Genomic DNA, 56,976 nt, shown 5'->3' with positions numbered 1-56,976 from the left:
TGCCGGCAATGCCCACTTCGCGCTTGCCGACCTGCAGCACTTCCTGCCCCGGGCCATGTCCCATCACCTCCGCCGACGGCGAATACACGCGCAGCAGTTCGAACGGAATCGAAAACGATTGGCCATCATTGAATTCCACATCCAACACCTTGGATTTGTTGTGGACCGTCAGGCCGGTTGGGACAGGTTTGCTGCTCATAATGCTTTCACTTTCTCGACGATGGCTGCGTGCAATGCCGGCAACAGCGCGCTGCGCTCCGCCAACACCTCCGCCGACGAAGCACGCTGAGCCGTCGCCCAGGTCGGGTTCGGGAAGTGCGCATCGTCGCGGTAACGCGGGATAACGTGCCAATGCACGTGCGGCGTCATATTACCAAAACTGGCCAGATTGATTTTTTCCGGCGCCATCACCTCGCGCTGGGCCGACTCCACTGCCCACACCACGTCCATCACGCGCACGCGCTCGGCCGGCGATAGATCGGTCATTTCCTTGACGTGCGCATTCCACACCACGCGCGTAAAGCCCGGGTATTCTGCCTCGTCCACGGCGACCACCGACACGCGGTCATCGCCCCAGATCAACGCCGCTCCCGGAGCAGCGAGCAAGTTGCACAGATCGCAGGCCATTACACCAGCACCCGCTCGATGCCGCCTTCATTGGCGCGCTGCACATACTCCGGCATCCAGTTCTCGCCCAGCAGATGCTTGGCGATCTCCACCACGATGTAATCGGCGGTGGTGCCGGCATCTTCGCTGTAGCGCGACACGCCGCCCAGGCAGGCCGGGCAGCTGGTCAGGATCTTCACTTCGCCGTCGAAGCCGTCGGCGCGCAGCTTGTCCGCGCCCTTGATGACTTCCTCTTCCTTGCGGAAGCGCACCTGCGTCGAAATGTCCGGGCGCGCCACCATCAGCGTGCCCGAATCGCCGCAGCAGCGGTCGTTCTTCTCGATCTTGACGTTGTCGTGCGTCTGGATCAGCGAGTTGACGGTCTTGGTCGCTTCCTGCATCTTCATCGGCGTGTGGCACGGCTCGTGGTACATATAGCGCGTGCCGGTCACGCCTTCCAGCTTGACCTGTTTCTCGTTCAGGTACTCATGGATGTCCATGATGCGGCAGCCAGGGAAGATCTTGTCGAACTCATAGGTCGCCAGCTGGTCGTAGCAGGTACCGCAGGAAACCAGCACGGTCTTGATGTCCAGATAGTTGAGCGTATTCGCCATGCGATGGAACAGCACGCGATTGTCCGTCATCATCTTGTCGGCCTTGTCGTACTGGCCGGCGCCGCGTTGCGGATAACCGCAGCACAGATAGCCCGGCGGCAGCACGGTCTGCACGCCCACTTCCCACAGCATGGCCTGGGTCGCCAGACCAACCTGCGAGAACAAACGCTCCGAACCGCAGCCCGGGAAGTAGAACACCGCTTCCGTATCGGCCGTGGTCGTCTTCGGATTGCGGATGATAGGGATGACCTTGTCGTCCTCGATATCCAGCAGCGCGCGCGCGGTTTTCTTCGGCAGGTTGCCCGGCATCTTCTTGTTGATGAAGTGGATCACCTGCTCGCGCACCTTCGGCTTGCCCACGCTTGGCGGTGGCGCCTTGGTCTGCTTCTTGGCGAACTTCTTCAGCAAGTCATTGCCCAGGCGCTGCGCCTTGTAGCCGAGACCGACCATCGCCGCGCGGGTGGCGTTGATGGTGGCCGGGTCGGTGGCGTTCAGGTAAAACATGGCCGCCGCCTTGCCCGGATTGAAGGAGCGCTTATCCATCTTGCGCAGCAGGTTGCGCATATTCATCGACACGTCGCCGAAGTCGATGTTGACCGGACAGGGAGTCACGCACTTGTGACAGACGGTGCAGTGATCGGCCACGTCCTCGAATTCTTCCCAATGCTTGATCGAGATGCCACGACGGGTCTGCTCTTCGTACAGGAAGGCTTCGATCAGCGACGAGGTCGCCAGGATCTTGTCGCGCGGCGAGTACAGCAGATTGGCGCGCGGCACGTGGGTCGAGCACACCGGTTTGCACTTGCCGCAGCGCAGGCAGTCCTTGACGCTGTTGGCGATCTCGCCGATATCGCTCTGCTGCATGATCAGCGATTCGTGGCCCATCAGGCCGAACGACGGCGTGTAGGCGTTGCGCAAGTCGGCTTCCATGCCGTCCAGGTTCAGCAGCTTGCCCTTGTTGAAGCGGCCTTCCGGATCGACGCGCAGCTTGTATTCGCGGAACGGGCCGATTTCATCCTCGTTCAGGAACTCCAGCTTGGTGATGCCGATGCCGTGCTCGCCCGAGATCACGCCGTTCAGCGAACGGGCCAAGGTCATGATGCGCGCCACGGCCTTGTGCGCCAGTTGCAGCATCTCGTAGTGATCCGAGTTGACCGGCAAGTTGGTGTGCACGTTGCCGTCGCCGGCGTGCATGTGCAGCGCCACGAACACGCGGCCGCGCAGCACGCGCTTGTGGATGGCGGTCGCTTCGTCCAGGATCAGCTTGTAGGCGGCGCCGTTGAAGATCTGACGCAGCTGGGCGCGGATTTCCTGTTTCCAGGTGACGCGGATGGTACGGTCCTGCACCACGTCGAACAGGGTGGCGTCCGGCTGGGTTTTCAAGCGTTCTTCAAACACCGGCAGCAGGCGGTCCAGGCCCTGCTCGGCCAGTTGCGCGGTGATCGACACCAGCGGCTTGTCCAACTCGGCCAGCAGATAGGTCCAGCGCGCATGCACTTGCGCCAGCAGCGCTTCGGCCTGTTGCTGGCGGTCGCCCAGCATTTCGGCGTCGCCCACGCTGTCGTCGGCATCGTCGCTCTTGCCGATCGGCAGATTGCCGGCGGCGAAGAAGGCCTGCAGCTCATCCACCAGTTGCAGCTTGTTCTTGATCGACAGTTCGATGTTGATGCGCTCGATGCCGTCGGTGTACTCGCCCATGCGGTTCAGCGGAATCACCACGTCTTCGTTGATCTTGAAGGCGTTGGTGTGCTTGGCGATGGCGGCGGTACGGGCGCGGTCCAGCCAGAATTTCTTGCGCGTTTCCGGGCTGACGGCGACAAATCCCTCGCCCACGCGGGTGTTGGCGATGCGCACCACTTCCGAGGCGGCTTGCGCCACGGCGTTTTCATCGTCGCCGACGATGTCGCCGAACAACGCCATCTTCGGCAGCACGCCGCGTTTCGATTTGGTGGCGTAGCCGACCGCACGCAGATAGCGCTCGTCCAGGTGCTCCAGGCCGGCCAGGCGCAGCGAGGCGAACTGCTCGCCCTTGGCCGGCAAGCCGTCCAGGTAATCCTTGATTTCCACGATCGATGGAATCGCATCGCGCGCCTGGCCGAAGAACTCCAGGCAGACGGTGCGGGTGAACTTCGGCATCTTGTGCAGAATCCAGCGGCCCGACGTGATCAGGCCGTCGCAGCCCTCTTTCTGGATGCCCGGCAGGCCGGACAGAAACTTGTCGGTCACGTCCTTGCCCAGGCCTTCCTTGCGGAACTTGCGGCCTTCGATTTCTAGGATCTCGGTCTTGAATGGCGCACCCTTCGACTCGCCCTTGGCGGTCGGATGGGTCCATTCCAGCTTGAAGCGGGCCAGCGGCGTGTCGTGGATCTTGGACAGGTTGTGGTCCAGGCGCGTGACTTCCAGCCAGTCGCCCTGCGGATCGACCATGCGCCACGAGGCCAGGTTGTCCAGCGCCGTGCCCCACAGCACGGCCTTCTTGCCGCCCGCATTCATGGCGATATTGCCGCCGATGCAGGAAGCGTGGGCCGAGGTCGGGTCGACCGCGAACACGAAGCCGGCCTTCTCGGCCGCTTCGGAGACTTTATTGGTGATGACGCCGGCGCCGGTGTAGATGGTCGCGTATTCGCGGTCCAGGCCCGGCAGCACTTTCATCTCCACCGCGCCCATGTTCAGCAGCTTCTCGGTGTTGATGACGGCCGACATCGGCGTCAGCGGAATGGCGCCGCCGGTGTAGCCGGTGCCGCCGCCGCGCGGGATGATGGTCAGCCCCAGTTCGATACAGCCCTTGACCAAGCCGGCCATTTCTTCTTCCGTATCCGGGGTCAGCACCACGAACGGATACTCGACGCGCCAGTCGGTGGCGTCGGTCACGTGCGAGATGCGCTTCATGCCGTCGAAGCAGACGTTGTGCTTGTCGGTGTAGCGGCCGAGGATCTTGGTGGTGCGCTTGCGCAGATCGTAGACCTGCTTGAATTCTTCGCCGAAGTCGGCCACGGCCTTGCTGGCGGCACGCAGCAGCTTGGCCACGTTGGCGCTGCGCAGGCGCGCGGCTTCATCGGTTTCGGCGCCGCTGTCGTCCACCGTCAGGCGGCGCTTGTCCACCTCGGCCAGGCGGTGGTGCAGCGCGTTGATCAGTTCCTGGCGGCGTTTCGGGTTATCCAGCAGGTCGTCCTGCAGATAGGGATTGCGGCGCACGGCCCAGATATCGCCCAGCACTTCATACAGCATGCGCGCCGAACGGCCGGTCTGGCGGGCGCCGCGCAGCACGTCGAGCAAACTCCACGATTCCTCGCCCAGCAGCCGGATGACGATCTCGCGATCGGAAAACGACGTGTAGTTATAAGGAATTTCCCGCAGGCGCGTGGCCTCCGGACCGTGAGGCGTTTCCGCCAGCAGAGCTTGAATTTGTGCAGGGGCGTTCATTATGCAGGGACTTTAGACAGACACCGGGAGGGTCATTCTAGCCTATTGCGGCGCACCACGCGGGAACAGCCTTAGGCCGCCGAGGGACTCTACCGGAACGCAAAACCAAGCGGATATTCGAAAATACTGGCGTTCAGCGGCAATATCCTGCGCAACGGCCGGGCCAAATTGAATTAAATTTATGCATAAGCTTATGCGGCAATAGTATCACTTGCACCAAATTAGCTCATCAACTGCCCGATACGGCGCCACACGCCGTCCGGCACGTACAACAGCAGCGAGGTCATGGTGAGGTAGCGCAGGAACTTTCCGATCGCCATATAGCCAAGGCTGGGCCAGAACGGCAGCTTGAGCCAGCCGCCCAGCGTGCACAGCGGATCGCCCACGCCCGGCAGCCAGGCCAGCAGCATGGTCTTGGCGCCGTAGCGCTCCAGCCAGTGGAACCAGCGGCTCTTGCGCTCCTTGGAAAAGCTCTGCTTGGCCTGCCAGCCGATGTAGTAGTCGATGGCGCCGCCCAGCGTGTTGCCGATGGTGGCGACAAAGATGGCGCTCCAGAACATGGCCGGGTTGGCCTTGATGACGGCAAACACCGCCGGTTCAGAGCCCAACGGCACCAAGGTGGCCGAAACCAGGGCGATGACGAAGACCGACGTCAGGCCCACCGCAGGCGCGGCCAGCACCAGCAGCAGCCAGCTAATTGCGGATTCGATCATCGTTAAGTGCGCGGGATAGGAAAGCAGCCATTATAATGATTCCCACACCGCACGATTGAACAGTCCGATCCCGGCCCACCCGCCAGGATCTGCGCCCCTGCTCCACCCGGTCACCCGCCGGATAGTTAGCATCGAAGCCCCTCCGAACCACTTTGCTTGCATACCATGACCACCGACTATCTGAAGAAAATCCTGACCGCCCGCGTCTACGACGTGGCTGATGAAACCCCGCTGGAACTCGCGCCGACCCTGTCGCAGCGTTTCGAGAACCGAATTTATTTCAAGCGCGAGGACATGCAGAGCGTGTTCAGCTTCAAGATTCGCGGCGCCTATAACAAGATGGCCCACTTGAGCGACGCGCAACGCAAGCGCGGCGTGATTTGCGCCTCGGCCGGCAACCACGCCCAGGGCGTGGCGCTGTCGGCGGCCAAGCTCGGCTGCCGCGCCCTGATCGTCATGCCGACCACCACGCCGCAGGTCAAGATCGACGCGGTCAAGGCGCGCGGCGGCGCCGACGTCGAAGTGGTGCTGCACGGCGAGTCCTACACCGACGCCTACAACCACGCCCTGACCCTGGAAAAGGAACAGGCGCTGACCTTCGTCCACCCGTTCGATGATCCGGACGTCATCGCCGGCCAGGGCACCATCGGCATGGAAATCCTGCGCCAGCATTCCGGCCCGATCCACGCCATCTTCGTCGCCATCGGCGGCGGCGGCCTGATCTCCGGGGTGGCTGCCTACGTCAAGGCGATCCGCCCCGACATCAAGATCATCGGCGTGCAGACCTTCGATTCCGACGCCATGGCGCGCAGCATCAAGGCCGGCGAACGCGTGACGCTGACCGATGTCGGCCTGTTCTCGGACGGCACCGCCGTGCGCCTGGTGGGCGAGGAAACCTTCCGCCTGACGCAGCAGTACGTCGATGACATCATCATCGTCGATACCGACGCCATCAGCGCCGCCATCAAGGATGTCTTCACCGACACCCGCAGCATCCTGGAACCGGCCGGCGCACTGGCCATCGCCGGCGCCAAGGCCTATGTCGAGCGCGCCGCGCTGACCAAGGACCCGATCAAGAACGAAACCCTGATCACCATCGCCTGCGGCGCCAATATGAACTTCGACCGCCTGCGTTTCGTGGCCGAACGCGCCGAGCTGGGCGAAGCGCGCGAAGCGCTGTTCGCGGTGACCTTGCCGGAGCAGCGCGGCAGCTTCAAGCGCCTGTGCCAGCTGGTGGGCGGACGCAACGTCACCGAGTTCACCTACCGCATCAGCGACAAGGACGACGCCCACGTGTTCTGCGGCGTGCAGATCGCCGACCGCAACGAGTCCGGCGCGTTGACCCGCCGCTTCGAGGAACACGGCTTCAAGGCGCTCGACCTGACCCACGACGAACTGGCCAAGACCCACTTGCGCCACCTGGTGGGCGGCAAGAGCGTGCTGGCCGACAACGAGCTGCTGTACCGCTTCGAGTTCCCCGAGCGTCCGGGCGCGCTGATGCGCTTCCTCGATTCGATGGCGCCGAACTGGAATATCTCGCTGTGCCACTACCGTAGCCAGGGCGGCGACGTCGGCCGCATCGTGATCGGCCTGCAAGTGCCGCCGGAAGAAATGGGCGACTTCGCCCAGTTCCTGGCGACGCTGGGTTACCGTTACTGGGATGAAAGCCAGAATCCGGTCTACAAACTGTTCCTGGGCTAATCCGGGCAGGACGGCATGGTTTTGCGTTACCATGCCGTCCTTCACTGCATTTCATTACCGCCATGACCAATTCCGCCGACCAGTCCCCGCTGGGGAAAACCTCCGCCTACCGCACCGATTACGCGCCGGAGCTGCTGTTCCCGATTCCGCGCCAGGGCAAGCGCGACGAGCTGGGCTTGTCGGGCACCATGCCCTTCTTCGGCGTCGATATCTGGAACGCTTATGAGATTTCATGGCTGAACCAGCGCGGCAAGCCGCAGGTCGCGATCGCCCGCATCACCTTCCCGGCCGACAGCCCGAACATCATCGAGTCCAAGTCCTTCAAGCTGTACCTGAACTCCTTCAACCAGACCCGCCTCGACAGCGTGGTGGCCCTGAAGGCGCTGCTGCAGCAGGACTTGTCGGCCGCCGCCGGCGCCAACGTCCACATCATCCTCACCCAGCCGGAGGAGTTCGGCATGGTCGAGATGGGAGAACTGGACGGCCTGCTGCTGGACCGCCTGGACATCGAGGTCGACCACTACAGCCCGTCGCCGGAACTCCTGAAAGCCGCGCTGGACGAAGAGCCGGTGGAAGAAAAGCTGCTGTCGCACCTGCTCAAGTCGAACTGCCTGGTCACCGGCCAGCCAGACTGGGCCAGCGTGCAGATCCATTACAGCGGCCCGCAGATCGACCAGGAAAGCCTGCTGCGCTACCTGATCGGCTTCCGCGAGCACAACGAATTCCACGAGCAGTGCGTCGAACGCATCTTTGTCGACATCCTGCGCCAGTGCCAGCCCCAGCAACTGGCCGTGTACGCGCGCTACACCCGCCGTGGCGGACTCGACATCAACCCTTGGCGCAGCAACTTCAGCACAGCACAAAAACCGGCCAACCTGCGTGGCGCACGTCAATAACTGTAATGATTTTTTCAATCAAAGCGCGAAAAAAAGGGCGTATCATAGGTAGGCAAACGTGGTGTCTCACGTTCCACGGCCAGCCCGGCCGCTAAACGCGTAAAAAAACGGAAAAACGGCCCGGTTTCCAAGCAAATACCGGTGTTTTCGACGAATACGGTGCGGAAATAGCGATTCCTTTCTAGAATGCATTTTTGGTAGCGCATCGTCCAACGCCAATACAACGGTGGCAGAGCGATTTCATGTTACACGGCGCAGAAACAAGCCTATAATTCTGCTCGCGTGCCACCCTTGTGCGTTGCAACATTTGACGTCGTACTATGAACAACCTTAGCAAAATACTCTCTCTGGAAAATGTGCAGCTGGACCTGGAAGTTTCCAGTAAAAAGCGCGCATTCGAGCAAGCAGGACTGATCTTCGAAAACAACTGCGGCATCGCCCGCTCCACCGTCTCGGACAACCTGTTCGCGCGCGAGCGCCTCGGTTCGACCGGACTGGGGCATGGTGTCGCCGTGCCGCACGGCCGCATCAAGGGCATGAAGAGCCTGAAATCGCCGCTGGCGGCCTTCGTGCGCCTGGCCGAGCCGATCCCGTTCGAGTCGCCGGACGGCAAGCCGGTCAATCTGCTGTTCTTCCTCCTGATTCCTGATCACGTCACCCAGCAGCACCTGGAGATCCTGTCCGAAATCGCCGAGATGTTCTCCGACGACGCCTTCCGCACCGCGTTGAGCACGGACCCGGAACCGAAATCGGTGCATTCGCGCATCATCAACTGGCAGCCCAGCCTCCAAGCCGCTGGCTGACGTCGGACAATAGGTTAAACTAAGGACAGTTCAACCTATTCGATAAAGACGCCCCATGCTGCAAACGCCGCTGACGATACAAAGACTGTACGACGATAATCGCGAAAGTTTGCAGCTCGGCTGGTTCGCCGGCTTCCCCGGCGGCGAGCGCCTGATTTCCGGCGACGTCGCCTCGGCCGCCGACCAGGTCGGCCACTTGAACACCATCCACCCGGGCCGCATCCAGGTCTTCGGGCATCAGGAAATCAACTACTACCAGCGCCTCAAGTCGCTCACGCGCGCCCACGTCATCGGCGAGCTGATCGCGGGCGGCCCGCCGGCGCTGATCATCGCCCAAGGCCTGGAAACGCCGCCCGACATCCTCGCCATCTGCGACGAAAAGAACATCCCGCTGTTTTCCACGCCGCTGCCGGCGGCGCAGGTGATCGACTTCCTGCGCGTCTACCTGTCCAAGAAGCTGGCGCAACGCATCATCATGCACGGCGTGTTCATGGACGTGCTGGGCGTGGGCGTGCTGATCACCGGCGACTCCGGCCTCGGCAAGAGCGAGCTGGGCCTGGAACTGATTTCGCGCTCGCATGGCCTGGTGGCCGATGATGCAGTGGAATTCTCGCGCATCGCGCCGAACATGATCGAGGGCCGCTGCCCGGCGCTGCTGCAGAATCTGCTGGAAGTGCGCGGCCTGGGCCTGCTCGACATCAAGGCCATCTTCGGCGAGACGGCGGTGCGCCGCAAAATGCGCCTGAAGCTGATCGTGCACCTGGTGCGCCGTGGCGCCGCCGATGAGGAAGTGGAACGCCTGCCGTTCCAGTTCCCGACCGAGGACGTGCTGGGCCTGCCGATCCGCAAAGTGGTGATCCCGGTGGCGGCCGGCCGCAACATCGCGGTGCTGCTGGAAGCCGCAGTGCGCAACACCATCCTGCAACTGCGCGGCATCGACACACTGCAGGAATTCATGGAGCGCCAGAGACAAGCAATGAGTGGCGACTAGGAGATGCGCCTTGCAAGGCGCATCCGTTCCGCAGGCGCGGAGCTGCGCTCCACGAAGTCCCTGCTGCACCGCCAGAGACAAGCAATGAGTGGCGACTAGGAGATGCGCCTTGCAAGGCGCATCCGTTCCGCAGGCGCGGAGCTGCGCTCCACGAAGTCCCTGCTGCACCGCCAACGACAAGCCATGAGCGGCGACTAACGCGCGATGGTATGATCTCCACTATGCGCATCGTACTTATCACTGGTATCTCCGGCTCCGGCAAATCCGTCGCACTGAATGTCCTCGAAGATTCGGGGCACTACTGTGTGGACAACCTGCCGCCCGCCCTGCTTTCCAGCCTGGTCAAGACCCTGACGGAGGAAGGCCTGCAGGCTTTGGCGGTGGCGGTCGACGCCCGCAGCGCCGAGTCGCTGGCCTCGCTGCCGGCCGACGTGCACCGCCTGCGCGCCGAGGGGCACGACGTCAAGGTGATGTTCCTCACGGCCAACACCCACTCGCTGGTGGCACGCTTCTCGGAAACGCGGCGCAGCCATCCGCTGTCGCACGAACTGCGGCCTGGCCAAAACCCGGCGGCGCGACGCACGCTGATCGAATGCATCCTGGAAGAGCGCGAGCGCCTCTCGGCCATCGAAAACCTCGGCCACGTGATCGACACCTCCGAGCTCAGCGCCAACAAGCTGCGTTGCTGGGTCAAGGACCTGGTGATGACCGAGCATGCGCCGCTGACCTTGTTCTTCGAATCGTTCGCCTTCAAGCTCGGCGTGCCGATGGACGCGGACTTCGTGTTCGACGTGCGGGCGCTGCCGAATCCCTACTACGACCTGACCCTGCGTCCGCTGACGGGCCGCGATGCGCCGGTGATCGACTTCCTCGACGCCCAGGCCAGCGCCGGCGAAATGCTGAACGACATCCGCGCCTTCGTGGAGAAATGGCTGCCGTCCTTCAAGGGCGACAACCGCAGCTACCTGACGGTGGCGTTGGGCTGCACCGGCGGCCAGCACCGCTCGGTCTATATGGCCGAAAAACTCGCCGCCTACTTCAGCCCCAACGAACGCGTCGTCCTGCGCCACCGCGAGCAGTAAGCAAGATCTCTGTCAAACCACGCCGTAGCGGCTAAACTACGATTGTGGGATGACAGAGATCATCCAATCCAAGACGTTCAGCAAATGGCTGGCCAAACTGCGTGACTTGCAATCCAAGGCCGTGATCGTCGACCGTATCGTGCGTTTGCAATGTGGTGATGCGGGAGACAGCAAATCAGTAGGTGATGGCATCAGCGAAATGCGTATCCATTCGGGCCCCGGTTACCGCATCTATTATCTTCAAGAAGGAATGGCTATCATCGTTTTACTCTGCGCTGGGGACAAGAGCTCTCAAGCGAGAGATATTCGCCAAGTTGAACGAATGGCCCGCAAGTGGAGGTTAGATCATGGCTGAAAAGTTTATTCCTTTTGATCCTGCAGAAGCCCTGGATAGCAAAGAAGTAATCGAAATTTTCTTGGCAAAAGCACTTGAGTCAGGCGACGACAACTACATTGCCCTCGCCCGCAGTATCGCCGCACGCGCGAAAAAAATACACCAATTGACAGAGCCGATAGAGTTAGCACCCGAAACTCTTCGCAAGGCACCCCAAGCCTCTTAGTTCAAGCTACTTACCTTCAAGCCAAGTGCCCTAGCGGATGGGCGTAGGCCGGCCAGACTGGTTGGAACATGGCTTGCACCATTTCTTCCGTGACGGCTTCCAGTGTGGCGGGTTGCCACTGTGGCGCGTTGTCCTTGTCGATGACCAGCGCGCGCACGCCTTCGATGACCTCACCATTTTCAAAGTTGCGGCGCACCAGTGCGCGCTCCATGCGCAGGCAGTCCGCCACGTCGAGCGCCGCGCCGCGCTGGATCAGTTCGTGGGTGACGCACATCATCAAGGGCGAACGGGTAGCCATCAGTTCCAGCGTTTTGGCGGCGAAGGCGCTGCCGTCGGTCTTCAGCGAGGCGACGATGGCGGCTACCGAGCCGGCGCTGAAGTGGCGGTCGATGGCGTCGCGCTCGGCGGCCAATGCGCTGTCGCCGGCGTGGTGCGCGGCGGCGTAGCCAGACAGCGCGCGCGGCAACTCGGCGCCCGGCGTGGCGGCCAGCAGCGCGTCGAGCGCCGCGCGGTCCGCCAGCGGCGCGTAGTGGTCGGCCAGGCCGGCATACAGCGCGTCGGCGGCGTTGATGGTGACCCCGGTGACACCCAGGTAGTAGCCCAGCGCACCCGGTGCGCGCGGCAGGAAATAACTGCCGCCCACGTCCGGGAACAGGCCGATGTTCACTTCCGGCATAGCCATCTTGGTCTTGTCGGTGACGATGCGCACGCGCGCACCAGGCCCCGCCTGCGCGATGCCCATGCCGCCGCCCATCACCACGCCGTCCATCAGCGCGATATAGGGCTTGGGATAGAAATGCACCAGATGGTTGAGCGCGTACTCCTCGGTGAAGAAATCCTCCACCAGCGCGCTGCCGGCCTGCGGCGAGGCGCGGCCTGCGTCGTAGAAGAAGCGGATATCGCCGCCGGCGCAGAAGGCCTTCTCGCTGCCGCTACGGATGACCACGGCGGCCACCGCCGCGTCATCACGCCAAGCCAGCAGCGCCTGCGTAATCGCCCGCACCATGTCCAGCGACAGGGAGTTGAGGGCCTTGGGCCGGTCCAGGACGATCAGGCCGGTGCCGTTGCTAATGCTGGTGTGGATGTATTCGCTCATGCCTCCAATTCTACTTCAGATGCTCCAGCGGATTGGGCACGTCCAGCGAACCGCCCATGCGCGGTTGCCACAACGCCTTGCCGGCCGGCGGCGGCGCCTTGCCCTGGTGACGGTTGTAAATCGTGGTGACCTCGCGGCTGCCCACCGGCTCCTGCTCGAAGCCGGTGCGTTTGGCGATGCCGGACGGATCGGCCGATGCCGCCGCCGTGAACGCCACCAGCTGATCCAGCCGCGCATCGCGCACGTCCAGGATGGAGGCGATGAACACCAGCGGCGTGGCCGCATACACCTGATAGTGCAGCGCCTTGACACCGCGCGCCATCTCGGCCGGCAGCGAACCGTCCGCCTCCATCTGGCCCAGCGCATGCTCGATCACCTTGCGGCCCCAGTGCAGGTAACGCGTGTCGCCGGTCACGCCGCCCACCGCCGTCACGGCCAGCCCTTCCCAGTAATAGTGATTGTTGCGCACACCCGTCTTGGCGTCCGAGTGCGCCATGGTGGCGTCGGCCAGCTGCTTGAACCAGCCCTCGATCTGCGCGCGCTGTGCCGGCGTGGCGTGCTGCTTGATGCGCGCATAGTTGAGCGCCATGCCGCTCAAGGTCCACTTGCGCACGTAATAGGCCTGCTCGCTCGACATCGTGCCCAGCATGGCTTTCTGGCCGGCCCAATCGGCCAGCCAGGTCAACGCGCAGGCGGCATCGTCGCGCGTGCCGGCGTTGGCGTCACGCGCCACCTGCGACAGGAAATCCTCGATCGGTTTGGTGTTGGCGATGTTGCGCGCCCGCAGCACGGGATCGACCACCGAATGGTTCTTGTCCGAGTAGTAGCTGTTGGCGTCGATGTCGCTGCGCGCCGGCGGCGGCGCCTCGCAGGCGTGGGCCAGATTCGATGTCAATGCCAGTGCCAGTGCCGCTGCGGTACACAATGATTTCATGGAACTCCCAATGCAAGTTAAACGTTTAACTTCACGATTGCAAAAAAGGGCGCCCTCTTGCGCCCTTCGTTTGGTGTGCCGGGGCCGTTGTTATAGGGCGGCGGCAGCGGGTTCGTAGCTATCCGGGATATGCTTGATGGCATCGTGCCCGTGCGATTGAACTTTGTTCTTGTACTTCATGACCTGCCGATCCAGCTTGTCGATCAGGGTATCGATGGCGGCGTACAGGTCTTGCGACAGGCTTTCCACGTAGACGGTTTTACCCGACATGCGCAGGTTGATTTCAGCCTTCTGGCGTTTATCTTTCTCTTTAAGGTTATCTACGGTCAGGATGACAGCAATATCAATCACTTGATCAAAGTGGCGGGTGACACGTTCCAGTTTATTCTGCACGTACTCGCGAATAGCCGAGGTCACTTCGAGATGATGTCCACTGATGGTGAGATTCATACACACTCCTAAAGATAATGTCGCTTCTAACGGTTAGTGCGGTGCCCTTTGCTACCGGGCGCGCAGGAACCAAGTAACTACAAAGATTTACGGAGGCTGACTGGTGGGATTTTGAGAGCTTCGCGATATTTGGCAACAGTTCGCCGCGCAATCACCATGCCTTGTTCTCCCAGCATGTCCGCAATCTTACTGTCGGATAAAGGATTTTTCGGGTCTTCTGCTCCTGTCAGTTGCACGATCAATGCACGTATCGCCGTCGAACTTGCTTCACCCCCCGCTTCGGTGGCGACATGGCTACCAAAGAAATATTTCAACTCAAACATGCCATGCGGGGTCAGCATATATTTCTGAGTTGTTACCCGAGAAATAGTACTCTCGTGTAAACCCAGTGTATCAGCAATTTCGCGAAGCACAAGGGGCCGCATGGCAACCGCGCCATGCGAGAAAAAGTTCTTTTGTCTTTCTACTATCGCTTGCGCCACCCGCAGGATCGTATCGAAGCGCTGGCGCATATTCTTGATCAGCCACTTGGCCTCTTGCAATTGCGCGCCCATGGCGCCCTCGCCCTTGCCCTGCTTGAGCAAGTTGGCGTACATGGCGTTCACGCGCAGGCGCGGCATGACGTCGTTGTTCAGGCTGACCTGCCAGCCGTTGCGCGATTTCTTCACGATCACGTCCGGCACCACATAGTCCGACACGTCGGACGCGAAGGCCGCGCCCGGATGCGGATTGCACTGGCGGATCACGGCCTGCGCTTCACGCAAGTCTTCATCGTCGCACAGCAGGGTCTTTTTCAGCTTGTTGAAATCGCGCTGCGCGAACCAGGTCAGGTGGTTCTCGACGATGGCCAGCGCCATGCGCCGCGTCACCATCGGCACGCCCGGCAAGCGCTTGATTTGCAGCGCCAGGCATTCGGACGCGTTGCGCGCGCCCACGCCCATCGGATCGAAGCTTTGCAGCAGGCTCAGGGCCGTCTGCAGTTCCTCGATCTCGACTTCCAGTTCTTCCGGCAGGCGCGCGTGGATTTCTTCCAACGCTTCCTCCAGGTAGCCGTTCTCGTCGAGCGCATCGATGATCAGTTCGACCAGCGCGCGGTCGCGCATTTCCAGCACCGTCACGCGCATCTGCTCCATCAGGTGCTCGCGCAGCGTGCAGTGATGGGCTTCGAGTTGCGGACGCGATTCCTCGTCGTCGCTGTTCTTGCTGCGGCCGGCGTCGCCCCAGTCCATATCGGCTTCGGCGGTGGTGCTCTCGGTGTCGGCGGCCGGGCCGTCGTAGGCGTCGGCCTCGGCGGCCGGTGCTTCGTTGGGCGGACCTTCGGGCGGCGCTTCGCCGACCGGCGCCTGCTGGTTGATGGCGCCATCGGACAGCAGCCGCAGCGAGTGGTCGAGCGGATCGTCGAGACGTTCCAGCAGCGGGTTATCGGTCAGCAGCTGTTCGAGTTCCTGGTGCAGCTCCAGCGTCGACAGTTGCAGCAGCCGGATCGACTGCTGCAACTGGGGCGTCAACGCTAAGTGCTGCGACGTGCGCAGTTGCAAAGACTGTTTCATTGAGGGTTACATGCGGAAATGTTCACCCAGGTAGACACGACGCACCGATTCGTTGGCGATGATGTCGTCCGGACGGCCGGAGGCCAGCACCGTTCCCTGGTTGATGATATATGCGCGGTCGCAGATGCCCAGCGTCTCGCGCACATTGTGATCGGTAATGAGGACGCCGATGCCGCGTTCCTTGAGGAAGCGCACGATGCGCTGGATCTCAATCACGGCAATCGGGTCGACCCCGGCGAATGGTTCATCGAGCAGCACGAAGCGCGGATTGGTGGCCAGGGCGCGCGCAATCTCCACCCGGCGGCGTTCGCCCCCGGAGAGCGACAGCGCCTGGTTCTCGCGCAGCTTTTCGATTTGCAAATCGGCCAACAGGGTATTCAGCCGTTCATCAATGGCAGCCTTGGATAAAGGCTTGCCGTCCACTTTCTGAATTTCGAGGACGGCGCGGATATTCTCTTCCACGGTCAGCTTGCGGAACACCGACGCTTCCTGTGGCAGGTAGGACAGGCCGAGCGAAGCGCGGCGGTGGATCGGCAGCGAGGAGATGTCGGTGCCGCTGATGTCGATGCTGCCGGCGTCCGACGGCACCAGGCCGACGATCATGTAGAACGAGGTGGTCTTGCCGGCGCCGTTGGGGCCGAGCAGGCCCACCACTTCGCCGCACTCGACCTGCAGGGACACGTCATGCACCACCTGGCGCTTGCCGTAGGTCTTTTGCAGGCCTTTGACGATCAGGGTGCTACCGCAGTTTGCTTCCATCTTATTTCCCCGGCGCAGGCTGCGTGGTCGGTACGGCCGGCGTCGCAGGCGAGACCAGCTTGGTCGACGGCTGGATCACCATGGTGCTGCGGCCGGCGCCCGGCTTGCTCTCGCCGGTGGCGGTATTCTTCACGGCGAAGAATTCCTTGCGGCTGTCGTAGGAAATGAATTCGCCGTCGACCTGGCTGGCCGGCTTGCCGCCTTCCAGTTTCTTGATCTGCGCCTTGGCGTACAGCTTCACCAGCTCGGTCTTGTTGTCGTATTCGATGCGGTCGGCCTGGCCTTCGACCCACTGGTCGCCGACGCCGTCCATCTTCTGGCGGAAGGTGGCTTGCACGCCCGGGCCGCTGGTCAGCACCACGAACTGGTAGCCTTCCGGATCTTCGGTCACCACCGCCTTGGGCGACTTCATCAGCAGCGTGCCGCGCGTCAGCACCACATTGCCGGTGAAGGTCTTGACCTGCTTGACGTCATCGGCATCGAGCTGGTCGAAGGTGATCTGGGTCGGCTTGCTGGAATCGGCCTTCTCGGCCTGCGCAACGCAGGCCAGCAGCATCAGCGCCGCCGACAGGATTAATCGTTTCATGTTCATGTGTCGTTCCTTCATTGTCCCGCGCGTGGCGGTATCGTCATCGTTCCGCGCCCGCCCAGTGCGATCTGGCGGGTGGCGTTGTTGGCTTTCATGCCGGTGCCGCTGGCGGTGGCCTGGCCGGCCTGCATCTCCACCTTGGCATCGGTTTCCATGCGTTCTTCGTCCGGGTACACGGTCAGCGTGCTGGTCTGCAAGCGCAGTCCCTGCGCCTGCGGCGTGGCCGGCCGCATCACGTCCACATTACCATTCAGCCGCACGCGCGTATTGCCCTGATCGACATACGCGGTCTGCGCATGGATATCCATCGGCGGCTGGCCGCTCGACAGGCCGTGTACGAAGGGCTTGTCGATCAGCGAAGAATCATCGATCGGGCGATGGGTCAGCTTGTCGCCGGAAATAATGTAGGAAGGCTGGCCTTCCTTGTTCATGCGTACCGTGCTGAAGCGGTCGATGATGTAGTCCGGCTCGTCGCGGAAGCGGTCGGCCTGCGCCTCCTGCCCGGACTGGTTGACCACCTGCACCAGCCAGAAACTGCCGGCGGCCACAAACACGCCGACCATGATGATCATGGTCAGCTGCCAGCGGTGTGCTGTTCTCTTACGCATGTTTGCCCCCATCAAACCAGGAACTGCGCCATCACGCGCTCGTACAGGCCCTGGGCGTGCAGCACCAGCTCGCACACCTCGCGGACGGCGCCGCGCCCGCCATGGGCGACGGTGGTGTGGTGGGCGCGCTCCAGCACTTCCTTGCGGCCGTTCGGCACGGCGACGGCGAAGCCGACCCGCGACAAAATCGGCAGATCGACCACGTCGTCGCCGATGAAACCAACCTGCTCGGCCGTGAGGCCGGTCTTTTCCAGCAACGCGTTGAACGGCGTCAGCTTGTCGTGGCCGCCCTGGTGCAAATGGCTGATGCCCAGGTCGGCCGCGCGCTTGATCACCTGCGGCGAGGTGCGCGCGCTGATGATGGCGGTCTGGATGCCGGCTTCCTGGATCAGCTTGATGCCCAGGCCGTCCTGCACGTTGAAGGTCTTCAGGGCCTCGCCGTCGGCGCCGTAATGCAGGCTGCCGTCGGTGAGCACGCCGTCGACGTCGAAAATCATCAGCTTGACGCGCGCGGCGCGTTCCACGTAAGTCAGCATCAAATCACCTTGGCACGGGTCAGATCATGAATGTGCAGCGCGCCGACCAGTTTGCCGTCGGCATCGGTCACCAGCATCTGGTTGATGCGGAACTGTTCCATCACGGCCACGGCGTCGACCGCCAGCTTCTCCGGCGAAATGCTGCGCGGATTGGCGTGCATCACGTCCTTGATGACGACCTTGCTGAAATCCTGGACCTTTTCGATCATGCGGCGCAGGTCGCCGTCGGTGAACACGCCGATCGGCTTGTCGTCGGCATCGACGATGGCGGTCATGCCCATGCCCTTCTGGGTGATTTCCAGCAGGGCGTCGGTCAGCTTGACGTCGGCCGGCACCTTCGGCACGGCGTCGCCGCTGCGCATCACGTCGCGCACGTGGGTCAGCAGGCGGCGGCCCAGCGCGCCACCGGGGTGCGAGCGGGCGAAATCTTCTTCCTTGAAGCCGCGCAGGTCCAGCAGCGCCACGGCCAGGGCGTCGCCCAGCGCCAGCGTGACGGTGGTCGAGGTGGTCGGCGCCAGGTTCATCGGGCAAGCCTCCTTGGCCACGGCCACGTTCAGGTGGACGTCGGCGATGGTGGCCAGGCTGGAGCCTGGCTTGCCGGTGATCGAAATGACTTTGCTGCCCATGCGTTTTACGACCGGCAGGATGGTCATCAGTTCCGCGCTCTCGCCGGAATAGGAAATGGCGATGAAGGCATCGTCGGCGGTGACCATGCCGAGGTCGCCGTGGGCCGCTTCGGCCGGGTGCACGAACAGCGCCGGCGTGCCGGTCGAAGCCAGGGTGGCGGCGATCTTGCGGCCGATATGGCCGGACTTGCCGATGCCGGACACCACCACGCGGCCGCTGCAATTGAGCAGCAGCGAGATGGCCTGCACCACGCTATCGTCGTTTTCCAGACGGGCGTTCAGGGCATGAATGGCATCTGCTTCGTTTTGCAGGGTGTCGCGGGCAAGGCGCAGTGCCGTTTTTGCATCAAAAACTTTCAGCATTGTTTTTTCATGGGTTACACTCATGCCCAAGTATAGCCGAATTGAGAAAGCAAAAAACTTGCCAGTCAAAACATAACGTGCTCGCCACCCCACAAACAACGAACTTTACTCACTGGCGATGTTGAAATGACGTTTTCACCCCTGGAACTCACCCTCTTGCTGCTGGGCAGCGCCGTGCTTGGCGTGGTCGCTTTCCGCATGATGCATCTGCCGCCGATGCTCGGCTACCTGGCCGTCGGCATCCTGATCGGCCCCCACGCGCTGGGCCTGGCCGAGCAAAGCGAAACCACCCACGGCCTGGCCGAATTCGGCGTGGTGTTCCTGATGTTCTCCATCGGCCTGGAATTTTCCCTGCCCAAACTCAAGGCCATGAGCCGCATCGTGTTCGGGCTGGGCATGGCGCAGGTAGTACTCACTATCGTCGCCACCATGATATTTGGCTGGACCATCGCCACCCAGCTGCCGCCGGCGCTGCGCATCAGCTGGCAGGCCTCGTTCGCGCTGGGCGGCGCGCTGGCCATGTCCTCGACCGCCATCGTGGTCAAGATGCTGACCGAGCGGCTGGAGCTGGAAAGCGAGCATGGCCGCAAAATCATCGGCATCCTGCTGTTCCAGGATCTGGCGGTGGTGCCGCTGCTGATTTTGATCCCCTCGCTGGGCGAAGCGCCGGACAAGCTGATGGAAACGCTGGCCTGGGCCGGCCTGAAGGCCGTGATCGTGCTGGCGCTGCTGCTGGCGGCCGGCCACAAGCTGATGCGCGGCTGGTTCACCATCGTGGTCAAGCGCCGCTCGCAGGAACTGTTCATGCTCAACCTGCTGCTGGTGACCCTGGGCGCGGCCTGGATCACCGAGCGCGCCGGCCTGTCGCTGGCCCTGGGCGCCTTCGTGGCCGGCATGCTGATTTCCGAAACCGAGTACCGTCACCAAGTGGAAGAAGACATCAAGCCCTTCCGCGACGTGCTGCTGGGGCTGTTCTTCATCACCATCGGCATGCTGCTCAATATCACGCTGGTGGCGGCCAACTGGTGGCTGGTGCTGTTGCTGCTGTGCGCGCCGGTGTTGATGAAATTCGCCCTGATCGCCGGGCTGGCCAAGCTGTTCGGCGCTTCCGACGGCGTCTCCATGCGCACCGGCCTGGCGCTGGCGCAGGCCGGCGAGTTCGGCTTCGTGCTGCTGAACCTGGCGGCCGGGCACAACCTGATGGACTCCTACGTGGTGCAGGTGGTGCTGGCCTCGATGGTGCTGTCGATGCTGCTGGCGCCGTTCATCATCGCGCAGTCGGACAACATCGTCATGAAGTTCTCCAGCAACGAATGGATGATGCAATCGCTGCAGCTGACCAAGATCGCCAGCCGCACCATGTCCACCAACAAGCACGTGATCGTATGCGGCTTCGGCCGCAGCGGCCAGAGCCTGGCCACCCTGCTGACCGAGGAAAAGATCGACTACCACGCGCTGGACCTCGATCCGGAGCGGGTGCAGGAAGCGCAGGCGGCCGGCGCCAGCGTCTCGTATGGCGACGCGGCGCGGCGTGAGAGCCTGGTGGCGGCCGGCATCTACCGCGCCAGCGCCATCGTCATCACCTACGCCGACACACGCTCGGCGCTGCGGGTGCTGCACCAGGTGCACGAACTGACGCCGTCGCTGCCGGTCATCGTGCGCTCGCACGACGACACCGATCTGGATCAACTGAAAAAAGCCGGCGCGGCGGAAGTGGTGCCGGAGCTGCTCGAAGGCAGCCTGATGCTGGCCTCGCACGCACTGGTGATGCTGGGCGTGCCGTTGCGGCGCGTGGTGCACCGGGTGCAGGCGGCGCGCGAAGAACGCTACGCCTCGTTGCGCGGCTACTTCCACGGCATGAGCGACGTCGACGAGGAAGCGGACATGGAGCGCCTGCATTCGGTCACGCTGAGCGGCAACGCGCCGTGCGTGGGCCGTTCGCTGGGCGCGCTGGACGTGTCGGCCTCGGGCGCCGAAGTGGCCAGCATCCGGCGCGGCAAGAGCGGCGTGGAAGTCACGCCCGACACGACCCTGGAAGCCGGCGACGTAGTAGTACTGCGCGGCGGCGCCGACGCCGTCAACCGCGCCGAACAGCGCCTGACGCGATAATCCCGATAATCCGGGGTCAGGTCCTCCATTGCTACACGAGCTCTGCCGTGGCCGAGGCCACGGCAGAGCTCGTGTAGCAATGGAGGACCTGACCCCGGATCTAGCGGGTGCTGACGACGCGGTTGCGGCCGTGGTCTTTGGCGTAGTACAGCAGCTCGTCGGCGCGCTCGATCAGGGCGCGGGCGATGGCTTCCGGCTCGCCTTCCGCCGTGCCCACCTCCAGGCAGGCCACGCCGATCGATACCGTCACCGATAGCTGCAGCTCCGGCGACAGCGCGATCATGCTGCCCGCCACGCTGGCGCGGATGCGCTCCGCCACGAAGGCGGCGCTTTCCAGATTGGCGTCTATCAGCAGCACCACGAATTCCTCGCCGCCGAAACGCGCCAGCGCATCCGAGGTCCGCAGCTCATTCTTGATCCGCCCCGCCACCTCCCGCAACACCTCGTCGCCACCGCCGTGGCCAACCGTGTCGTTGACGCGCTTGAAGTGGTCGATGTCGATGTACATGAACGAAATCGGATACTGCTGGCGACGCGCACGGGCGATTTCTTCCAGCAGCCGGCGGTCGATGTAGCGCCGGTTGTAGACGCCGGTCAGCGAATCGGTCAGCCCGATGTATTTCAGCATTTCATTGCTGATCACGTTTTCCAGGCAGATCGCGATGATCGACGCCATGTGCTCGATGAAGTCCGTGCCCAGGCTGGGCGTGAAGCGCGTCGGGTCGCAGCTGCCCAGGTTCAGGCTGCCGATGATGCGCTTGTTGCGCAGCAGCGGCACCTGCGCCACGCTTTGCAGCCCGGCCGGCGCGTTCGGGAAGGACGCGGCATGACGCTGGCGCTCGTACATGCCCAGCAGCGGCCGGGGCACGGGCGAATAGGCGTTGCGGCGCCCCAGGTCGAAGCCCAGCTCGTCCAGCGTTTCGACAAAAATCAGGCCGGGGAAGTCTTCAAACACCACATCGAGCTTGAGCATGACGGTGCGGATGTCGGCGTCTTCGTCGATCAGGGTCAGGGTCACGCTATCGAGTTCAGAGATGACCGGCAGCACGCGGAAGATGGTGCCCACCAGATCGGGGAAATTGCCGGCGCTGACGATGTCCAGGTCGAACGCCTGGTGCCGGGTCATGATGGAGTGATTGCGTTCCGCCTGCTCCAGCAGGTAAGCCATACGCGCCCGCAATGCCCGGTTCTCGGCCGCCAGATCGTGCGCCTGCTCGGCGTGATCCGTGGAAACCGGAGATTTACCTGGTGCGATCTGCGTCATAGTGGCCCTTTCTTGCGTATTCCCACATTACGCCAAGTCGGCCCGGTTGGGAATGCCCGGTTTGCTTAAAATGCCAGTGTAACCGCGATTTCCTGCCCTACGCGCACGCGCTGGTCCTCGCCGGCGATCAGGATGCTGTTCATGCCGAAGCACAAAGCGCCCTCCAGCTCCGGCTTGGCGCGGTAGCTTTGCATGATGTCCAGCGGGTCCGGACCGAATTCGCCGGTGGCCTGGTCGACCGACGGCATCGGGCAACGCGGGCACGGCTTGACCGGTTTGAGTATCACTTCGCCGAGCTGGAACGATTCGGCATAGTCCTCTTCGAACGCTTCGATGCCGTCGATGACCAGGTTCGGGCGGAAGCGGTTCATCGGCAGCGCCTGGCGGCCGGCGGCCACCAGCTTCTGATTCAGGTCGTCCAGCGAGGCGGCGCCGGCCACCAGGATCGGGTAGCCGTCGGAGAACATGGTGATGGCCTGCAGACCGTCGGTCCACTTGGTGCTGACCAGCCGCTGCGCGTTGGCGTGGAAGCGCGCCAGGCGGCATGGCACGCCGATGGCCTTGGTGAACCATTCGGCGGTCAGGGCGTCGCAGTCGTAGGCCAGCACGGTGTTGTCCCAGACCTGGGTGACCAGAGTCGGCGCCGTTTCCGGGTCCGGCAGGCCGAGCGGAATTTCCAGGCGCAGCATGCCGGGCGCCTGCAGTTCCAGCGTGTCGCCCTTCAAGGACGGCCTGATCAGCGCCATGCGGGGATGCTCACGCTGGGTCAGGCAGATGCCGTTGCTGTCCACCACCATCCATTCACGATCATAAATCTGCGCCGACATCAGGCCTTGCTGGGTCAGCGTGGCTTCCTCCAGCGAGAGGCCGGCGCAGGATTTGATCGGGTAAAGCGTGATGGCGGACAACGTGGGCATGATTACTCCTCGGCTGGGGCGGCAGGCTTGGCCTTCGGCGGACGCGGCGTGCGCGCGGCGGCGGGCTTGCGGGCTGGCTTGTCGGCGACTGGCTTGTCAGCCGCTTGCTGGTCGACGGCCGGTTTGTCTACAACCAGCTTGTCGGCGGCAGGCTTGGCCTTCGGCTTGCCGCGTGCGGACTTGGCAGGCTTGTCGGCTTGCGGTGCGGCGTCGGCGACCGGTTCAGGTGCAGGTGCAGGTGCGGCTTCCGGTTTGCCGTCAGGCTTGGCGGCATTCTGGCGGCCGGAGTTCTGCTTGGCGGGACGACGTCCCGAGCGTTCGCCCCGAGCACCGGCTGGCGCATCGTTGCGCCCGGCGGCGACCGGTTTCGGATCGGCGGCTGGTGCGCCGGCGGCTGGCACGCCCGCTGGCGATGCGGCACCGGCGTCGGAAGCGCTGGCCGCCGACGAGTTGGCGGCTGCAGGCGCGGCGACGGCGCTATTTGCGACTGCGGCAGGCGCGGAATCCGACGCTGCGCCGGCGGACGCGCCGGCGGCAGGGACTGCCGCTGCGTCGGCCGGGCCACGGCCCTTCTTGGCCTCGTTCTTCAGCTTGCGCGCTGGCGGCTTGGGGCCGTTCTTTTTCTTCTGCTGCTGCGGCTGTTCGCTGGCGACCTGCTGCGGCGCTGGCGCAACTTCCACCGGCGCGGCCTCCTCCGCTACGGCCGGCGCGCGCTCGGCAACGGCTTGCGCCGCCTCGGCATACACATCGACAGCCACTTCGGTCTCGGCCGATCCCTGACCGCCACGACGCTGCGCCTGACGTTCGGCAAAGCGTTCAGCGGCGGTACGGCCACGGTTACGGCTGCGGCGCGATTCCTGCTGGCCGCCTTCGGCCGGCGCGGCAGCGCCCTCCACCGTCGCTGCATCGCCTTGCGGCGCAACTGCGGACGGCACGCCATTGCCACGATAAACGTAAGCACCGGACTTTTCATCGCGGCCGAATTCCAGATGACCGCGCGCCTTGCATTCCTCGATCAGATTGCCGAAGGTGCGGAAGCCGTAGTACGACTCGCTGAAATCCGGCTTGCGGCGCTTGATCGCTTCCTTCAGCACCGACGCCCAGATCTTGCCGCTGTCGCCGCGTTCGAGCACCAGCGCCTCGAAAGTGTTGACGGCGATTTCCACGGCCTGGTTGCGGCGCTTGTCCATCTCTTCGCGGCGCACGCGTTCCTCTTCCGGCGAACGCTTGACCGGCGCCTTGTCCGGGCTGGCTTCGCGGCGCACGCGGCGGCTCTCGCGCACCAGGTCGTCGTAGAAAATGAATTCATCGCAGTTGGCCACCAGCAGATCGGAAGTCGACTGCTTGACGCCCACGCCGATCACCTTCTTGGCGTTCTCGCGCAGCTTCGACACCAGCGGCGAAAAATCGGAATCGCCGGAGATGATGACGAAGGTGTCCACGTGCGACTTGGTGTAGCACAGATCGAGCGCATCGACCACCATGCGGATGTCGGCGGAATTCTTGCCCGACTGGCGCACGTGCGGAATCTCGATCAGTTCGAAATTGGCCTCGTGCATCGGGGCTTTGAAGGATTTATAGCGATCCCAGTCGCAATAAGCTTTCTTGACCACAATGCTGCCCTTGAGCAGCAGGCGCTCCAGCACAGGCTTGATATCGAATTTGTCGTAGTTTGCGTCGCGTACGCCGAGCGCCACGTTCTCAAAATCGCAGAACAGCGCCATGCTGACGTTTTCGTTGGAAGAAGCCATGAAGAGTATTTTCTAGAGTAGGGGTGAGGCGGGCAATCCGGCGATTATACCCAACTGGCGCGGCACAGCCGCCACAGCAGGCCGAATATATCGTTTGCGGGCGAGAACGTTGCTGAGGCACAATGACTTTCCTGGCAATAGCAAGAGCATCCGAAAGAGCATCCCTTGAGCAAGCGCACCCGATACCTGTTCATCCATCAGAACTTCCCCGGACAGTTCAAGCACCTGGCCCCGGCCCTGGCCGCACAAGGCCACGAAGTCATCGGCCTCGGCATGAACGAGCCCGCCTTGCCCCTGCCCGGCGTGCGCTACTTCCGCCACGACGTCAATCACGCCGCCCACGGACCGCGTCCGCCGGCGCAGCTCAAGGACTTGTACGGCAAGGTGCTGCGCGGCGAGTCGGCGGCGGCGCGGCTGGAATGGCTGAAGGAACAGGGTTTCGAACCGGACGTGGTGTTCGTCCATCCCGGCTGGGGCGAAGCGCTGTACGTGCGCGACGTCTTCCCCAAGGCCAGGCTGCTGATCTACGCCGAGTACTACTACGGCGCCGAAGGCGGCGACGCCTTTTTCGACCCGGAATTCTCCCAGCCCAGCAGCGCCGGCCTGCAGCGCCTGCGGCTACGCAACACGCATTTGCTGCACGCCATGTCGGTGGCCGACGGCGCGCTGTCGCCGACCGCATTCCAGCGCGACCGCCATCCGGCCTGGTTCCGCGACCGCATCACCGTGGTTCACGACGGCATCGACACCCAGCGCTTCCGCCCCGATCCAAAAGCCTACGTGCAGCTGCAGTCGGCCGGCGTGACCCTGCGGCCGGGCGATGAAGTGATCGTGTTTGTGGCGCGCCAGCTGGAACCGTATCGCGGCTATCACACCTTCATGCGCGCGCTGCCGGCGCTGATGCAGCAGCGGCCCCATGCGCGCGTGGTGATCGTCGGCGGCGATGGCGTCAGCTACGGCGCGGCGCCGCCGCCAGGCAAGAGCTGGAAACAAATCTTCCTGGATGAGGTGAAGGACCGGATCGACATGCGCCGCATCCACTTCGTCGGCAAGGTGCCGCACACGGTGCTGACGCAGCTGATGCAGGTGGCGGCGGTGTACACCTACCTCACCTACCCGTTCGTGCTGTCGTGGTCGCTGATGGAGGCGATGAGCTGCGGCTGCCTGATCGTGGCGTCGAAGACGGCGCCGGTGGAGGAAGTGATCGAGCACGGCCGCAACGGCCTGCTGGTCGATTTCTTCGACCCGCAAGCCTTCGCCGCCACGGTGGCCGACGCGCTGGCGCGCCGCGCAGAACTGCAACACCTGCGCGACGCCGCCCGCCAGACCATCATCGAGCGCTACGACATGCAGCAGCACTGCATGCCGGCGCTGCTGCGCTTCGCTCAGCCCGCCGGGGAGTGACCCCGCCCCCCGGCATCACATGAACACATAGTCCCCCAACTTGGTGTCCGGGGTGCCGGTGAGTGTCACCAGCTCGGTCAGTTCGTTGGCCGACACCAACGCGTCTTCGCCGCTCGAAACGAACCAATACAGCGTGGTAGCGGTGGTGGTCGATAGTGCGAACAGCGCGGTATACCCGGTCATGTAAGGGAAATTGGCCGAGCCGATGATGGCCGCCGCGTTCGCCGTGCTGGCTGTCGCCATCTTCTCCGTGAACAGCACCAGGCTATTGAAAGGGTCAAAATCGGCCGCGCCGGTGTGCACCTCGCTGCCATAATACGACACGTCCAGGGCCAGCGCGATCTGATCCGTGCCGGAGACGAAGTCGGTGATGGTCTTGCTGCCGGTCACGCTGGAGATCACGAACAGGTCGGCATCGGCGCCACCGGTCAGCGTGTCGTTGCCGGCGCCGCCATCCAGCGTATCCGCGCCGGCGCCGCCGGCCAGCTTGTTGGCGGCGGCGTTGCCGAGAATGTTGTTGCCCAGTCCGTTACCCGTGACACTCACGGCCAGCGACGCCGGCGAGGTCACCTGCAAGTCTTCCACCTCGCTGTCCATCACATAGCTGCCGGCTGTCGCCAAGCTCAACTTGATCTGGTCGTGGCCACCGCCGCTGAGTTCGACGATGCGGTCGCCGATATTGTCGACCACATAGATATCGTCGCCCGCGCCGCCGGCCAGCGTGTCGGCGCCGGGGCCGCCATCCAGCATGTCGTCCCCTGACGTGCCGGCCACGCTGTCGTTGGCGGCGCCGAAGGTGTTGGCCTGCAGCTGGGCCAGCGTCAATTTCTCGCCGCCGAAGTAGAAGGTCTCCACCCCACGCACCGTGTGCACCGTGCCGTCGCGGCCGGTCAGCACGACGTCGGTGGCGTTGGCGCGGGAGACGGCGTAATTGGCGCGCGCGCCCAGGTTGTAGAAGATGTCGTTGCCGGCGCCGCCATCGATGGTGTCGTTGCCGCCGCTGGCCTCGATCGAGTCGTCGCCGACGCCGCCCAGCATGCTGTCGTTGCCGCCGTTGCCGACCAGGAGGTCGTTGCCGGCGCCGCCGTCCAGCTTGGCGCTGCTGGCGCTGCCGGAGAACAGGCGGTTGTTGCCGTCGTTGCCGGTACCGCTGAAGGCGCCGCTGCCGTTGAACACCATGTCTTCCAGGTTGGCCGACAGGGTGTAGGAGGCGGCGGCGACAAACACCGTCTCGAAGCCTTCGTTGGCGTTTTCCTTGATGATGTCGCCACTCTCGCCGACTATATACTGATCGTCGCCGACGCCGCCCACCAGCGTGTCATTGCCGGCGCCGCCGTTCAGCGTATCGTTGCCGATGCCGCCGCTCAGGTTGTTGGCGCCGCCATTGCCCCACAGGTAGTTGTCGAGTTCGTTGCCGATGACGTTGATCGCCAGCGTGTTGTCCGTGCTCACGATAGCGTATTCGACGGAGTAAGCCAGCGTGTAGGTAGCGGCCGAGCTGAATTCCAGCCGGACGCCGTCGATGCCGTAACCTGCGCCCTCCGCCACCACATCGCCCAGCGACGACAGGATGTAGAAGTCGTCACCGGCGCCGCCGTACATCAGGTCGTCGCCGGCGCCGCCATTCATGAAGTTATCCTCGGTTCCGCCGAATATCGTATCGCTGCCGGGACCGACGCTATACATCAACAGCTGGTCCAGCGTTTTGTAGTTGCCGTTGAAGTTGAAGAACTCGACGTTGCGCACCACGATGCTGTCGCCATTGGCAAAGCGAATCTTGGTGTCGGCGTTATTCAGGCGCTCGACGCTGTAATAGCCGCGGTCGCCCAGCACGCCCAGCAGATCGGTGCCGGTGCCGCCATCGACCGTATCCTTGCCATACAGTGCGTAGAGCATATCGTCGCCCGCACCACCTTGCAGGCTGTCATTGCCGTAGCCACCGATCACGTAGTCATTGCCGGCGCCGCCGTCGAGCTTGGCGCCGCCATCGCCGCCGCCCAGCAGGTTGTCCTCCGCATTGCCGGTGCCGGAAAACGCGCCGTTGCCCTTGTACACCAGGGATTCCACATTGGCGCCCAGGGTGTAACTGCTGAGCAGGGTCTCCACCGTATCGAGGCCCTCGTTCGCCAGTTCGGTGACGGTGTCGCCGCTGTCGTTCACGATGTAGACGTCGTCGCCCAGGCCGCCGGCCAATTTATCGGCGCCGGCGCCGCCATCCAGCGTGTCGTCGCCGAGGCCGCCGTTCAGGGTGTTGGCGGCGGCGTTGCCGACCAGCTTGTTGTCGAGCGCGTTGCCGGTGAGGTTGATGGCGACCGAGGCCGCCGCCTTGATCACGGCGTTTTCCACATTGTCCGCCAGCGCATAGGTGGCGGCGGCGGTCAAGGCCACCTGCACCGTGTCCTTGCCGGCGTCCACGCCTTCGAGGATGACACTGGCCTTGTCGCTGATCACGTAGGTGTCGTCGCCGCCGTAGCCCTCCAGCGTGTCGACGCCGGCGCCGCCGTTGAGCACGTCGACACCATCGGTGCCGACCAGATGGTCGTTGCCCGGGCTGGCCAGGTTGTACTGCAACTCGTCGATGCTGGCGACGCCATCGATGAACGTCACGGTCTCGACATTGCGCAGCGTGACCGCATTGCCGGCGAGGTCGGTAATGCGGGTGTCGGTGGCGGTGGTGCGCACCACCGTCACCTGCTCGCGCACCATCTGGAGCACGGCCTCGTCCTGGCCGGCGCCGCCGTCCAGGGTGTCGTTGCCGCCCTGGCCGAGCAGGGTGTCGTCGCCGGCGCCACCGAGCAGCAGGTCGTTGCCGCTGCCGCCGCTCACCTGGTCGGCGCCGTCGCCGCCATCGAGCTTGTTGCCGCCATTGCCGCCCGTGATGACGTTGGCTTGCGCATTGCCGGTGCCACTGAAGGCGCCGCCGCCGACGTAGATCAGCGCCTCGACGTTGGCGGGCAAGGTGTAGCTGGCCAGCGTGGTCTTCACGGTGTCGTAGCCTTCCTCCACGCCTTCGGTGACCAGGTCCGCATCGCCGAGGAGATAGAGATCGTCACCGGCGCCGCCCAGCAGCTTGTCGCTGCCGGCGCCGCCGTCGAGCGTATCGTTGCCGGCGCCGCCGGCCAGCGTGTTGACGGCCAGGTTGCCGGTCAACAGGTTGTCACCGTCGTTGCCGGTCAGGTTGACGGCGGCGGTGGAGGTGACGATGGCGTTTTCAAGATTGTCGGCCAGCTTGAAGGTGATGGCGGTGGTCACGCCGACCCGTGCCGTATCGGTGCCGGCGCCCCCATCCTCCTCGACCACGTCGCCGGCGTTGTCGATCAGGTAGGTATCGTCGCCGCCGCCGCCGCGCAGGGTGTCGGCGCCGGCGCCGCCATCGAGCGTGTCGTTGTCTTCGGCGCCGATCATCAGGTCGGCGCCCGGGCTGGCCACATTCACCAGCAGGTCCGCCAGGAAACGCGTGTCATCGGCAAAGGCCACCCATTCGACATTGGTGTGCAAGGTCAGTACATTGCCGGCCTTGTCGGTGAGCAGCACGTCGGCGCTGTTGGGACGCGTGATCTTGTAATCGGCCACATTGCCCAGCACTAGCGCGGTGTCGTCGCCGGCGCCGCCGTCGAGCGTGTCCTTGCCGCCGCCGGCTTGCAACAGGTCATCGCCGATGCCGCCTTGCAGGCTATCGTTGCCATTGCCGCCGTACAGCGTGTCGTTGCCCGCGCCACCGTCCAGCTTGGCGCCGCCATTGCCGCCGCGGATCACGTTGTCCAGCGCATTGCCGGTGCCGGTGAAGGCCATCGTGCCGGTGTACTCGAGCCGCTCGACGTTGGCTGTCAAGGTGTAGCTGGTCATCGACACGCGCACGCTGTCGTCGCCTTCGTCCTGCAGCTCGGTGACGACGTCGCCGGCCTCGCCCACCACATAGACATCGTCGCCGCCGCCGCCGATCAGCTTGTCGTTACCGGCGCCACCGTCGAGGGTGTCGTTGCCCCAGTCGCCGCTCAGGGTATTGGCGGCGGCATTGCCGGTGATCCGGTTGTCCCAGCCATTGCCGTTGACGTTGACCGCCACCGTCGCCGCCGCCGTCACGGTGGCGTTTTCCACCAGATCCGCCATGGTGTAGGTGCCGGCCGCAGTCAGCGCCAGCTGCACCGTGTCGATGCCATCGTCGCTCTCCAGCACCACGTCGCCGAGGTTGTCGATCACATAGGTGTCGTTGCCGAGCCCGCCCATCATGGTGTCGGCGCCGGCCAGGCCGTTGATCAAATCATTGCCGCTGGAACCGGTCAGCACGTCATCGTAAGCGCTGACGACGTTGAACTGCACCTCGGCCGGCATCTTGTCGCCATCGGCAAAGCGGAATACTTCGACGTTGCGCACCGTGAGCACATTGCCGGCCTTGTCGGTCAATACCGTGTCGGTGGCGCTGCTGCGGCTGACGGTGTAGTCGGCAAACTCGCCGCCGAGGTGAACGACGTCATAGTCGGCGCCGCCGTCCACGGTGTCCTTGCCGGCGCCGCCCTGCAAGGTATCATCGCCCAGGCCGCCTTGCAGGCTGTCGTTGCCATTGCCGCCGTACAGCATGTCGCTGCCGGCGCCGCCATCGAGCTTGGCGCCGCCATTGCCGCCCCGGAGCACGTTGTCGAGCGCATTGCCGGTGCCGGTGAAGGCCGTGGTGCCGGTGTACTCGAGCCGCTCGACGTTGGCCGTCAAGGTGTAGCTGGCCACCGACACGCGCACGCTGTCGTCGCCTTCGTCCTGCAATTCGGTGACGACGTCGCCGGCCTCGCCCACCACGTAGACATCGTCGCCGCCGCCGCCGATCAGTTTGTCGCTGCCGGCGCCGCCGTCGAGGGTGTCGTTGCCCCAGTCGCCGCGCAGGGTATTGGCGGCGGCATTGCCGGTGATCCGATTGTCCCAGCCATTGCCGTTGACGTTGACCGCCACCGTCGCCGCCGCCGTCACGGTGGCGTTGTCCACCAGATCCGCCATGGTGTAGGTGCCGGCCGCAGTCAGCGCCAGCTGCAACGTGTCGATGGCGCCGTCGTCGCTCTCCAGCACCACATCGCCGAAGTTGTCGATCACATAGGTGTCGTTGCCGAGCCCGCCCATCATGGTGTCGGCGCCGGCCAGGCCGTTGATCAAGTCATCGCCGCTGCCGCCGGTGAGCGTGTCGTTGAACGCGCTGGCAACGTTGTACTGCACTTGCTCCAGCGATAGGTTGCCGTCGGCAAAGCTGAACACTTCGACGTTGCGCACCGTGACCGCGTTGCCGGACTTGTCGGTCAGGACGGTATCGACGGCGCTGGCGCGGCTGACGGTATAGCCGGCGAAATTGCCGGCCAGCGTGAGCGTATCCTGGTCGACGCCGCCATCGACGGTGTCCTTGCCGGCGGTGCCGGTGAAGGTGTCGTCGCCAAGGCCGCCGAGCAGGCTGTCGGCCCCGGCACCGCCGACCAGCAGGTCGGCGCCGGCGCCGCCGTCCAGCTTGTTGCCGCCGTTGCCGCCGACCAGGGTGTTGTCATCCTTGTTGCCGTTGCCGGTGAAGGCGGCGCTGCCGGTGTAGCGCAGTTCTTCGAGGTTGGCCCCCAGCGTGTAGCTGGCCAGCGTGGTGCGCACCGTGTCATAGCCTTCCGACAGGTTCTCGGCGATGACGTCGCCTGCATTGTCGACGATGTAGACGTCGTCATCGAGGCCGCCCAGCAGCTTGTCGGCGCCGGCGCCGCCGTCGAGCGTGTCGTTGCCGGCGCCGCCGGTGAGGTTGTTGGCGGCGGCGTTGCCGGTGAGCGCGTTGTCGAGATCGTTGCCGGTGAGGCTGACCGCCAACGTGGCCGCCGCCGTGACGGTGGCGTTTTCCACATTGTCGCCCAGCTTGTAGGTGCCTGCGGCGGTGAAGGCCACTTGCACCAAGTCTTTGCCGCCCGCACCGAGTTCCTCCACCACGTCGGCCGCATCGTCGACCACATAGGTGTCGTCCCCCTTGCCGCCGGCCAAGGTGTCGATGCCGAGGCCGCCGTCGAGGCGGTCGGCGCCGCCGGTCCCGGTCAGGCTGTCATTGCCGACGCTGGCCACGTTGAATTGCAGGTCGGCCAGCAACTTGACGCCATCGCTGAAGACGAACGTTTCCACGCCACGCAGCGTCAGCTGGTTGCCGGCCTTGTCGGTCAGCACCGTGTCGGTGGCGTTCGGGCGGCTGAAGCCGTAGTCGGCAAACTTGCCCAGGCCTTGCAGCACATCGTTGCCCTCGCCGCCATCGATGGTGTCCTTGCCGACGGCGCCGGTGAACGTATCGTTGCCGATACCGCCCACCAGGCTGTCGTTGCCGCTGCCGCCAGTCAGGCTGTCATGGCCGGCGCCGCCGTCGAGTTTGCCGCCGCCGTTGCCGCCGGTGATGACGTTGTCGAGCAAGTTGCCGACGGCGGTGAAGGCCGCCACGCCGGTGTAGGTCAGGTTCTCCAGATTGGCGCCCAGCGTGTAGCTGGCCAGCGCGGTGCTGACGCTGTCCGTGCCTTCGTTCGGCAGTTCGGTGATGACGTCGCCGGCATTGTCGACCCGATAGCTGTCGTCGCCGCTGCCGCCGATCAGTTTGTCGGCGCCGGCGCCGCCATCGAGCGTATCGTTGCCGGCGCCGCCGGTCAGCGTGTTGGCGGCGGCGTTGCCGGTCAAGGCGTTGTTGCCGTCGTTGCCGGTCAGGTTGACCGCGACGGTGGCCGCCGACGTCACCGTCGCGTGCTCGACGTTGTCGGCCAGCTTGTAGGTGCCTGCCGCAGTCAGCGCCACTTGCGCCAGGTCATCGCCTGCCTCGAATTGCTCAATGATGACGTCGCCCACATTATCGATCACGTAGGTGTCGTTGCCCTCTCCGCCGCTGAGCGTGTCCGCGCCCAGGCCGCCGTTGAGGGTGTCGGCGCCCACGCCGCCGGACAGCTTGTCGTTGCCGATGCTGGCGATATTGGATTGCAGCTCATCCAATGTTTTCTCGACGCCGCTGGCGAATACGAATTTCTCCACGCCGCGCACCGTCAAGACGTTGCCGGCGGTGTCGGACAACACCGTGTCGGCGGCGGTGGGACGGGTGATGGTGTAGTCGGCGTAGTTGCCCAGGCCGCGTAGCACATCGGCGCCGTCGCCGCCGTCGATGGTGTCCTTGGCGGCGGCGCCGACGAAAGTGTCGTTGCCGAGGCCGCCGAGCAGACTGTCGTTGCCGCTGCCGCCGATCAGGCTGTCGTTGCCGGCGCCGCCGTCGAGCTTGTTGCCGGCATTGCCGCCGACGATGGCGTTGTCGAGCGCATTCCCGGTGGCGCTGAAAGCGGCCGTGCCGGTATACACCAGGGTTTCGACGTTGGCCGCCAGCGTGTAGTTGGCCAGCGAGGTGCGCACCGTGTCGCTGCCCTCGTTCAGCGCTTCGGTCACCACGTCGCCCGTGTTGTCGACCATGTAGACGTCGTCGCCGGTGCCGCCGATGAGTTTGTCGGCGCCGACGCCGCCGTCCAGCGTGTCGTTGCCGCCGCCGCCGGTCAGCGTGTTGGCGGCGCCATTGCCGGTGAGCACATTATCCAGGGCATTGCCGGTCAGGCCGACGGCGACGTTGGCCGCCGACGTCACCGTCGCGTTTTCCACGTTGGCCGCCAGCGTGTGGACGCCAGCCGCCGTATAGGCGACATTGACCTGGTCCACGCCCTCGCCGGCTTTTTCGACAACCACGTCGCCGCTCACATTGACGATGTAGGTGTCGTCGCCCACGCCACCGGCCAGTTGGTCCGCGCCGGCGCTGCCCTTGAGGGTGTCGTTGCCCGAGGCGATGGTATTGCTGGTGAAGGATTCGTGGGCGCCCAAGCCATCGACGAAGCTGGCGACGAGCGTGATCGGCTTGCCGACCTGGGCTGCCGTCAGCGTGAACGTCGCGCTGTTCGCGCCGGCGATGTTGACGCCGCCGGCCTGCCATTGGTAAGCGATGACGCCGGTGCCATCGTCGTCGGCAAGGGTATTGGATGCGGTCAGCAGCTGGCCTTCGATGGCCGTGCCACTGATGCTGACGGCGCCTGTGGGGGCGTTATCCAATGGCACACCGGTGATCTGCGCGATGGTTTCAGGCAGGACCGCAAGCGCGGCGTCCAGCGACGCATTGTCGGTCACCGCCGCGACGAACGCCTTGGCCAGGTCGGCCGCCGCCGCATTGCTGTAGGCGCTTTTCTCGGCATCCCTGTCCAGCGCGGCAGTGAACGCTTCGGCCGCCGTGATTTTATTGAACAGAACAACCAAGTCGCTTTCCTGGGCGGCATCGCCAATGATGCCGATCATGGCGCCTATGGTTAAATTGCCGCTCTGAAGTTGATTGCTCCAGAACGTACGACCCGCCTCCTCGGCCGCATGGGCAAACAGATTCACATAGACTTTATCGACAATTTCAGCGAACGACAGGCCTGCAAATGCCGAAGTGAATTCCGCCGTCGCGGCAAGATTGGTTTTGATTGCGCTGAGGGTGACCGTGTTTTGCGCCAGGACACCGGTCCAATAAGCCAGTCCCGCAGGATCGGCTGGACGGCCGAGATATTCAACATAGAGTTTTTGTACTTCGCGCGCGTAGCTCGGCATTTTGCGGTGGTTCCCCAAATATCTGCAGCAACTCCTAGTTTATTAAGAAATATTAACTATTTCTATTAAGAATATTTGCATGGTTTTTTATCAATGCGCAATGCTACCACATTGCCAAAAGGAAAATTCTCACCATTGTCCACGCACCGGCGTTTGTGATGACGCAAAAAAAAATCCGCGATCGCTCGCGGATTTTATGGGGCGCAGAAAGCTTAGACGTTGAACAGGAAGTTCAGCACGTCGCCATCCTTGACCACGTATTCCTTGCCCTCGGCGCGCATCTTGCCGACTTCTTTCGCGCCGGCCTCGCCCTTGTACTGGATGTAGTCGTCGTAGGCGATGGTTTGGGCGCGGATGAAGCCGCGCTCGAAGTCGGTGTGGATCACGCCGGCCGCTTGCGGGGCGGTGTCGCCGATGTGGATGGTCCAGGCGCGCACTTCCTTCACGCCGGCGGTGAAGTAGGTTTGCAGGCCCAGCAGCTTGTAGGCGGCGCGGATCAGACGGTCCAGGCCCGGCTCCTGCATGCCCATGTCGGCCAGGAAGGCGCTCTTGTCGGCGTCGTCCAGGTCGGCGATTTCCGCTTCGATCGAGGCGCAGATGGCGACGATCGGCGCGTTCTGGGTGGCGGCGTAGGCGGTCAGCTGGTCCAGCAGCGGGTTGTTGGTGAAGCCGGTGTCGGACACGTTGGCCACGTACATGGCCGGCTTGGCGGTGATCAGGCACAGCGGCTTGATCAGGGCCATTTCGTCGGCGTCCAGGCCCATGGCGCGCACCGGCTTGGCTTCGTTCAGGTGCGGCACGATGCGCTCCATGATGGCCAGCAGCTTGGCGGCGTCCTTGTCGCCGGAACGGGCTTTCTTGTTCTCGCGGTGGATGGCTTTTTCCACGGTGCCGAGGTCGGCCAGCGCCAGCTCGGTCTGGATCACTTCGATGTCGTCCAGCGGGCTGACCTTGCCGGCCACGTGGATCACGTTGTCGTCTTCAAAGCAGCGCACCACGTTGACGATGGCGTCGGTTTCGCGGATGTGCGACAGGAACTGGTTGCCCAGGCCTTCGCCCTGCGAGGCGCCGGCCACCAGGCCGGCGATGTCGACGAATTCGACGATGGCGTTGACCATGCGCTCAGGCTTGACGATGTCGGCCAGCGCGCCCATGCGCGGGTCCGGCACTTCGACCACGCCGACGTTCGGCTCGATGGTGCAGAACGGATAATTCTCGGCCGGGATGCCGGCCTTGGTCAGGGCGTTGAACAGGGTGGACTTGCCGACGTTGGGCAGGCCGACGATGCCGCATTGGAGACTCATGAAAAACCTTTACAGTATGGATGTGCTGCTATTTACAGCGTGAAGGGGTCCATTGTACCTTTGTTGGCCTCACACTTCAAAAAACAGGAGACCGCATGACCATGCGCGACGCAACCCGGGAACAGTTCCGCCACTTCCTTTCCATCCCCACGCGGTGGATGGACAACGATATTTATGGACACGTGAACAATGTTGTCTATTACTCGTATTTCGACACGGCGGTGAACCAGTTCCTGATCGAACGCGGCGTGCTCGATATCCACCAGGGCGAGGTGGTGGGCTTCGTGGTGGACAGCGGCTGCGCCTACTTCAGCCCGATCGCGTTTCCGGACCTGGTGCACGCCGGCATCCGCGTGGCCAAGCTGGGCAACTCCAGCGTGCGCTACGAGATCGCCCTGTACCGCAACGACGACACCCTGCCCGCCGCCGCCGGCCACTTCGTCCACGTCTACGTCGAGCGCAGCAGCAACCGCTCGGTGCCGATCCCGGCCAATGTGCGGGCCATCCTGACCACCCTTGAATGACTTGTTTGGTGCTAGACTCTTTTTACTATCGCCCGAACAACTCTTCTTCAGGTCAGGAAATCTTTATGCCCATGTCCCGTCTGCGTACTTCCGTTCTGATCGCCAGCCTGATGCTGGCCGGTGCTTACACTTTGCCGGTACAGGCGGCGCCCGCCGTGACTGCGGCCAAGGCCACGCAGGCGCAGAAGCAGCTGGCGAAGCTGGCGGCGGCGTTCCATACGGCGCGCTGCAAGTTCGATCCGCTGCTGTTCGGCACCGCCAACGGCGACAGCCGCTACAACGATCAGATCGGCTTGGCGATTTCGCCCAAGGTGCGCGCCGCGCAGTTCATCCAGTACCGCGCGCTGCAAAAGCAGCTGATGACGGTGCGCCGCGACCAGCTCGGCGACCAGGACCAGCTGACCTACGATCTGTTGAGCTATGAACTGAACAACGCGATGCAGATGGAGTCCTTCCCCGACCACCTGCTGCCGCTGAACCAGATGGACAACGTGCCGAGCACCCTCGCCAACTACGCCAACGGCGCCGGCTCGCAGCCGCTGAAGACGGTCAAGCAGTACCAGGCCTATCTGAACCGCCTGAACCAGCTGCCGGCGTGGATAGACCAGGCCATCGCCAACATGAAGGAAGGCATGCGCACCGGCGTGGTGCTGCCGAAGACGATCACGGTGGCGATGCTGCCGCAGATCCAGAACCTGCGCGCGGCCACGCCGGAAGCGAGCATCTACTACTCGCCGGCGACGCGCTTCCCCGCCGACTTCTCCGACGCCGATAAAAAGAAACTCGCAGCCGCCTACCTGAAAACGGTGGACAGCAAGATCGCGCCGGCCCTGACCCGCTTGGTCGATTTCCTGGAACGCCAATACCTGCCGGCCGGCCGCGCCAGCAGCGGCTTCAGCGCCCTGCCGAACGGCGCGGCCTGGTACGCCGCGCACATCCGCGACAGTACCAACCTGCCGCTGACGCCGGACGCCGTGCACGCGCTGGGTCTGAAGGAAGTGGCGCGCATCCAGCAGCAGTTCACCGAACTCGCGCCCAAGCTCGGCTATGACGGCCCGGCCAAGCAATTGCCGCAATGGGTGAGCGCGCAAGCCAGCTACAACATCTTCACCAGCGACGAGCAGGTGCTGGACGCCTACCGCGCCATCTACGCGCAAGTGCAGACCAAGCTGCCGGCCTACTTCAGCCTGGTGCCGAAAGCCAAGCTGGAACTGGTGCTGGAACCGGAGCTGACGCGCGCCACCGCCTCGGACCACTACACGCCATCGGCGGCGGACGGTTCGTATCCGGGCGTGTTCTGGCCGGTAGTGAATGATCCAAAAACTTATAGCCGGGTCGACATGGTCAGCCTGTTCCTGCATGAAGGCATCCCGGGCCACCATTTGCACGCGGCGCTGCTGAAGGAAATCGAGCTGCCGGACTTCCGCAAGTTCAGCACCGAGAATCCGAACAGCGCGGCGTTCACCGAGGGTTGGGCCTTGTATTCGGAAACGCTGGGCAAGGAGTTGGGCTTGTATGAAGATCCGGTGGCCTACTACGGCCACCTGAACGCCGAGATGCTGCGCGCCGCGCGGCTGGTGGTCGACACCGGCATCCACGCCAAGGGCTGGACGCGCGAGCAGGCCATCAGCTATCTGATGGACGTGCTGGGCTGGAGCGAGCCGCGCGCGCGTAACCAGATCGAGCGCTACATGGTGCTGCCGGCGCAGGCGCTGAGCTACAAGGTCGGCTCGCTGAAGATCCTGGAACTGCGCGCCCGCGCACAACAAGCGTTGGGCGACAAGTTCAGCTACCAGAAATTCCACGAGGTGGTGATAGGCGATGGCACGCTGCCGATGCCGATCCTGGAGCAACGCGTCGACCGCTGGATCGCCAACGCAAAGTGAGTTGACGGGCTTTAACGCTTCCGATTGTGGCAATGTTGCAAATATGATAGCTTGCAGGATTGCCACAAGGGAGCCGTTCCATGGAATTCCTTTTGTTTGTGCTGGGCCTGTTTACGCTGAGCGTCGCCTGGCGTGCGCGCAGCGATGCGCGCCAGTCGAGGAAGATTGCGGATGAACTGAAACGCGAGCTGGCCGCGCTGCGCGAAGACTGGGCCAGGCAGCGCGTTTGGCAGGATGCGCCGGCCAAGGCGCCGGCAGCGGACGCCCCGCCGATGCAGCCCGAGCGGCCGAAGCCGCCAATGACGGCGCCCATTATTTCAGCCATGCCCGCAGTGCCGATGCCGGCGCCTATCGCTCCGGTGGCGCAGGTCACGCCGGCCGTGTCGGCCGCGCCAGCCCTCGAAGCGCCTCCTCCGCGCCGGCCTGCGCCTGCATCCCAGCCGCCGCGCTGGCTGCTGGCCGCCAAGGCCTGGCTGTTCGGCGGCAACCTGGTTGCCAAGCTGGGCCTCCTGATCCTGTTCATCGGCGTCAGCTTCCTGCTCAAGTACACCGCCGCGCGCGTCAGCGTGCCGATCGAATTCCGCCTGGCCGGCATCGTGCTGGCCGATATCGCCCTGCTGGCCTGGGCCTGGCGCATCCGCCTGAGCCGGCCCAGCATCAGCCTGCCGGTGCAAGGAGCGGCGCTGGCCGTGCTGATGCTGGTCACCTTTGGCGCCTTCCGTCTCTACCACCTGATCCCCGGCGGCATGGCGTTCGCCCTGCTGCTGGTGCTGACCGTCTTCACCTGCGTGCTGGCGGTATTGCAGGACGCCATGTGGCTGGCCATCTTCGGCATCGTCGGCGGCTTCGCCACGCCGATCCTCGCCTCCAGCGGCGGCGGCAGCCACATCGGCCTGTTCACCTATTACGCGGTGCTCAACGCCGGCGTGCTGGCGCTCGCGCTGCAGCGCTCGTGGCGCTTGCTGAACCTGCTCGGCTTCGCCTTCACCTTCGTCATCGGCACCTCCTGGGGCGTGCTGCGCTATGCGCCGGAAAACTACCTGTCGGTGCAACTGTTCCTGCTGCTGTTCTTCGTGTTCTACGTCTCGATACCGCTGGCCTACGCGCGCCAGCAAGCCGTCAAACTGAAAACCTATGTCGATGGCACGCTGGTGTTCGGCACGCCGATGCTGGGCTTCGGCCTCCAGTTCAGCCTGGTGCACGACACGCCCTTCGGCGTGGCGTTTTCCGCGTTGGCGCTGGGCCTGTTCTACATCGGCCTGGCGACCGCCTTGCGCCGCAAGCCGACGCTGGCACTGCTGTCCGACGCCTTCCTCGCGCTGGGCGTGGTGTTCGGCACGCTGGCCATTCCGTTCGCGCTCGACGGCCGCTGGACCTCGGCCGCATGGGCGCTGGAAGGCGCCGGCATCGTCTGGATCGGGCTGCGGCAAAAACAGAAGATGGCATGGATATTCGGGCTGCTGGTGCAGGCCGGCGCGTGGCTGTCGTTCCTGGGCACCGTCAGCGGGCTGTCGCCGCAAACCGCCGTCGAATCGAACCTGTGGCTGGGCTTTATCCTGCTCGCCATTACCGCCTTCCTGATGGCGACGCGCTTCCGGGCAGAAGGCGAGCAGGGCAAGAAATTTGCCGTGCTGGCCTCGCTGTTCCTGGCGTTCGCCAGCGTGTGGCTGATCGCCGGCGCCTGGACCGAAATTTTCCTGCGCACGGACGGCGCCGCGCAAGCCAACCTGCTGACCATCAGCGCGCTGGCGGCCGCCATGGCGCTGTACTACATCGCCCGCAAAATGGCGTGGCGCCTGGCCGGCATGTTGGCACTGGCCGCGCAAGGCGTGGCGGGCGTCATGCTGGCCGTGCTGGCACTGCAACAATGGAACTGGAACGAGGTATCGCCGTTGCTGTTCGACAAGCCGGTGCTGGGCGCCTTCCTGATCTGCGCCGGCGCCCTGTTCAGCGGCTGGGCGCTGATGCGCAACGGCGGCGACGCGCCGGGCAACAACAGCTATGGCCTGTCGCGCCTGATGACGCTGTGGGCCGGCCTGTGGTGGTATGTCGTCGTCATGCCGGACGTGGCGGGATGGCTGGGCGTGCGCTACCAGCTGTTGTCCGGCGTCGAATGGCATGCCGACGCCGTGCTGAGCATGTCCTGCTACGGCATGCTGGTCGCCGCCAGCGCGCTGCTGGTGGCATGGCTGGCGCGCCGGCTGCAATGGACCTCGCTGCGCACGCTGGCGACGCCGGTGTGGTTTGCGCTGACGGCCGCCACGCTGATGCTGCTGGCCGCTTCCTATCTCGACAACCAGCTGCCGCGCGCGGCGGCCTGGCTGGCGTACGCGGCGCTATGGCTGGCGGGCGAATGGTTGATGCGCACCTGGCAAGCCTACGGCTGGCCGCTCGGCGCGGTGCCGCTGCGGCTGCTGCACATCGTCCGCACCGGCGGCCTGTGGCTGATGATCTGGCCGATGGCGGCGCACTGGATCGCGCGCTGGCTGCACGGCGACGGCAGCCTCGAAAACTGGGATACCAGCGCCAGCTGGGTGCGCTTTATCCCGGCCTGGCTGATGATGGCGGCCATCGGCTGGCTGATGCAGCGCAGCCGCGCCGGCGGCTGGCCGGTGTCGCCGCTGGCCGAGTGGTATCAACGCCGCCTGATCCCGCTCGCCTGCGGCTGGGCGCTGCTGCTGGTGGCGGTGTGGAACCTGACGCAGAATGGCGCCATGGCGCCGCTGCCTTACGTTCCGCTGGTCAATCCGCTCGACCTGACGACCTGCTTTGCCATGCTGCTGGCGTGGAGCTGCTACCGCCTGCAAGGCGCGACCGTCGCCGCGCAAGCGCCGCGCCTGCTACTGGCCGGCGCGCTCACGGCGTACGCCTGGTTCAACCTGGCCTTGCTGCGCGCCGTCTCCAACTACATGGCGATACCGTATAGCTTTGACGACCTGTTCGCCTCGCAGTTTGTGCAGGCCATGCTGTCGCTGGTATGGAGCGTGAGCGCGCTGCTGCTGATGCGTTACGCCGCGCGGCGCGCGCTACGTCCGGTGTGGATAGGCGGCGCGGCCTTGCTGGCGTTGGTTGTAGCCAAACTGTTCCTGGTCGATTTGTCGAACGTGGGCGGGGTCGAGCGCATCGTATCCTTCCTCGGCGTCGGCGCGTTGATGGTGGGCATAGGCTATATCGCGCCGTTCCCGGCGCAGAAGGAGAATGCATGAAGAAAGTACTGATCGCCGCGTGGACCGTGTCCGCATGGGCCGCCGCCGCGCCCAGCGATGCGCCGCAGGATTACACCCACGTACTGCCGCTGACGGCCGGCGCGCAGCAAGGCGTGCTGCAAGTGCGCCTGCCCAAGGAAGTCTATCTGCACGCGCGCTCGCCCATGCTGAACGACTTGCGCGTGTTTGACGCCAGTGGCGCGGCGTTGCCGTTTGCACTGCGCTCGCCGCCGGTGGAATCGCAGCTCAGTCACCGCGACCTGGCGCTGAAAATATTCCCCTTGATGAGCAAGGGCGGCCCGGCCTCGCAACTGAATCTGGACGTCGACGCCACCGCCGACGGCCGCCTGCTGTCGGTCAAGGTCAAGCCCGACCTTGGCGAGGACGCTGCGCATCCGCCGCGCCTGTCCGGACTGGTAATGGACCTGGGCAAGGAAGCCACGCAGATCGGCGCCCTGCGCTTCACCCTGCCGCCGGACCAGCGCGAATACAGCGCGCAGGTATGGCTTGAAGTCAGCAGCGATATGAAGCGCTGGGAGACCATCGGCGCGGCCGAGCTGAACTGGCTGGTCAACCGCGACGCGCAGACACTGGTCAACGACCGGCTCGACTTCGCGCCGCGCGACTTCCGCTACGCCCGCCTGAGCTGGCGCAACGGCACGCCGCTGCAGTTCGCCGCCATCACGGCCGAACAGCCGATCCGCACCGACACCACGCCGGCCGGTGATCAACTGCTGCTGGCGCCGGTGGCAGGCCGCCAGCCGGAAGACCTGATGTACAACGTACCGGTCGGCATCGCCCCGAACAAGGTCGGGCTGCAATTCGGCGAGGCCAATGTGGTGCTGGCAGGCCAGCTGGGCGTCTACCGCGACGTCCCGCCACGCCATGTCGGGCAGGCCGGCTGGCGTTTCGATCCGCTGCTCAACACCACCTTCTACCGCATCACGCAAGGCGAGCAGGTGCGCAGTTCCGGCGACCTCGACGTGTCGCCCGTGCATGCGGCGCAATGGGTGCTGCGGACCACGAAACCGGCCGCCGTCAAGCCGCAGCTGCGCCTGAACTGGCAGCCCGGCACGCTGGTCTGGCTGGGCAATGGCAACGGACCTTATCAGCTGGCGGTGGGACGCCCGCGCGCGGCGCCGGCGGCCAGCAGCATCGAGCAGGTGGCGCCGGGCTTTACGGAAGCCGAGCTGCAAAAACTGGAATACGCCAGCGTCGGACCGGTGCGCGCGCAGGAAGGCAGCGCCGGCCGCGACAGCGCCGCCGATCAGGAAGCGAGCGCCTCGGCGCAGCAACGGCTGATCGCCTTGTGGGGCGTGCTGCTGCTGGGCGTGGCGGTGCTGGGCTTTATGGTTTGGCGGCTGGTGCGCTCATCACGTTCATCACCGCCAGCGTCATAGCCTGGGCGGCGGTTTTGATCGACGGCTCCGGCACCGGCGCGTAGTACGGCGAGTGGTTGAAGGCGATCGGCTTGCCGCCCTTCTCCGCCGCCGCCAACACTTTCGGGTCGTACACGCCGGTGAAGAAGAACATGCCCGGCACGCCCTGCATCACGTATTGCGAGAAGTCTTCGCTGGCGGTCATGGCCGGCATGCGCAAGACGTTGGCATCGCCGAAGGTTTGTTTGAGCACGCCCTCGGTGCGGGTCACCAGCGCGTCGTTGTTGTCGATGGCGACACCGCCCGGAATCAGCTCGACGTCCGGCGCCGGCGCGTCGGCCATGGCGGCGGAGGCGTTGGCGATGCGGCGCACGCCGGCCAGGATTTTTTCGCGCACGGCCGGGCTGTAGGTGCGGATGGTGCCGCGCACTTTCACCGAGTCCGGAATGATGTTGCCGACCGTGCCGCCGTTGATGGCGCCGATGGTAACCACTCCGAATTCCTTCGGATCTTTTTCGCGGCTGATCACGGTCTGCACGTCCACCACGAAGCGCGCGGCGATGGTGATCGGGTCGAGCGCCTTGTCCGGCGCGGAGCCGTGGCCGCCGCGTCCCTTGAAGGTGATTTCGATGGCGTCCGAATTCGACGACACCGCGCCGCTGTTGTAGCCGATGGTGCCGTAGGCCAGCGGCCACGAATGCAGCGCGAAAGCGTAGTCCGGCTTGCCGAAACGCTTGAACAGGCCGTCGGCCAGCATGGCCTTGGCGCCGGACACGGTTTCCTCGGCCGGCTGGCCGATGAACATCAGCGTGCCTTTCCACTGCGATTTCAGGGTCACCAGCGCGCGCGCCGCGCCCAGCCAGGCCGTCATGTGGACGTCGTGGCCGCAGCTGTGGGAGGCGCCGTTCTTGCTGGCGTATGGCAGGCCGGATTTTTCATCCATCGGCAGACCGTCCAGTTCGGTGCGCACCAGCACCAGCGGGCCTGGGCCGTTTTTGTAGATGGCCACCACGCCGGTCTTGCCGACTTTTTCCGTGACTTCAAAACCGATCTTGCGCATTTCCGCCGCCAGCTTTGCGGCCGTGCGCACTTCCTCGAAGGCGATTTCAGGGTTCGCGTGCAGATCCTTGTATATCACTTCCAGTTGCGGATAGATGCCGTTGATGACGGCGCCGGCGTCCTGCGCCTGCGCGCCGGTGGTGACGGCGGCCAGTAGTGCGACGATCGGTAAGAATTTCATCGGTGGACTTTCCTTTCAGTCGGTGTGCAACTTGGTGGTGGCGGCGGGGAATTCGCCTTTGACGATCTGCGGCAGGTGTAGCAGGGATTTTTCAATGCAGCGTTCGATCAGTTCCTGGTCTTCGCGGCGCGGACGGTGCAGCACGAAGTCGGCCACCTGCTGCGCCAGGTTCAAGGTGCGCGGATGACCGATGCCCAGGCGCAGCCGCCAGTAATCTTGCGTGCCGAGCGCGGCGGTGATGTCTTTCAGGCCGTTGTGGCCGCCCGAGGAGCCGCCTTTTTTCAGGCGCACGGTGCCGGGCATCAGGTCCAGCTCGTCGTGCACGACCAGTACTTCGTCGGCGTTGATCTTGAAGAAGCGACACAGCGCGCCGACCGACTGGCCGGAGCGGTTCATATAGGTCAGCGGTTCCAGCAGATACACTTCCTGGCCGGCGATGGAGGCCTTGGCGAACATGGCGTTGTACTTGGATTCGCGCTGCAGGCGCGCGCCGACGTCGTTGGCGAGGTTGTCCACCAGCCAGAAGCCGGCGTTGTGGCGGGTTTGTTCGTATTCAGGGCCGGGATTGCCGAGGCCAACGATGAGACGGATAGGCATGAGGAGGCGACGATATGATTGATGTGTTGATTATGACGAAAAAAAACCCGCCAGCGGCGGGTTTCTTCTAAGTAGGCAAGAATTACTTCTTGGCTTCTTCTGCGGTTGCAGCAGCTTCAGCAGCAACGTGGCCAGCTGGTACCGATGCGGTAGCGATGGTCAGGTTGTTGCCGTGGGTGACAGCGGTCACGCCTTTTGGCAGGGTCAGGTCAGCAACGTGAACCGAGTGGCCAACGTCAACGTTGGTCAGGTCGACGGTGATGAATTCTGGCAGGTCTGCTGGCAGGCATTCGATTTCGATTTCGTTGGCAACGTGGCTGATGGTTGCGCCGTGCAGCTTAACAGCTGGCGAAACTTCAGCATTGGCGAAGTGCAGAGCCACTTTCATGTGGATCTTCTTGTTGGCATCAACGCGCTGGAAGTCAGCGTGCAGAACCAGTTGCTTGAACGCGTGCATCTGGAAGTCGCGCAGCAGCACTTTCTGTGCTTTGCCGTCGATTTCCAGGTCCAGGATCGACGAGTGGAACGCTTCTTTTTTCAGCGCGTGGTACAGGGCGTTGTGGTCCAGGGCGATGTTCACTGCTGGCTCGGTACCGCCGTAGATGATGCCAGGGGTTTGGCCCGAATTGCGCAGGCGGCGGCTCGCTCCGGAACCTTGCAATTCGCGTTTGAATGCAACTACTTTCATGTGATACTCCAATATATAACAGGGCTTGCGCCCCGTGTTATGAAGCGCCCCGCGACCAGGCGCGCTTCGGGAAAAACGGCGCGCCCGGTTGAAAACCGGGCGCGCCGCTCAAAAACTTTGCTTGTCTATCGAGGCTTAGTCGATAAACAGGGAGATCACGGAATCGCCCTTGATGATGCGTTTGAAGGTCTCTGCCAGCAGCGGTGCGCAGGTCAGTTGACGGATCTTGGCGCAGCCCTTGGCGGCGTCCGACAGCGGAATCGTATCGGTCACCACCAGCTCATCCAGCGACGAGTTGTTGATGCGGTCGATCGCCGGACCGGACAGCACAGCGTGGGTGCAATACGCCACCACTTTCTTGGCGCCGCGCTCTTTCAGCACTTCCGCCGCCTTGACCAGGGTACCTGCGGTGTCGACCATGTCATCCATGATCACGCAGTTACGGCCTTCAACTTCACCGATGATGTTCATCACTTCGGACACGTTGGCCTTCGGACGACGCTTGTCGATGATGGCCAGGTCGCAGCCCAGGCGTTTCGCCAGGGCGCGCGCACGCACCACACCGCCGACGTCCGGGGACACCACCAGCAGGTCTTCGTTGTGCTTTTTCTGCAGGTCGCCCAGCAGAATCGGCGAAGCGTAAATATTGTCGACCGGGATATCGAAGAAGCCCTGGATCTGGTCTGCGTGCAGATCCATGATCAGGACGCGCTCGACACCGGCTTCTTCCAGCATGTTCGCGACGACTTTGGCCGAGATCGCAACGCGCGCCGAACGTGGGCGGCGGTCTTGACGGGCGTAACCAAAGTAAGGGATGGCGGCGGTGATGCGGCCGGCCGATGCGCGTTTCAGGGCGTCAACCATCAGGATCAGTTCCATCAGGTTGTCGTTGGTCGGAGCGCAGGTCGATTGCAGGACGAACACGTCTTTACCGCGGACGTTTTCGTTAATCTCGACCATTACCTCGCCGTCCGAGAATTTCGAAACGTTTGCCTTGCCGAGAGGGATGCCGAGATTTTTTGCGACTCCTTCTGCCAACGCAGGATTAGCGTTGCCGGTAAAAACCATCAGGTTTTCGTAAGCCATGGGAGTCCCAGAGATGTCGTAGAAGTTTTTGAAAGACGCCAGCGGAAACCGCGTGGCACTGAACTAAGTAGAATGAGGCGCATCGTGCGCCTCACTTTTTGCTTTACCTGGCCGGAGACTAGCGCCTCGACGGATCCAGATACAAACGAATGGCAGGGGAACAAGGATTCGAACCTTGGTATGCTGGAATCAAAATCCAGTGCCTTAACCAGCTTGGCGATTCCCCTACGCAACTGACTGCTTGTCGTTACAGGCCAGTATTGTACTAGCCTTTTTCACGCTTCGCAAATTCTTTTTTGCCGCTTCACAACTTCGCGATGATCGGATGCTGTTTCAGCGCTTTTGCCCTCCAGGCTGTCCACTTGGCAGGCACTTTTGCAAGTACCGCGTCGGCGTCCGCCTCGGTTGCTACCGCACTGAACACACATGCACCGGAGCCAGTCATCCTGGCATCACCGTAAGCACTGAGCCATTCTACCGCTTCTGCTACCGGCGGGAATAACTTCGTTGCTACCTGTTGCAAGTCGTTCTTTCCAAACCCTGATATTTTAGAGTGGCTGGAAAAGTCCGCTATATTAACGGCCGGCGTGTCCCTTGTCAAATGTTCTGAACCAAAAATTGCAGCGGTGGGCACCATCACGCCCGGTTCGATGACGACATACCAACATTCCGGCGCGTTCACCGGCTGCAGCGCCTCCCCTACCCCTTCGGCAAACGCGGTCTCGCCGAAGATGAAGAACGGGATGTCGGCGCCCAGCGGCAGGCCCAGGTCCATCAGTTCCTGCTTGCTTAGTCCGGCGTTCCACAGCTTGTTCAGCGCCATCAACGCGGTGGCCGCATCGGACGAGCCGCCGCCGACGCCGCCGCCCATGGGCAGCAGCTTGTCGATGGCGATATCGACGCCGCGCGGTAGCGCACCGGTGCGGCGCAACACTTCAGCCTGCAGTAGCTTGGCCGCGCGAATAATCAGGTCGCTCTCTTCCGGCACGCCGGGCAAGTCGGTCACGCGGCGCAGCGCCTGGTCGTCGCGCAGCGTGAAGTGCAGCTTGTCGCCGTGGTCGATCAGCTGGAACACGGTCTGCAGCAGGTGATAGCCGTCGGCACGGCGGCCGTTCACGTGCAGGAATAAATTGAGCTTGGCCGGAGCCGGACAGTCGAGAAGTTCGTTCATGCCGGCATTTTACTGCGCGGCAGGATCGATGACGATGCGGATCGCCATGTCGTCCACGGCCTGGCCCAGCGCGATGCGGGTGACGTCGATGCGCTTGGGCTGCGGCACGGCGGCGGTGTCATCTTGCCAGCTCATGTACTCCAGCTTCCAGCCGTCGCGCGTGATGACGTTGTCGTTGGCCGGCGTGGCGACGAAGCGTTTGCCCTCGCTGTCGATGGCGTAGCCTTGCAGCCAGTCGCGCAGGCCGGACACCGGCAGCGTCCAGCCCAGCGCCTGCTGGGTCAGCGTGTCGAGGTCGGGTGCGGTGCGCGGCGCCTTGCCGCTTTCCTTCAGCGTGGCCGAGGTCGGCGTGACGTTGATCACTGCCACCGTCTGGCCGGTCGGCGAGATCAGGCTGACGTCGGTGTTGGCCTTGGTCTGCTGCCAGGTGAACTTGCCGTTCAGCGATTCCTTCTTGCCGTCGCGGCTGTAGTTGATGGCGATGCGGCCGGCCAGGTCCACGCTGTCGCGGTACGGCGCCACGGCGGCGGACGAACGCGGCGCGGCGGACATGGTGGCGCAACCGGCAAGTACAGCGGCGGCAACGGCGATCAGGAAGGGGCGTGCGAGCGTATATCGGGTCATTTATAAACTTTGCTTGAGACGCGCCAGCGTGCTTTTCAGCGCGTCGTTTTTCGGATCCTTGGCCTGGGCTTCCTTCCACATCTTTTGCGCGCCTTCCAGGTCGCCCTTGGCGTGCAGCACCTCGCCCAGGTGCACGGCGATCTCGGGATCGTTGCGCAGCGCGTAGGCGCGGCGCAGGAAGGATTCGGCCTCGTTCAGGTTACCCATGCGGAACTGCACCCAGCCCATGCTGTCCATGATGAAGGGATCGCCCGGCGCCATCTGCATGGCCTTGTCGATCAGCGCGTGGGCTTCCGGCAGGCGCTCGTTGCGTTCGGCCAGCGAGTAGCCCAGCGCGTTGTAGGCGTGCTGGTTGTCCGGCGCGGCGATCATCACCTGGCGCAGGGATTTTTCCATCAGCTCCAGCTGGCCGAGCTTTTCCGCCACCAGCGCGAAGTCGTACAGCAGGTCGGGATTGTCCGGATAGCGCTTGATGGCGTTTTCCAGCACCACATAGGCGGCGCGGTGATCGCCGGCGTCGCGCAGCAGTTGCGCATCGGTCTGGAACACCTGCGCCTGGTCGGCCGGATCGGTCGGCTTGAGCTCGGCCAATTGCTGGCGGGCCTGGTCGACATTGCCTTTGCGGGCCAGCAGCACCGCCATTTTCATGCGCGCCGCCAGGTAGATTTTTTCATCGCCGCCTTCGATCTTTTCCAGCCAGTTGTAGGCCTGGTCCACGTCGCCGCGCTGCTCGGCGATTTGCGACAGGATCATCAGCGCCTTGGCCGGATCGCGCTCGTCGTTCGGATGGTCCTCCAGCGCGCCCACAAAGCGGGTGAAATACTTCTCCGCTTCCGGCAGGTCGTTGTTCTGCATGCCCATCACGCCCAGCGCGTACAGGGTGGCGATATTGTCCGGCTGGTCTTTCAGCAGGATCAGGAATTGTTTGCGGGCGTCGTCGAACTGCTTGTTGTCGACCAGGATGCGGGCGTAGGCGGCGCGCACCTCGCGTGCGTTCGGGTATTTTCCCAGGAAGCCGGTCAGCATCTTCATGGCCGCCTCGATATCGCCGGACACCTGCGCCGTGGTCAGGATGGCCAGCTCGGAATCAGGCTTGATGGCCATGGCCTTGGCGGCCTCCTCGCGGGCACGGGCCAGGTCGTTGAGGCCGAACGCGCCTTGCGCCAGGATCAGGTGCGCCTCCAGCGTGCCCTCATAGGGCATCAGCACGCGCTCCTCCAGCTTGAAGGCGGCGGCCTTGTCCTTGGCGCGCAGCAGGAATTGCTGCATCTGGAACATGGCCAGCGGCCGGGCGGCCGGCGGCGCCTCCTTCAGGCGCTGCTCGAAAACGACTTCGGCTTCGTCGAGGCTATCGGCCACCACGGCGAAGCCGAGGAAGTACTGGGTCGCCTCGTCCGAGTCCGGCGCCAGGCTGCGCCACAGGCGGATGGCCGACAGCGCCTCGCCGTTCTGCCTGGCGGTGAGCGCCATTTCGACGGCGCGCCGCGCCAGGCGCGGATCGCGGGTTTGCTGCGCCAGCGCCATCATGGTGATGTAGGGCCCCTGCCACTGGCCCTGTTTGAACTCCAGTTCAGCCTTGGTGAGGCGGAACAGCAGGTCGCCGGTCAGCTCGGTATTGGGCAACACCTCCGGGACCGGCGCCGGCGCCTCGGCCACAGGGGCGGCCTCGGCCTCAGCCGGCGGCGTGGCGACGGACTCGGCCGGCTTTTGCGGCGCCACGGCGCACGCGGACATCAAGGCGGAGAGAGTTACAATGGCGAAAGCGTTTTTCAAGAGAAATCCTGGCAGGTCAGCAAAGTCAGTCAGATTTTACGCCGTTCGTAACACGCGCGGAGTTTGACTAGTGTAACCAAATATTCCGTTAGAGCCACATCGATGCCAGAATTACCAGAAGTTGAAGTCACCCGGCGCGGTGTAGCGCCCCATATCGAGGGCCGCATCGTGCGCGCGGTGGTGCTGCGGCGCGAGGGCCTGCGCTGGCCTTTCCCGCCCGCCCTGCCCGAACTGCTGGCCGGCCGGCTGGTGCTGCGCACCGGCCGTCGCGGCAAATACTTGCTGATACATTTCGAGCACGGCACGCTGATCATCCACCTCGGCATGTCCGGCCATCTACGCGTGCTGGCGCCGGGCATTGATCCGGAAAAACACGACCATTTCGATCTCGAAGTCGAGGGCGCGGACGGCCAAGGCCCGCAGGTGCTGCGCATGAAAGACCCGCGCCGCTTCGGCGCCGTGCTGTGGCATGACGCCGCCGACGGCGAACTGGAGCATCACGTGCTGCTGCGCGGCCTGGGCGTGGAGCCGCTGGAACCGGGCTTCAGCGGCAAATTGCTGTACGATCAAACCCGGCAGCGCAGCGCGCCGGTCAAGCAGGTGCTGCTGGCGGGCGATATCGTGGTCGGCGTGGGCAATATCTATGCGTCGGAAAGCCTGTTTCGCGCAGGCATCAACCCGAAGACCCCGGCCAAGCGCATCAGCCTGGCCCGCTATGAGAAACTGGCGCAGGCCGTGCGCGAGATCCTGGCCGAAGCCATTGTCCAGGGCGGCAGCACGTTGCGCGACTTTATTAGCGTCAACGGGCAATCCGGGTATTTCCAGCAGACCTATTTCGTCTATGATCGAACCGGCGTGCCTTGCCGCGTGTGCGCGGCCCCGGTACGGCAGATCAAGCAGGGGCAGCGCTCCACGTTCTATTGTGTGAATTGCCAAAAATAAGGGCAGGCAGATGATGGTCAGGGATTTCGAACAATACAGCGCCTGGCGGCAAGGCGTGGTCACCGCGCTGCGTAACTACCAGGCGTGGGTGGCCGGCGCGTCCCTGACCGACGCCGCCACCGAGCAGCGCATCGTGCGCAACCTGGCGCGGCTGGAGGACGACAAGCTGTCGGTGGCCTTCGTGGCCGAATTCTCGCGCGGCAAATCGGAACTGATCAACGCGATTTTCTTTGCCGACTACGGCCAGCGCATCCTGCCCTCCGCCGCCGGCCGCACCACCATGTGCCCGACCGAGCTGCTGTGGGACCCGGGTTACGCGCCATCGATCCGCCTGCTGCCGATCGAAACGCGGGCCGAGAACCTGTCCACCAGCGACTACCGCGAACAGCCGGCCGCCTGGACCGTGCTGCCGCTGAACCTGGAGGCCGGCGCCGAAATGCACGAAGCCTTCAAGCAGGTCAGCAAGACGCGCTACGTGCCGGTCGAGGAAGCCAAGCGCTACGGCCTGTACGACGAGGACGATCCGGACATGCCGGTCACGCTGGACGAGCACGGCCAGGTGGAGATTTCGTTCTGGCGCCACGCCATCATCAACTTCCCGCATCCGCTGCTCAAGCAGGGGCTGGTGATTCTCGACACGCCGGGCCTGAACGCCATCGGCACCGAGCCGGAACTGACGCTGAACCTGATTCCGAACGCGCATGCGGTTCTGTTCATCCTGGCCGCCGACACCGGCGTGACCAAGAGCGACATCGAAGTCTGGCGCAACCACATCGGCGCCAGCGCCGGCCGGCTGGTGGTGCTGAACAAGATCGACAGCATGTGGGACGAGCTGCGCAGCGAGGACGACATCAACGCCGAGATCGAGCGCCAGCAGGCCAGCGTGGCCCATGTGCTGGCCCTGGAGCCGAGCCAGGTGTTTCCGGTGTCGGCGCAGAAGGCGCTGGTGGGCAAGATCAACCAGGACGTGGCACTGCAGGCGCGTAGCCGCCTGCACGCACTGGAAGGCGCGCTGTTCAACGAGCTGATTCCGGCCAAGAAGGAAATCGTGCGCAAGCAGCTCAGCGATGAATTGCAGGCGCTGAGCACGGCGCAGCTGGGCATGCTGAATGCGCGCATACGCGGCATCGTCGAGCAACTGCACGAGCTGAAAAGCTTGCGCGGCAAGAACCAGAGCGTGGTGGCGCACATGATGCGCCGCATCGACGTGGAGAAAAAGGAGTTCGACGCCAGCCTGTTCAAGTTGCAGGCCACGCGCGCCGTGTTCACGCGCCTGTCGACCGAGCTGTACACCTGCATGGGCATGGATATCGTGCGCGACGATATCGACCTGGTGCGCGAGCAGATGCAGCGCAGCCGCTTCTTCACCGGCGTGCGCGAGGCAGTGCGCGGCTATTTCGAGCGTACCCGCGCCAACCTCGATGCGGCCGAAGGCAAGACCATCGAGATCACCGAGATGATGGGCGTGATGTACCGCCGCTTCTCCAGCGAGCACGGCCTGACGCTGGCCCTGCCGCTGCCGTTTTCTCTGGCGGCCTACCGCGACGAGCTGGCCAGCATCGAGGCCATCTACGCCAAGACCTTCGGCACGGCGACGCTGCTGACCACCAGCCGCGTGACCTTGATGGAGAAGTTCTTCGACACCATCGCCTCGCGCGTGCGCGGGTGCTTCAAGTCGGCCAACAACGATGCGGAGGCGTGGCTGAAGGTGATCATGGCGCCGCTGGAAGCTCAGATCCGCCAGCACAAGGATCAGTTGAAACACCGGCTGGGATCGATCCAGCGCATCCACGATGCGACCGACAGCCTGGAACAGAAGATCGACGCGTTCGAGCGCAGCCAGCAAGAACTGGAAGCGCAGAAGGCGCGTCTGAATGAATTGGCCGGTGCCATCAGCATCGCCATCAACGCGGAATTTGTGGCGCTGGACGCCGCTGCCTGAATTTAGGAACAGAATGAAAGTTGTAGCAGTAGAGAATTTTGCCGATCCCAGTTTCTCGGCCGACCTGATCGGCTGGCAAAAAGTCCATGGCCGCCATGTGCTGCCGTGGCAGAACACCCGCGACGCCTACCTGATCTGGCTGTCGGAAATCATGCTGCAGCAGACCCAGGTCTCCGCCGTGCTCGGCTACTACGCGCGTTTCCTCGAACGCTTCCCTACCCTGCGCGACCTCGCCGCCGCGCCGGTGGAGGATGTGATGGCGCAGTGGAGCGGCCTCGGTTACTACACGCGGGCGCGCAACCTGCACAAGTGCGCGCAGCGCGTGGTGGCCGAGTACGATGGCGTGTTCCCTTCCGATCCCGTGCTGCTGGCGGAATTGCCGGGCATCGGCCGTTCGACGGCGGCGGCGATCGCGGCGTTTTCCAGCGGCCGGCGTGCCGCCATCATGGACGGCAACGTCAAGCGCGTGTTCGCGCGGGTGTTCGGCATCGATACCTATCCCGGCGAGCGGAAGACCGAGGAAGCCATGTGGCGGCGCGCGGAGGCGTTGTTGCCGGAAGTTGGCATCGAGTCGTACACGCAAGGCTTGATGGACATGGGCGCGACGCTGTGCACGCGCAGCAGTCCGTCATGCGAGCGCTGCCCGATGCAGCCGCGCTGCGTGGCCTTCGCCACCAGCCGCACCAAGGATCTGCCGGTGCGCAAGCCGAAGAAAGCCACGCCCGAGAAGCACGCGGTGATGCTGGTGATTGTGGACGGCGGTCAGGTGCTGCTGGAGCAGCGTCCGCCGAGCGGCATCTGGGGCGGGCTGTTGTCGCTGCCGGAGCTGGATGGCCATGTGGCGGCCGAGGACGATGACGTGGAGCCGGCCGATCACGATGCGCTAATGCGCGCGGTGGGGAAATTTGGCGAGATGGAGTCTTACGAGCGCCTGTCGACTGTGACGCATGTGTTCACGCACTACAAGCTGCACATTGCGCCGCACCGGGTGACGCTGGCGCGGCGGCTGGCGTTGGCTGCCGAGTCCGGCCACGTCTGGCTGGATGCCGCCGACATCGCCGACGCCGCGCTGCCGGCGCCGGTGAAAAAACTGCTACTGGAACTGGTGGGCGACCGCAGCGCCGCGCAGCAGCGCATGTTCTAAAGGTATTTGATCGCAGCGATAAATATTGCCGCAACGCTGATCTGCGAGCCGAACATCCACTTCAGCAGCATGGTGTTTGAACGCTCGACTTTCGCTTCGATTCGGGCAAATCCAGTGTCCATCTGGCTGGAGAGTTCTGCATGCACGAGGTCAATCTTGGCGTGGACTTTTGAAAATTCCGTACCGATTTGCTGGTCCATGATCGCCTCTCTACATGTCTCAAGGCAGGTAGCGCGCCATCGCGAACACCACGCCGGCGATGGCGATTGCCGTGGCGACGAACCACTTGATGATACGCGCTTCAAGCTTGGCGATCAGGGTATGCGTGCTGGCGATCTCCACATGCACTTTGCCGAATTGCACGGCGACATCCTCGCGGAACGCCAGCAGCTCAACCTTGGTGGCGTAGGTGTTCCGCATTTCTTCCCTGAACTGCTTGATGAAGTCCATGACCTCGCTCTCCATGGCGGCCTCCGATGAAGTGCTTTCATCATCGGCCGCGCAAGCGGCGCCGTCAAGCTGGACGCTTGCGCTGCTTGCGCCCGGTCAAAGCTCGTCGAGCGAGAACAGGCGGCGGTGTTCGCGGATGGCGTAACGGTCGGTCATGCCGGCGATGTAGTCGGCGATCTTGCGGGCCTGCTTGTTGAGGTCGCCTGAATTGTCCTGGTAATCGGGCGGCAGCAACACCGGATCGGTCATGAAGGCGTCGAACAATTCGCGCACGATGCGGCTGGCCTTCACCCGCATGCGGTTGACCTTGTAATGCCGGTACAGATTCGCATACAGGAAACGCTTGAGCTCGGTGGCATCCTTGCGCATGCCATCCGAAAAGCGGATCAGCGGCGCCGCCGCGCGCACGTCGTCGATATGCTTGGGCGCGGCGTCGGCGATGCGCGCGCTGGAGGTGACGATCAGGTCGTCCGCCAGCGCCGTGATCAGCCGGCGCAAGGTTTCATAAATCGCCCGGCGGCCCGACAGGCCGGGGAAAGTCTGCTGCACGTCGCGCCACAGGCGCGCGAAGAAATCCACCTGCTCCAGCTGCTCGATGGTGATCAGGCCGGAACGCAGGCCGTCGTCGATGTCATGGCTGTTGTAGGCGATCTCGTCCGCGAGATTGGTCAGCTGCGCCTCCAGCGACGGCTGGGTGCGGTCGATGAAGCGCTGCGCCACCGGCCCCAGCACCCGCGCATTGTTCAGCGAGCAGTGCTTGAGGATGCCCTCGCGCGTCTCGAACATCAGGTTCAGGCCGTCGTAGGCGCCGTAATGCTCTTCCAGCTCGTCGACCACGCGCAGGCTTTGCAGATTGTGCTCGAAGCCGCCGTGGTCCTTCATGCATTCGTTGAGCACGTCCTGCCCCACGTGGCCGAACGGCGTGTGACCGAGGTCGTGCGCCAGCGAAATGGCTTCCACCAGATCCTCGTTCAGGCGCAGGTTGCGCGCCAGCGAGCGGCCAATCTGCGCCACCTCCAGGCTGTGCGTCAGCCGGGTGCGGAACAAATCGCCTTCATGGTTGAGGAACACCTGGGTTTTGTACTCCAGCCGGCGGAAGGCCGAGGAGTGGATGATGCGGTCGCGGTCGCGCTGGAACTGGCTGCGCGAGGCGTGCGCGGTTTCAGGATAGAGTCGTCCCGCACCGCCCTCCGAATGGGCGGCGTAGGGGGCGAGGAACTCTTCCGGCAGCATGGGCTTAAACGCAGGCCGCCAGCGTCGCCAGCAGCAATTCCTGCGGCGCGTTGGTGATCTTCGGCGAACCGAGCGGATTCATCAGGATGAACTTGATGGCGCCGCCCTCGTTCTTCTTGTCCACTTCCATCGCTTCCAGCCAGCGGTCCACGCCCAGGTCAGGCGCCTTGACCGGCAGGCCGGCGGCGGCGATCAGCGTGCGCACGCGCTCCACCGTGGCTGCATCGATCAGGCCCATGCGGTGCGACAGGTCGGCCGCCATCACCATGCCGCAGCCGACGGCTTCGCCGTGCAGCCAGGCGCCGTAGCCCATGCCCGCCTCGATGGCGTGGCCGAAGGTGTGGCCGAAGTTGAGGATGGCGCGCAGGCCGCCCTCGCGCTCATCCTGGCGCACCACGTCGGCCTTGATTTCGCACGAACGGGCGATGGCGTAGGCCAGGGCGCCCTTGTCGCGCGCCATCAGCTTCTCGATATTGGCTTCGATCCATTCGAAGAACGCCAGGTCGATCACGGCGCCGTACTTGATCACCTCGGCCAGGCCGGCCGACAGCTCGCGCGCCGCCAGGGTTTCCAGGGTCGAGGTATCGGCGATCACCGCGCGCGGCTGGTAGAAGGCGCCGATCATGTTCTTGCCCAGCGGATGGTTGATGCCGGTCTTGCCGCCCACCGAGGAATCGACCTGCGACAGCAGCGTGGTCGGCACTTGGATGAAGTCGATGCCGCGCATATAGCTGGCCGCCGCATAGCCGGTCAGGTCGCCGATCACGCCGCCGCCCAGGGCGACCAGCGTGGTCTTGCGGTCGGCCTTGGTTTCCAGCAGGGTGTCGAAGATCTGCATCAGGCTGGTCCAGTT

General features: G+C 63.9%; 46 protein-coding genes and 1 tRNA gene (2 of these 47 cut by a window edge). 16 read left to right on the top strand and 31 right to left on the bottom strand.

Going from position 1 to position 56,976, the window contains the following annotated elements:
• The 4 genes from ACXZ1M_RS16105 to ACXZ1M_RS16090 form a co-directional block, all read right to left on the bottom strand.
• Positions 1-199: the beginning of a gamma-butyrobetaine hydroxylase family protein gene (locus tag ACXZ1M_RS16105; RefSeq protein WP_459048675.1), read on the bottom strand. 251 nt of this gene lie to the left of the window's left edge; only the first 199 of its 450 coding nucleotides appear in the window; its start codon is at positions 197-199; its stop codon lies off the left edge, out of view.
• Positions 196-627, bottom strand: a complete 432-nt coding sequence (locus tag ACXZ1M_RS16100) for an HIT family protein (protein WP_459048674.1) — start codon at positions 625-627, stop codon at positions 196-198. The genes ACXZ1M_RS16105 and ACXZ1M_RS16100 overlap by 4 nt, the downstream gene beginning before the upstream one ends.
• Positions 627-4,643 carry a DUF3683 domain-containing protein gene (locus ACXZ1M_RS16095; protein WP_459048673.1) on the bottom strand — a complete coding sequence of 1,339 codons (4,017 nt, stop codon included), beginning with the start codon at positions 4,641-4,643 and terminating at the stop codon, positions 627-629. Before ACXZ1M_RS16095 ends, ACXZ1M_RS16100 begins: the two co-directional genes overlap by 1 nt.
• A 221-nt stretch (positions 4,644-4,864) precedes the next feature.
• Entirely contained in the window at positions 4,865-5,356 is a 492-nt protein-coding gene (locus tag ACXZ1M_RS16090; protein WP_459048672.1) for a YqaA family protein, read from the bottom strand.
• A gap of 165 nt (positions 5,357-5,521) precedes the next feature.
• On the opposite strand from ACXZ1M_RS16090, the gene ilvA reads away from it, so the two are divergent.
• Together ilvA and queF are read left to right on the top strand one after the other, a co-directional pair.
• Positions 5,522-7,057, top strand: coding sequence for a threonine ammonia-lyase, biosynthetic (gene ilvA, locus ACXZ1M_RS16085; RefSeq protein ID WP_459048671.1), 1,536 nt, complete (start codon positions 5,522-5,524; stop codon positions 7,055-7,057).
• A 62-nt stretch (positions 7,058-7,119) separates the two neighbouring features.
• Positions 7,120-7,953, top strand: coding sequence for an NADPH-dependent 7-cyano-7-deazaguanine reductase QueF (queF, locus tag ACXZ1M_RS16080; protein WP_459048670.1), 834 nt, complete (start codon positions 7,120-7,122; stop codon positions 7,951-7,953).
• Between the two features lie 14 nt (positions 7,954-7,967).
• Here the strand turns inward: queF and ACXZ1M_RS16075 are convergent, their stop codons facing one another.
• Complete coding sequence (locus tag ACXZ1M_RS16075; protein WP_459048669.1) at positions 7,968-8,159, bottom strand: hypothetical protein; 192 nt, start codon at positions 8,157-8,159, stop codon at positions 7,968-7,970.
• 114 nt (positions 8,160-8,273) lie between these two features.
• On the opposite strand from ACXZ1M_RS16075, the gene ACXZ1M_RS16070 reads away from it, so the two are divergent.
• The 5 genes from ACXZ1M_RS16070 to ACXZ1M_RS16050 all read left to right on the top strand — a co-directional run bounded on the left by ACXZ1M_RS16070 (position 8,274) and on the right by ACXZ1M_RS16050 (position 11,389).
• Positions 8,274-8,756 (top strand): PTS sugar transporter subunit IIA, encoded by a 483-nt coding sequence (locus ACXZ1M_RS16070; RefSeq protein WP_373990215.1) that lies wholly within the window; start codon positions 8,274-8,276, stop codon positions 8,754-8,756.
• Between the two features lie 55 nt (positions 8,757-8,811).
• Positions 8,812-9,747, top strand: a complete 936-nt coding sequence (gene hprK, locus ACXZ1M_RS16065) for an HPr(Ser) kinase/phosphatase (protein WP_008444515.1) — start codon at positions 8,812-8,814, stop codon at positions 9,745-9,747.
• A gap of 221 nt (positions 9,748-9,968) precedes the next feature.
• Positions 9,969-10,829: an RNase adapter RapZ gene (gene rapZ / locus ACXZ1M_RS16060; RefSeq protein ID WP_459048668.1), complete on the top strand. Its 861-nt coding sequence runs from the start codon at positions 9,969-9,971 to the stop codon at positions 10,827-10,829.
• A gap of 49 nt (positions 10,830-10,878) precedes the next feature.
• On the top strand, positions 10,879-11,184 hold the full coding sequence (locus tag ACXZ1M_RS16055; RefSeq protein WP_459048667.1) for a type II toxin-antitoxin system RelE/ParE family toxin: 306 nt from the start codon (positions 10,879-10,881) through the stop codon (positions 11,182-11,184).
• Positions 11,177-11,389 carry a helix-turn-helix domain-containing transcriptional regulator gene (locus tag ACXZ1M_RS16050; RefSeq protein ID WP_459048666.1) on the top strand — a complete coding sequence of 71 codons (213 nt, stop codon included), beginning with the start codon at positions 11,177-11,179 and terminating at the stop codon, positions 11,387-11,389. Before ACXZ1M_RS16055 ends, ACXZ1M_RS16050 begins: the two co-directional genes overlap by 8 nt.
• Positions 11,390-11,405: 16 nt before the next feature.
• Here the strand turns inward: ACXZ1M_RS16050 and ACXZ1M_RS16045 are convergent, their stop codons facing one another.
• From ACXZ1M_RS16045 to ACXZ1M_RS16005, 9 genes are all read right to left on the bottom strand, one after another.
• Complete coding sequence (locus tag ACXZ1M_RS16045) at positions 11,406-12,485, bottom strand: enoyl-CoA hydratase/isomerase family protein (protein WP_459048665.1); 1,080 nt, start codon at positions 12,483-12,485, stop codon at positions 11,406-11,408.
• 10 nt (positions 12,486-12,495) lie between these two features.
• Positions 12,496-13,419, bottom strand: coding sequence for an alginate lyase family protein (locus ACXZ1M_RS16040; protein ID WP_459048664.1), 924 nt, complete (start codon positions 13,417-13,419; stop codon positions 12,496-12,498).
• 90 nt (positions 13,420-13,509) lie between these two features.
• The gene (gene hpf, locus ACXZ1M_RS16035; RefSeq protein WP_459048663.1) at positions 13,510-13,869 is read right to left on the bottom strand and encodes a ribosome hibernation-promoting factor, HPF/YfiA family; all 360 of its coding nucleotides are present in this window, start codon (positions 13,867-13,869) and stop codon (positions 13,510-13,512) included.
• A 77-nt stretch (positions 13,870-13,946) separates the two neighbouring features.
• Positions 13,947-15,419, bottom strand: a complete 1,473-nt coding sequence (locus ACXZ1M_RS16030) for an RNA polymerase factor sigma-54 (RefSeq protein ID WP_459048662.1) — start codon at positions 15,417-15,419, stop codon at positions 13,947-13,949.
• Between the two features lie 6 nt (positions 15,420-15,425).
• On the bottom strand, positions 15,426-16,178 hold the full coding sequence (lptB, locus tag ACXZ1M_RS16025) for an LPS export ABC transporter ATP-binding protein (RefSeq protein ID WP_373990207.1): 753 nt from the start codon (positions 16,176-16,178) through the stop codon (positions 15,426-15,428).
• A gap of 1 nt (position 16,179) precedes the next feature.
• Positions 16,180-16,764, bottom strand: coding sequence for a lipopolysaccharide transport periplasmic protein LptA (lptA, locus tag ACXZ1M_RS16020; RefSeq protein WP_459048661.1), 585 nt, complete (start codon positions 16,762-16,764; stop codon positions 16,180-16,182).
• A gap of 17 nt (positions 16,765-16,781) precedes the next feature.
• Entirely contained in the window at positions 16,782-17,375 is a 594-nt protein-coding gene (gene lptC / locus ACXZ1M_RS16015; RefSeq protein ID WP_373990205.1) for an LPS export ABC transporter periplasmic protein LptC, read from the bottom strand.
• Positions 17,376-17,386: 11 nt separating this feature from the next.
• Positions 17,387-17,911, bottom strand: coding sequence for a KdsC family phosphatase (locus ACXZ1M_RS16010; protein WP_459048660.1), 525 nt, complete (start codon positions 17,909-17,911; stop codon positions 17,387-17,389).
• Positions 17,911-18,900, bottom strand: coding sequence for a KpsF/GutQ family sugar-phosphate isomerase (locus tag ACXZ1M_RS16005; RefSeq protein ID WP_459048659.1), 990 nt, complete (start codon positions 18,898-18,900; stop codon positions 17,911-17,913). Before ACXZ1M_RS16005 ends, ACXZ1M_RS16010 begins: the two co-directional genes overlap by 1 nt.
• 126 nt (positions 18,901-19,026) lie before the next feature.
• On the opposite strand from ACXZ1M_RS16005, the gene ACXZ1M_RS16000 reads away from it, so the two are divergent.
• On the top strand, positions 19,027-21,009 hold the full coding sequence (locus ACXZ1M_RS16000) for a cation:proton antiporter domain-containing protein (RefSeq protein WP_459048658.1): 1,983 nt from the start codon (positions 19,027-19,029) through the stop codon (positions 21,007-21,009).
• Between the two features lie 100 nt (positions 21,010-21,109).
• On the opposite strand, the gene ACXZ1M_RS15995 is transcribed toward ACXZ1M_RS16000, so the two are convergent.
• The 3 genes from ACXZ1M_RS15995 to ACXZ1M_RS15985 all read right to left on the bottom strand — a co-directional run bounded on the left by ACXZ1M_RS15995 (position 21,110) and on the right by ACXZ1M_RS15985 (position 24,941).
• Complete coding sequence (locus tag ACXZ1M_RS15995) at positions 21,110-22,273, bottom strand: GGDEF domain-containing protein (protein WP_459048657.1); 1,164 nt, start codon at positions 22,271-22,273, stop codon at positions 21,110-21,112.
• 65 nt (positions 22,274-22,338) lie between these two features.
• Positions 22,339-23,190, bottom strand: a complete 852-nt coding sequence (locus tag ACXZ1M_RS15990; protein WP_459048656.1) for an MOSC domain-containing protein — start codon at positions 23,188-23,190, stop codon at positions 22,339-22,341.
• Between the two features lie 2 nt (positions 23,191-23,192).
• Positions 23,193-24,941, bottom strand: coding sequence for an NYN domain-containing protein (locus ACXZ1M_RS15985; RefSeq protein WP_459048655.1), 1,749 nt, complete (start codon positions 24,939-24,941; stop codon positions 23,193-23,195).
• 165 nt (positions 24,942-25,106) lie between these two features.
• On the opposite strand from ACXZ1M_RS15985, the gene ACXZ1M_RS15980 reads away from it, so the two are divergent.
• The gene (locus ACXZ1M_RS15980; RefSeq protein ID WP_459048654.1) at positions 25,107-26,345 is read left to right on the top strand and encodes a glycosyltransferase; all 1,239 of its coding nucleotides are present in this window, start codon (positions 25,107-25,109) and stop codon (positions 26,343-26,345) included.
• 15 nt (positions 26,346-26,360) lie between these two features.
• On the opposite strand, the gene ACXZ1M_RS15975 is transcribed toward ACXZ1M_RS15980, so the two are convergent.
• On the bottom strand, positions 26,361-34,934 hold the full coding sequence (locus ACXZ1M_RS15975) for a DUF4214 domain-containing protein (RefSeq protein ID WP_459048653.1): 8,574 nt from the start codon (positions 34,932-34,934) through the stop codon (positions 26,361-26,363).
• A gap of 212 nt (positions 34,935-35,146) precedes the next feature.
• Positions 35,147-36,238, bottom strand: coding sequence for a redox-regulated ATPase YchF (gene ychF, locus ACXZ1M_RS15970; protein ID WP_459048652.1), 1,092 nt, complete (start codon positions 36,236-36,238; stop codon positions 35,147-35,149).
• A 101-nt stretch (positions 36,239-36,339) separates the two neighbouring features.
• Between ychF and ACXZ1M_RS15965 the strand changes: the two genes are divergently transcribed.
• The 4 genes from ACXZ1M_RS15965 (at position 36,340) to ACXZ1M_RS15950 (ending at position 43,254) form a co-directional block, all read left to right on the top strand.
• The gene (locus tag ACXZ1M_RS15965; protein ID WP_459048651.1) at positions 36,340-36,762 is read left to right on the top strand and encodes an acyl-CoA thioesterase; all 423 of its coding nucleotides are present in this window, start codon (positions 36,340-36,342) and stop codon (positions 36,760-36,762) included.
• A 65-nt stretch (positions 36,763-36,827) separates the two neighbouring features.
• Entirely contained in the window at positions 36,828-38,648 is a 1,821-nt protein-coding gene (locus ACXZ1M_RS15960; RefSeq protein WP_459048650.1) for a DUF885 domain-containing protein, read from the top strand.
• 80 nt (positions 38,649-38,728) lie between these two features.
• Complete coding sequence (locus tag ACXZ1M_RS15955) at positions 38,729-41,854, top strand: DUF2339 domain-containing protein (protein ID WP_459048649.1); 3,126 nt, start codon at positions 38,729-38,731, stop codon at positions 41,852-41,854.
• On the top strand, positions 41,851-43,254 hold the full coding sequence (locus ACXZ1M_RS15950; protein ID WP_459048648.1) for a DUF3999 family protein: 1,404 nt from the start codon (positions 41,851-41,853) through the stop codon (positions 43,252-43,254). The genes ACXZ1M_RS15955 and ACXZ1M_RS15950 overlap by 4 nt, the downstream gene beginning before the upstream one ends.
• Here ACXZ1M_RS15950 and ACXZ1M_RS15945 read toward each other — a convergent pair.
• The 8 genes from ACXZ1M_RS15945 to ACXZ1M_RS15910 form a co-directional block, all read right to left on the bottom strand.
• Positions 43,202-44,473, bottom strand: a complete 1,272-nt coding sequence (locus ACXZ1M_RS15945) for an amidohydrolase (protein WP_459048647.1) — start codon at positions 44,471-44,473, stop codon at positions 43,202-43,204. The genes ACXZ1M_RS15950 and ACXZ1M_RS15945 overlap by 53 nt on opposite strands.
• A 15-nt stretch (positions 44,474-44,488) precedes the next feature.
• A complete protein-coding gene (gene pth / locus ACXZ1M_RS15940) occupies positions 44,489-45,070 on the bottom strand; it encodes an aminoacyl-tRNA hydrolase (RefSeq protein ID WP_459048646.1) in 582 nt (193 codons plus the stop codon).
• Between the two features lie 82 nt (positions 45,071-45,152).
• Positions 45,153-45,758, bottom strand: a complete 606-nt coding sequence (locus ACXZ1M_RS15935; RefSeq protein WP_459048645.1) for a 50S ribosomal protein L25/general stress protein Ctc — start codon at positions 45,756-45,758, stop codon at positions 45,153-45,155.
• A gap of 135 nt (positions 45,759-45,893) precedes the next feature.
• The gene (locus tag ACXZ1M_RS15930; RefSeq protein ID WP_373990179.1) at positions 45,894-46,844 is read right to left on the bottom strand and encodes a ribose-phosphate pyrophosphokinase; all 951 of its coding nucleotides are present in this window, start codon (positions 46,842-46,844) and stop codon (positions 45,894-45,896) included.
• Positions 46,845-46,994: 150 nt separating this feature from the next.
• Positions 46,995-47,071 (bottom strand) — tRNA-Gln (locus ACXZ1M_RS15925).
• Positions 47,072-47,148: 77 nt separating this feature from the next.
• Positions 47,149-48,015 (bottom strand): 4-(cytidine 5'-diphospho)-2-C-methyl-D-erythritol kinase, encoded by an 867-nt coding sequence (gene ispE, locus ACXZ1M_RS15920; protein WP_459048644.1) that lies wholly within the window; start codon positions 48,013-48,015, stop codon positions 47,149-47,151.
• A 9-nt stretch (positions 48,016-48,024) separates the two neighbouring features.
• Positions 48,025-48,639 carry an outer membrane lipoprotein LolB gene (locus ACXZ1M_RS15915; protein WP_459048643.1) on the bottom strand — a complete coding sequence of 205 codons (615 nt, stop codon included), beginning with the start codon at positions 48,637-48,639 and terminating at the stop codon, positions 48,025-48,027.
• Positions 48,640-50,373, bottom strand: coding sequence for a tetratricopeptide repeat protein (locus ACXZ1M_RS15910; protein ID WP_459054026.1), 1,734 nt, complete (start codon positions 50,371-50,373; stop codon positions 48,640-48,642). It abuts the gene before it with no gap.
• A 141-nt stretch (positions 50,374-50,514) separates the two neighbouring features.
• On the opposite strand from ACXZ1M_RS15910, the gene mutM reads away from it, so the two are divergent.
• The 3 genes from mutM to mutY are packed head-to-tail and all read left to right on the top strand — an operon-like array spanning position 50,515 to position 54,440.
• A complete protein-coding gene (gene mutM, locus ACXZ1M_RS15905; RefSeq protein ID WP_459048642.1) occupies positions 50,515-51,354 on the top strand; it encodes a bifunctional DNA-formamidopyrimidine glycosylase/DNA-(apurinic or apyrimidinic site) lyase in 840 nt (279 codons plus the stop codon).
• Positions 51,355-51,367: 13 nt separating this feature from the next.
• The gene (locus ACXZ1M_RS15900; RefSeq protein ID WP_459054025.1) at positions 51,368-53,296 is read left to right on the top strand and encodes a dynamin family protein; all 1,929 of its coding nucleotides are present in this window, start codon (positions 51,368-51,370) and stop codon (positions 53,294-53,296) included.
• A gap of 13 nt (positions 53,297-53,309) precedes the next feature.
• Positions 53,310-54,440 (top strand): A/G-specific adenine glycosylase, encoded by a 1,131-nt coding sequence (gene mutY, locus ACXZ1M_RS15895; protein WP_459048641.1) that lies wholly within the window; start codon positions 53,310-53,312, stop codon positions 54,438-54,440.
• On the opposite strand, the gene ACXZ1M_RS15890 is transcribed toward mutY, so the two are convergent.
• The 4 genes from ACXZ1M_RS15890 to aroKB form a co-directional block, all read right to left on the bottom strand.
• Positions 54,437-54,640 carry a hypothetical protein gene (locus ACXZ1M_RS15890; protein ID WP_459048640.1) on the bottom strand — a complete coding sequence of 68 codons (204 nt, stop codon included), beginning with the start codon at positions 54,638-54,640 and terminating at the stop codon, positions 54,437-54,439. The genes mutY and ACXZ1M_RS15890 overlap by 4 nt on opposite strands.
• 19 nt (positions 54,641-54,659) lie before the next feature.
• Positions 54,660-54,905: a hypothetical protein gene (locus ACXZ1M_RS15885; protein ID WP_459048639.1), complete on the bottom strand. Its 246-nt coding sequence runs from the start codon at positions 54,903-54,905 to the stop codon at positions 54,660-54,662.
• 81 nt (positions 54,906-54,986) lie between these two features.
• Positions 54,987-56,123, bottom strand: coding sequence for a deoxyguanosinetriphosphate triphosphohydrolase (locus tag ACXZ1M_RS15880; protein ID WP_459048638.1), 1,137 nt, complete (start codon positions 56,121-56,123; stop codon positions 54,987-54,989).
• 4 nt (positions 56,124-56,127) lie between these two features.
• Positions 56,128-56,976, bottom strand: partial view of a bifunctional shikimate kinase/3-dehydroquinate synthase AroKB gene (gene aroKB / locus ACXZ1M_RS15875; RefSeq protein ID WP_459048637.1) — the 3' portion only. Its footprint extends 798 nt past the window's final position; 849 of the gene's 1,647 nt are visible here — the last part of the coding sequence; its start codon lies off the right edge, out of view; it ends in the stop codon at positions 56,128-56,130.

This window comes from Duganella paludis, from assembly GCF_054461335.1.
The sequence above is the reverse complement of the archived record's forward strand: the minus strand, read 5'-3'. Positions and strand labels throughout refer to the sequence as shown.

Excerpts from the sequence above, each read along its gene's own strand:
- ACXZ1M_RS16100 (WP_459048674.1), bottom strand. The coding sequence starts at position 627 with ATGGCCTGCGATCTGTGCAACTTGCTCGCTGCTCCGGGAGCGGCGTTG.
- ACXZ1M_RS16095 (WP_459048673.1), bottom strand. The coding sequence starts at position 4,643 with ATGAACGCCCCTGCACAAATTCAAGCTCTGCTGGCGGAAACGCCTCAC.
- ACXZ1M_RS16090 (WP_459048672.1), bottom strand. The coding sequence starts at position 5,356 with ATGATCGAATCCGCAATTAGCTGGCTGCTGCTGGTGCTGGCCGCGCCT.
- ilvA (WP_459048671.1), top strand. The coding sequence starts at position 5,522 with ATGACCACCGACTATCTGAAGAAAATCCTGACCGCCCGCGTCTACGAC.
- queF (WP_459048670.1), top strand. The coding sequence starts at position 7,120 with ATGACCAATTCCGCCGACCAGTCCCCGCTGGGGAAAACCTCCGCCTAC.
- ACXZ1M_RS16075 (WP_459048669.1), bottom strand. The coding sequence starts at position 8,159 with ATGCGCTACCAAAAATGCATTCTAGAAAGGAATCGCTATTTCCGCACC.
- ACXZ1M_RS16070 (WP_373990215.1), top strand. The coding sequence starts at position 8,274 with ATGAACAACCTTAGCAAAATACTCTCTCTGGAAAATGTGCAGCTGGAC.
- hprK (WP_008444515.1), top strand. The coding sequence starts at position 8,812 with ATGCTGCAAACGCCGCTGACGATACAAAGACTGTACGACGATAATCGC.
- rapZ (WP_459048668.1), top strand. The coding sequence starts at position 9,969 with ATGCGCATCGTACTTATCACTGGTATCTCCGGCTCCGGCAAATCCGTC.
- ACXZ1M_RS16055 (WP_459048667.1), top strand. The coding sequence starts at position 10,879 with ATGACAGAGATCATCCAATCCAAGACGTTCAGCAAATGGCTGGCCAAA.
- ACXZ1M_RS16050 (WP_459048666.1), top strand. The coding sequence starts at position 11,177 with ATGGCTGAAAAGTTTATTCCTTTTGATCCTGCAGAAGCCCTGGATAGC.
- ACXZ1M_RS16045 (WP_459048665.1), bottom strand. The coding sequence starts at position 12,485 with ATGAGCGAATACATCCACACCAGCATTAGCAACGGCACCGGCCTGATC.
- ACXZ1M_RS16040 (WP_459048664.1), bottom strand. The coding sequence starts at position 13,419 with ATGAAATCATTGTGTACCGCAGCGGCACTGGCACTGGCATTGACATCG.
- hpf (WP_459048663.1), bottom strand. The coding sequence starts at position 13,869 with ATGAATCTCACCATCAGTGGACATCATCTCGAAGTGACCTCGGCTATT.
- ACXZ1M_RS16030 (WP_459048662.1), bottom strand. The coding sequence starts at position 15,419 with ATGAAACAGTCTTTGCAACTGCGCACGTCGCAGCACTTAGCGTTGACG.
- lptB (WP_373990207.1), bottom strand. The coding sequence starts at position 16,178 with ATGGAAGCAAACTGCGGTAGCACCCTGATCGTCAAAGGCCTGCAAAAG.
- lptA (WP_459048661.1), bottom strand. The coding sequence starts at position 16,764 with ATGAAACGATTAATCCTGTCGGCGGCGCTGATGCTGCTGGCCTGCGTT.
- lptC (WP_373990205.1), bottom strand. The coding sequence starts at position 17,375 with ATGCGTAAGAGAACAGCACACCGCTGGCAGCTGACCATGATCATCATG.
- ACXZ1M_RS16010 (WP_459048660.1), bottom strand. The coding sequence starts at position 17,911 with ATGCTGACTTACGTGGAACGCGCCGCGCGCGTCAAGCTGATGATTTTC.
- ACXZ1M_RS16005 (WP_459048659.1), bottom strand. The coding sequence starts at position 18,900 with ATGCTGAAAGTTTTTGATGCAAAAACGGCACTGCGCCTTGCCCGCGAC.
- ACXZ1M_RS16000 (WP_459048658.1), top strand. The coding sequence starts at position 19,027 with ATGACGTTTTCACCCCTGGAACTCACCCTCTTGCTGCTGGGCAGCGCC.
- ACXZ1M_RS15995 (WP_459048657.1), bottom strand. The coding sequence starts at position 22,273 with ATGACGCAGATCGCACCAGGTAAATCTCCGGTTTCCACGGATCACGCC.
- ACXZ1M_RS15990 (WP_459048656.1), bottom strand. The coding sequence starts at position 23,190 with ATGCCCACGTTGTCCGCCATCACGCTTTACCCGATCAAATCCTGCGCC.
- ACXZ1M_RS15985 (WP_459048655.1), bottom strand. The coding sequence starts at position 24,941 with ATGGCTTCTTCCAACGAAAACGTCAGCATGGCGCTGTTCTGCGATTTT.
- ACXZ1M_RS15975 (WP_459048653.1), bottom strand. The coding sequence starts at position 34,934 with ATGCCGAGCTACGCGCGCGAAGTACAAAAACTCTATGTTGAATATCTC.
- ychF (WP_459048652.1), bottom strand. The coding sequence starts at position 36,238 with ATGAGTCTCCAATGCGGCATCGTCGGCCTGCCCAACGTCGGCAAGTCC.
- ACXZ1M_RS15965 (WP_459048651.1), top strand. The coding sequence starts at position 36,340 with ATGCGCGACGCAACCCGGGAACAGTTCCGCCACTTCCTTTCCATCCCC.
- ACXZ1M_RS15960 (WP_459048650.1), top strand. The coding sequence starts at position 36,828 with ATGCCCATGTCCCGTCTGCGTACTTCCGTTCTGATCGCCAGCCTGATG.
- ACXZ1M_RS15955 (WP_459048649.1), top strand. The coding sequence starts at position 38,729 with ATGGAATTCCTTTTGTTTGTGCTGGGCCTGTTTACGCTGAGCGTCGCC.
- ACXZ1M_RS15950 (WP_459048648.1), top strand. The coding sequence starts at position 41,851 with ATGAAGAAAGTACTGATCGCCGCGTGGACCGTGTCCGCATGGGCCGCC.
- ACXZ1M_RS15945 (WP_459048647.1), bottom strand. The coding sequence starts at position 44,473 with ATGAAATTCTTACCGATCGTCGCACTACTGGCCGCCGTCACCACCGGC.
- pth (WP_459048646.1), bottom strand. The coding sequence starts at position 45,070 with ATGCCTATCCGTCTCATCGTTGGCCTCGGCAATCCCGGCCCTGAATAC.
- ACXZ1M_RS15935 (WP_459048645.1), bottom strand. The coding sequence starts at position 45,758 with ATGAAAGTAGTTGCATTCAAACGCGAATTGCAAGGTTCCGGAGCGAGC.
- ACXZ1M_RS15930 (WP_373990179.1), bottom strand. The coding sequence starts at position 46,844 with ATGGCTTACGAAAACCTGATGGTTTTTACCGGCAACGCTAATCCTGCG.
- ispE (WP_459048644.1), bottom strand. The coding sequence starts at position 48,015 with ATGAACGAACTTCTCGACTGTCCGGCTCCGGCCAAGCTCAATTTATTC.
- ACXZ1M_RS15915 (WP_459048643.1), bottom strand. The coding sequence starts at position 48,639 with ATGACCCGATATACGCTCGCACGCCCCTTCCTGATCGCCGTTGCCGCC.
- ACXZ1M_RS15910 (WP_459054026.1), bottom strand. The coding sequence starts at position 50,373 with ATGTCCGCGTGCGCCGTGGCGCCGCAAAAGCCGGCCGAGTCCGTCGCC.
- mutM (WP_459048642.1), top strand. The coding sequence starts at position 50,515 with ATGCCAGAATTACCAGAAGTTGAAGTCACCCGGCGCGGTGTAGCGCCC.
- ACXZ1M_RS15900 (WP_459054025.1), top strand. The coding sequence starts at position 51,368 with ATGGTCAGGGATTTCGAACAATACAGCGCCTGGCGGCAAGGCGTGGTC.
- mutY (WP_459048641.1), top strand. The coding sequence starts at position 53,310 with ATGAAAGTTGTAGCAGTAGAGAATTTTGCCGATCCCAGTTTCTCGGCC.
- ACXZ1M_RS15890 (WP_459048640.1), bottom strand. The coding sequence starts at position 54,640 with ATGGACCAGCAAATCGGTACGGAATTTTCAAAAGTCCACGCCAAGATT.
- ACXZ1M_RS15885 (WP_459048639.1), bottom strand. The coding sequence starts at position 54,905 with ATGGAGAGCGAGGTCATGGACTTCATCAAGCAGTTCAGGGAAGAAATG.
- ACXZ1M_RS15880 (WP_459048638.1), bottom strand. The coding sequence starts at position 56,123 with ATGCTGCCGGAAGAGTTCCTCGCCCCCTACGCCGCCCATTCGGAGGGC.